The 54,251-nt window shown below is 73.5% G+C and carries 58 protein-coding genes and 1 pseudogene (2 of these 59 running past the window's edge); 20 read left to right on the plus strand and 39 right to left on the minus strand.

Annotated elements, in window-relative coordinates; genetic code table 11:
• Together ABD230_RS12700 and ABD230_RS12705 are read right to left on the minus strand one after the other, a co-directional pair.
• Positions 1-501, minus strand: partial view of a M16 family metallopeptidase gene (locus tag ABD230_RS12700; protein WP_344374639.1) — the 5' end (the start) only. It extends 885 nt beyond the left edge of the window; 501 of the gene's 1,386 nt are visible here — the first part of the coding sequence; it begins with the start codon at positions 499-501; the stop codon falls past the left edge of the window.
• A gap of 56 nt (positions 502-557) precedes the next feature.
• Positions 558-1,700 carry an aldo/keto reductase gene (locus tag ABD230_RS12705; RefSeq protein ID WP_344374642.1) on the minus strand — a complete coding sequence of 381 codons (1,143 nt, stop codon included), beginning with the start codon at positions 1,698-1,700 and terminating at the stop codon, positions 558-560.
• 165 nt (positions 1,701-1,865) lie between these two features.
• Here ABD230_RS12705 and ABD230_RS12710 point away from each other — a divergent pair, with 165 nt between their 5' ends.
• From ABD230_RS12710 to ABD230_RS12720, 3 genes are read left to right on the plus strand one after another with little or no spacing between them, the layout of a single operon-like run.
• A complete protein-coding gene (locus ABD230_RS12710; RefSeq protein ID WP_344374644.1) occupies positions 1,866-2,618 on the plus strand; it encodes a TetR/AcrR family transcriptional regulator in 753 nt (250 codons plus the stop codon).
• Between the two features lie 42 nt (positions 2,619-2,660).
• Positions 2,661-3,638 carry an ABC transporter ATP-binding protein gene (locus ABD230_RS12715; RefSeq protein WP_344374646.1) on the plus strand — a complete coding sequence of 326 codons (978 nt, stop codon included), beginning with the start codon at positions 2,661-2,663 and terminating at the stop codon, positions 3,636-3,638.
• A complete protein-coding gene (locus tag ABD230_RS12720) occupies positions 3,635-4,432 on the plus strand; it encodes an ABC transporter permease subunit (protein WP_344374648.1) in 798 nt (265 codons plus the stop codon). Before ABD230_RS12715 ends, ABD230_RS12720 begins: the two co-directional genes overlap by 4 nt.
• A gap of 53 nt (positions 4,433-4,485) precedes the next feature.
• On the opposite strand, the gene ABD230_RS12725 is transcribed toward ABD230_RS12720, so the two are convergent.
• The 9 genes from ABD230_RS12725 to ABD230_RS12765 form a co-directional block, all read right to left on the minus strand.
• Positions 4,486-5,574, minus strand: a complete 1,089-nt coding sequence (locus ABD230_RS12725; protein WP_344374651.1) for a cytochrome b/b6 domain-containing protein — start codon at positions 5,572-5,574, stop codon at positions 4,486-4,488.
• 576 nt (positions 5,575-6,150) lie between these two features.
• Positions 6,151-7,137, minus strand: coding sequence for an electron transfer flavoprotein subunit alpha/FixB family protein (locus tag ABD230_RS12730; RefSeq protein ID WP_344374655.1), 987 nt, complete (start codon positions 7,135-7,137; stop codon positions 6,151-6,153).
• Between the two features lie 10 nt (positions 7,138-7,147).
• Positions 7,148-7,924 carry an electron transfer flavoprotein subunit beta/FixA family protein gene (locus tag ABD230_RS12735; RefSeq protein ID WP_344374659.1) on the minus strand — a complete coding sequence of 259 codons (777 nt, stop codon included), beginning with the start codon at positions 7,922-7,924 and terminating at the stop codon, positions 7,148-7,150.
• Positions 7,921-8,775: an HpcH/HpaI aldolase/citrate lyase family protein gene (locus tag ABD230_RS12740; protein ID WP_344374662.1), complete on the minus strand. Its 855-nt coding sequence runs from the start codon at positions 8,773-8,775 to the stop codon at positions 7,921-7,923. The genes ABD230_RS12735 and ABD230_RS12740 overlap by 4 nt, the downstream gene beginning before the upstream one ends.
• Entirely contained in the window at positions 8,772-9,293 is a 522-nt protein-coding gene (locus ABD230_RS12745) for a MaoC family dehydratase (protein ID WP_344374665.1), read from the minus strand. The genes ABD230_RS12740 and ABD230_RS12745 overlap by 4 nt, the downstream gene beginning before the upstream one ends.
• Before the next feature lie 32 nt (positions 9,294-9,325).
• Entirely contained in the window at positions 9,326-10,489 is a 1,164-nt protein-coding gene (locus ABD230_RS12750; RefSeq protein WP_344374668.1) for an acyl-CoA dehydrogenase family protein, read from the minus strand.
• Between the two features lie 8 nt (positions 10,490-10,497).
• Positions 10,498-12,519 carry an acetyl/propionyl/methylcrotonyl-CoA carboxylase subunit alpha gene (locus ABD230_RS12755; protein WP_344374673.1) on the minus strand — a complete coding sequence of 674 codons (2,022 nt, stop codon included), beginning with the start codon at positions 12,517-12,519 and terminating at the stop codon, positions 10,498-10,500.
• A 5-nt stretch (positions 12,520-12,524) separates the two neighbouring features.
• On the minus strand, positions 12,525-14,132 hold the full coding sequence (locus ABD230_RS12760) for a carboxyl transferase domain-containing protein (protein ID WP_344374678.1): 1,608 nt from the start codon (positions 14,130-14,132) through the stop codon (positions 12,525-12,527).
• 111 nt (positions 14,133-14,243) lie between these two features.
• On the minus strand, positions 14,244-14,840 hold the full coding sequence (locus tag ABD230_RS12765; RefSeq protein ID WP_344374681.1) for a TetR/AcrR family transcriptional regulator: 597 nt from the start codon (positions 14,838-14,840) through the stop codon (positions 14,244-14,246).
• Between the two features lie 61 nt (positions 14,841-14,901).
• On the opposite strand from ABD230_RS12765, the gene ABD230_RS12770 reads away from it, so the two are divergent.
• From ABD230_RS12770 to ABD230_RS12780, 3 genes are all read left to right on the plus strand, one after another.
• Entirely contained in the window at positions 14,902-15,630 is a 729-nt protein-coding gene (locus tag ABD230_RS12770) for an MBL fold metallo-hydrolase (RefSeq protein WP_344374683.1), read from the plus strand.
• Positions 15,631-15,710: 80 nt separating this feature from the next.
• Positions 15,711-16,307: an SACE_7040 family transcriptional regulator gene (locus ABD230_RS12775; protein WP_344375700.1), complete on the plus strand. Its 597-nt coding sequence runs from the start codon at positions 15,711-15,713 to the stop codon at positions 16,305-16,307.
• Positions 16,286-16,768, plus strand: a complete 483-nt coding sequence (locus ABD230_RS12780) for a GNAT family N-acetyltransferase (protein WP_344374686.1) — start codon at positions 16,286-16,288, stop codon at positions 16,766-16,768. The genes ABD230_RS12775 and ABD230_RS12780 overlap by 22 nt, the downstream gene beginning before the upstream one ends.
• A gap of 43 nt (positions 16,769-16,811) precedes the next feature.
• On the opposite strand, the gene ABD230_RS12785 is transcribed toward ABD230_RS12780, so the two are convergent.
• The 5 genes from ABD230_RS12785 to pdhA form a co-directional block, all read right to left on the minus strand.
• Positions 16,812-17,129: a histone-like nucleoid-structuring protein Lsr2 gene (locus ABD230_RS12785; protein WP_344374689.1), complete on the minus strand. Its 318-nt coding sequence runs from the start codon at positions 17,127-17,129 to the stop codon at positions 16,812-16,814.
• Between the two features lie 209 nt (positions 17,130-17,338).
• Positions 17,339-17,683 (minus strand): 4a-hydroxytetrahydrobiopterin dehydratase, encoded by a 345-nt coding sequence (locus ABD230_RS12790; RefSeq protein ID WP_344374692.1) that lies wholly within the window; start codon positions 17,681-17,683, stop codon positions 17,339-17,341.
• 103 nt (positions 17,684-17,786) lie between these two features.
• Positions 17,787-19,217 carry a dihydrolipoamide acetyltransferase family protein gene (locus ABD230_RS12795; protein WP_344374694.1) on the minus strand — a complete coding sequence of 477 codons (1,431 nt, stop codon included), beginning with the start codon at positions 19,215-19,217 and terminating at the stop codon, positions 17,787-17,789.
• Entirely contained in the window at positions 19,214-20,233 is a 1,020-nt protein-coding gene (locus ABD230_RS12800) for an alpha-ketoacid dehydrogenase subunit beta (RefSeq protein ID WP_344374697.1), read from the minus strand. The genes ABD230_RS12795 and ABD230_RS12800 overlap by 4 nt, the downstream gene beginning before the upstream one ends.
• Positions 20,230-21,351 (minus strand): pyruvate dehydrogenase (acetyl-transferring) E1 component subunit alpha, encoded by a 1,122-nt coding sequence (gene pdhA / locus ABD230_RS12805; RefSeq protein ID WP_344374699.1) that lies wholly within the window; start codon positions 21,349-21,351, stop codon positions 20,230-20,232. The genes ABD230_RS12800 and pdhA overlap by 4 nt, the downstream gene beginning before the upstream one ends.
• Before the next feature lie 164 nt (positions 21,352-21,515).
• On the opposite strand from pdhA, the gene ABD230_RS12810 reads away from it, so the two are divergent.
• The 4 genes from ABD230_RS12810 to ABD230_RS12825 all read left to right on the plus strand — a co-directional run bounded on the left by ABD230_RS12810 (position 21,516) and on the right by ABD230_RS12825 (position 23,916).
• The gene (locus ABD230_RS12810; protein ID WP_344374702.1) at positions 21,516-21,974 is read left to right on the plus strand and encodes an Lrp/AsnC family transcriptional regulator; all 459 of its coding nucleotides are present in this window, start codon (positions 21,516-21,518) and stop codon (positions 21,972-21,974) included.
• An 82-nt stretch (positions 21,975-22,056) separates the two neighbouring features.
• Positions 22,057-22,746, plus strand: a complete 690-nt coding sequence (locus ABD230_RS12815) for an ArsR/SmtB family transcription factor (RefSeq protein ID WP_344374705.1) — start codon at positions 22,057-22,059, stop codon at positions 22,744-22,746.
• Complete coding sequence (locus ABD230_RS12820; protein ID WP_344374708.1) at positions 22,743-22,970, plus strand: hypothetical protein; 228 nt, start codon at positions 22,743-22,745, stop codon at positions 22,968-22,970. The genes ABD230_RS12815 and ABD230_RS12820 overlap by 4 nt, the downstream gene beginning before the upstream one ends.
• 97 nt (positions 22,971-23,067) lie before the next feature.
• On the plus strand, positions 23,068-23,916 hold the full coding sequence (locus ABD230_RS12825) for an SDR family NAD(P)-dependent oxidoreductase (protein ID WP_344374711.1): 849 nt from the start codon (positions 23,068-23,070) through the stop codon (positions 23,914-23,916).
• Positions 23,917-23,994: 78 nt separating this feature from the next.
• Here the strand turns inward: ABD230_RS12825 and ABD230_RS12830 are convergent, their stop codons facing one another.
• Together ABD230_RS12830 and ABD230_RS12835 are read right to left on the minus strand one after the other, a co-directional pair.
• Positions 23,995-26,277 (minus strand): polyribonucleotide nucleotidyltransferase, encoded by a 2,283-nt coding sequence (locus ABD230_RS12830; RefSeq protein WP_344374715.1) that lies wholly within the window; start codon positions 26,275-26,277, stop codon positions 23,995-23,997.
• A 308-nt stretch (positions 26,278-26,585) separates the two neighbouring features.
• Entirely contained in the window at positions 26,586-28,703 is a 2,118-nt protein-coding gene (locus tag ABD230_RS12835) for a glycosyltransferase (protein ID WP_344374718.1), read from the minus strand.
• Positions 28,704-28,899: 196 nt separating this feature from the next.
• Between ABD230_RS12835 and ABD230_RS12840 the strand changes: the two genes are divergently transcribed.
• A complete protein-coding gene (locus ABD230_RS12840) occupies positions 28,900-29,106 on the plus strand; it encodes a dodecin family protein (RefSeq protein ID WP_344374720.1) in 207 nt (68 codons plus the stop codon).
• A 69-nt stretch (positions 29,107-29,175) separates the two neighbouring features.
• On the opposite strand, the gene ABD230_RS12845 is transcribed toward ABD230_RS12840, so the two are convergent.
• Positions 29,176-29,661 (minus strand): hypothetical protein, encoded by a 486-nt coding sequence (locus ABD230_RS12845; RefSeq protein ID WP_344374722.1) that lies wholly within the window; start codon positions 29,659-29,661, stop codon positions 29,176-29,178.
• Between the two features lie 244 nt (positions 29,662-29,905).
• Here ABD230_RS12845 and ABD230_RS12850 point away from each other — a divergent pair, with 244 nt between their 5' ends.
• Entirely contained in the window at positions 29,906-30,499 is a 594-nt protein-coding gene (locus ABD230_RS12850) for a VTT domain-containing protein (RefSeq protein WP_344374725.1), read from the plus strand.
• 53 nt (positions 30,500-30,552) lie between these two features.
• Here the strand turns inward: ABD230_RS12850 and ABD230_RS12855 are convergent, their stop codons facing one another.
• From ABD230_RS12855 to ABD230_RS12885, 7 genes are all read right to left on the minus strand, one after another.
• The gene (locus ABD230_RS12855) at positions 30,553-31,182 is read right to left on the minus strand and encodes a CE1759 family FMN reductase (protein ID WP_344374728.1); all 630 of its coding nucleotides are present in this window, start codon (positions 31,180-31,182) and stop codon (positions 30,553-30,555) included.
• Positions 31,179-32,396, minus strand: coding sequence for an LLM class flavin-dependent oxidoreductase (locus ABD230_RS12860; protein WP_344374731.1), 1,218 nt, complete (start codon positions 32,394-32,396; stop codon positions 31,179-31,181). Before ABD230_RS12860 ends, ABD230_RS12855 begins: the two co-directional genes overlap by 4 nt.
• A gap of 97 nt (positions 32,397-32,493) precedes the next feature.
• Positions 32,494-33,276, minus strand: coding sequence for a fructosamine kinase family protein (locus ABD230_RS12865; protein ID WP_344374736.1), 783 nt, complete (start codon positions 33,274-33,276; stop codon positions 32,494-32,496).
• Between the two features lie 54 nt (positions 33,277-33,330).
• Positions 33,331-34,968 carry a M28 family peptidase gene (locus ABD230_RS12870; protein WP_344374740.1) on the minus strand — a complete coding sequence of 546 codons (1,638 nt, stop codon included), beginning with the start codon at positions 34,966-34,968 and terminating at the stop codon, positions 33,331-33,333.
• 177 nt (positions 34,969-35,145) lie between these two features.
• Positions 35,146-35,748, minus strand: coding sequence for a hypothetical protein (locus ABD230_RS12875; RefSeq protein WP_344374742.1), 603 nt, complete (start codon positions 35,746-35,748; stop codon positions 35,146-35,148).
• Positions 35,749-35,772: 24 nt separating this feature from the next.
• Complete coding sequence (locus tag ABD230_RS12880) at positions 35,773-36,660, minus strand: LLM class flavin-dependent oxidoreductase (RefSeq protein ID WP_344374744.1); 888 nt, start codon at positions 36,658-36,660, stop codon at positions 35,773-35,775.
• Between the two features lie 9 nt (positions 36,661-36,669).
• Positions 36,670-37,740, minus strand: a complete 1,071-nt coding sequence (locus ABD230_RS12885) for an EamA family transporter (protein ID WP_344374746.1) — start codon at positions 37,738-37,740, stop codon at positions 36,670-36,672.
• Positions 37,741-37,835: 95 nt separating this feature from the next.
• Here ABD230_RS12885 and ABD230_RS12890 point away from each other — a divergent pair, with 95 nt between their 5' ends.
• Positions 37,836-38,384 (plus strand): CGNR zinc finger domain-containing protein, encoded by a 549-nt coding sequence (locus tag ABD230_RS12890; RefSeq protein ID WP_344374748.1) that lies wholly within the window; start codon positions 37,836-37,838, stop codon positions 38,382-38,384.
• Between the two features lie 46 nt (positions 38,385-38,430).
• On the opposite strand, the gene ABD230_RS12895 is transcribed toward ABD230_RS12890, so the two are convergent.
• From ABD230_RS12895 to rpsO, 3 genes and pseudogenes are all read right to left on the minus strand, one after another.
• A complete protein-coding gene (locus tag ABD230_RS12895; protein ID WP_425546231.1) occupies positions 38,431-39,201 on the minus strand; it encodes a M24 family metallopeptidase in 771 nt (256 codons plus the stop codon).
• Positions 39,171-39,578: pseudogene (locus tag ABD230_RS19125) on the minus strand (aminopeptidase P family N-terminal domain-containing protein); the annotation flags it as partial. The pseudogene ABD230_RS19125 and the gene ABD230_RS12895, both read right to left, overlap by 31 nt.
• 144 nt (positions 39,579-39,722) lie before the next feature.
• Positions 39,723-39,992: a 30S ribosomal protein S15 gene (gene rpsO, locus ABD230_RS12900; RefSeq protein ID WP_344374752.1), complete on the minus strand. Its 270-nt coding sequence runs from the start codon at positions 39,990-39,992 to the stop codon at positions 39,723-39,725.
• Between the two features lie 234 nt (positions 39,993-40,226).
• Here rpsO and ABD230_RS12905 point away from each other — a divergent pair, with 234 nt between their 5' ends.
• The 4 genes from ABD230_RS12905 to ABD230_RS12920 all read left to right on the plus strand — a co-directional run bounded on the left by ABD230_RS12905 (position 40,227) and on the right by ABD230_RS12920 (position 43,580).
• On the plus strand, positions 40,227-41,078 hold the full coding sequence (locus ABD230_RS12905; RefSeq protein ID WP_344374756.1) for a hypothetical protein: 852 nt from the start codon (positions 40,227-40,229) through the stop codon (positions 41,076-41,078).
• Between the two features lie 73 nt (positions 41,079-41,151).
• Positions 41,152-41,982: a hypothetical protein gene (locus ABD230_RS12910; RefSeq protein ID WP_344374758.1), complete on the plus strand. Its 831-nt coding sequence runs from the start codon at positions 41,152-41,154 to the stop codon at positions 41,980-41,982.
• 71 nt (positions 41,983-42,053) lie between these two features.
• Positions 42,054-43,151, plus strand: a complete 1,098-nt coding sequence (locus ABD230_RS12915) for an NAD(P)-binding domain-containing protein (protein ID WP_344374762.1) — start codon at positions 42,054-42,056, stop codon at positions 43,149-43,151.
• A 69-nt stretch (positions 43,152-43,220) separates the two neighbouring features.
• Positions 43,221-43,580 (plus strand): DUF488 domain-containing protein, encoded by a 360-nt coding sequence (locus tag ABD230_RS12920; protein ID WP_344374764.1) that lies wholly within the window; start codon positions 43,221-43,223, stop codon positions 43,578-43,580.
• A gap of 8 nt (positions 43,581-43,588) precedes the next feature.
• On the opposite strand, the gene ABD230_RS12925 is transcribed toward ABD230_RS12920, so the two are convergent.
• Positions 43,589-44,566, minus strand: coding sequence for an NAD(P)-dependent alcohol dehydrogenase (locus ABD230_RS12925; protein WP_344374766.1), 978 nt, complete (start codon positions 44,564-44,566; stop codon positions 43,589-43,591).
• A gap of 86 nt (positions 44,567-44,652) precedes the next feature.
• On the opposite strand from ABD230_RS12925, the gene ABD230_RS12930 reads away from it, so the two are divergent.
• Positions 44,653-45,144, plus strand: coding sequence for a hypothetical protein (locus tag ABD230_RS12930; protein ID WP_344374768.1), 492 nt, complete (start codon positions 44,653-44,655; stop codon positions 45,142-45,144).
• A 2-nt stretch (positions 45,145-45,146) separates the two neighbouring features.
• Here ABD230_RS12930 and ABD230_RS12935 read toward each other — a convergent pair whose 3' ends face one another.
• Complete coding sequence (locus tag ABD230_RS12935; protein WP_344374771.1) at positions 45,147-45,989, minus strand: CPBP family intramembrane glutamic endopeptidase; 843 nt, start codon at positions 45,987-45,989, stop codon at positions 45,147-45,149.
• Between the two features lie 117 nt (positions 45,990-46,106).
• Between ABD230_RS12935 and ABD230_RS12940 the strand changes: the two genes are divergently transcribed.
• Entirely contained in the window at positions 46,107-47,252 is a 1,146-nt protein-coding gene (locus tag ABD230_RS12940; protein WP_344374774.1) for a M4 family metallopeptidase, read from the plus strand.
• 10 nt (positions 47,253-47,262) lie between these two features.
• Positions 47,263-47,670 carry a protealysin inhibitor emfourin gene (locus tag ABD230_RS12945; protein WP_344374778.1) on the plus strand — a complete coding sequence of 136 codons (408 nt, stop codon included), beginning with the start codon at positions 47,263-47,265 and terminating at the stop codon, positions 47,668-47,670.
• Here the strand turns inward: ABD230_RS12945 and ABD230_RS12950 are convergent.
• The 8 genes from ABD230_RS12950 to exaC form a co-directional block, all read right to left on the minus strand.
• The gene (locus ABD230_RS12950) at positions 47,651-48,367 is read right to left on the minus strand and encodes a lysoplasmalogenase family protein (RefSeq protein ID WP_344374781.1); all 717 of its coding nucleotides are present in this window, start codon (positions 48,365-48,367) and stop codon (positions 47,651-47,653) included. The two genes, ABD230_RS12945 and ABD230_RS12950, sit on opposite strands and share 20 nt — an antisense overlap.
• Before the next feature lie 79 nt (positions 48,368-48,446).
• The gene (locus ABD230_RS12955; RefSeq protein WP_344374784.1) at positions 48,447-49,319 is read right to left on the minus strand and encodes an anti-sigma factor; all 873 of its coding nucleotides are present in this window, start codon (positions 49,317-49,319) and stop codon (positions 48,447-48,449) included.
• Positions 49,300-49,872 carry an RNA polymerase sigma factor gene (locus ABD230_RS12960; RefSeq protein ID WP_344374787.1) on the minus strand — a complete coding sequence of 191 codons (573 nt, stop codon included), beginning with the start codon at positions 49,870-49,872 and terminating at the stop codon, positions 49,300-49,302. Before ABD230_RS12960 ends, ABD230_RS12955 begins: the two co-directional genes overlap by 20 nt.
• A 120-nt stretch (positions 49,873-49,992) precedes the next feature.
• A complete protein-coding gene (locus ABD230_RS12965; protein ID WP_344374789.1) occupies positions 49,993-50,670 on the minus strand; it encodes a class F sortase in 678 nt (225 codons plus the stop codon).
• A gap of 27 nt (positions 50,671-50,697) precedes the next feature.
• Positions 50,698-51,531, minus strand: coding sequence for a DUF4397 domain-containing protein (locus tag ABD230_RS12970; RefSeq protein ID WP_344374791.1), 834 nt, complete (start codon positions 51,529-51,531; stop codon positions 50,698-50,700).
• A gap of 179 nt (positions 51,532-51,710) precedes the next feature.
• Positions 51,711-52,079, minus strand: coding sequence for an FKBP-type peptidyl-prolyl cis-trans isomerase (locus tag ABD230_RS12975; RefSeq protein ID WP_344374794.1), 369 nt, complete (start codon positions 52,077-52,079; stop codon positions 51,711-51,713).
• A 241-nt stretch (positions 52,080-52,320) separates the two neighbouring features.
• A complete protein-coding gene (locus tag ABD230_RS12980) occupies positions 52,321-52,740 on the minus strand; it encodes a DUF779 domain-containing protein (RefSeq protein ID WP_344374797.1) in 420 nt (139 codons plus the stop codon).
• A 17-nt stretch (positions 52,741-52,757) separates the two neighbouring features.
• On the minus strand, positions 52,758-54,251 hold the 3' portion of the coding sequence (gene exaC, locus ABD230_RS12985; RefSeq protein WP_344374800.1) for an acetaldehyde dehydrogenase ExaC. It continues 30 nt past the right edge of the window; the window shows 1,494 of its 1,524 coding nt (coding positions 31-1,524); the start codon falls outside the window, past its right edge; the stop codon is at positions 52,758-52,760.

Raw genomic sequence — 54,251 nt, forward strand, 5'->3', positions numbered from 1 at the left:
GTTCGCGACATCCGCCGGGTCGTCGCCGGCCATCGCGAGCTCCTCGAGGATGACGCCGCGCTCGCTCTCGAAGTCCTCGGGATCGAGCACCGAGGAGGTGAACATGTCGGCGAGCACCTCGACGGCCATGGGGAGGTCGCGATCCTGCACCTTCGCGTAGTAGCAGGTGTACTCCTTCGCGGTGACGGCGTTGTGCTCGCCGCCGACCGCGTCGAACGCGACCGCGATGTCGAGGGCGCTCCGGGTCTCGGTGCCCTTGAACAGGAGGTGCTCCAGGAAGTGCGTCGAGCCGAAGGTCGCGGGGTGGCCGCTCTCGGCGGGATGCTCGTCGCGCGAGCCGACGGCGACCCAGAATCCGATGGTCGCGCTGCGGCTGCCCGGCACCTGCTCGGTGAGCACTCGGATGCCGGAGGGGAGCACGGAACGGCGGACGAGCGTGTCACCGGCGGCGTGGAAGGTGAGTTCGGGCTCACCGAGCTGGAGGTCGACGGCGCCGTTCACCCGTCCAGCCTAAGCCACCCGGCCCGGGGTCGGTCCCGGCGCGCGGACGGGCGTCCTCAGGCGGACGCGCGATCGAGCTCGACCATCTCGGAACGGTGCAGTTCCAGCGACGCGGCCGCGAGCAGGGCGTCGACCTGGTCGGGACGGCTGACGCTCGCGACCGGGGCGACGACGGTCGGCCGGGCGAGCAGCCACGCGATCGCGACGGCTGCGGGGACCGTGCCGTGCGCGGCGGCGACCTCGTCGAGCGCCCGGAGCACGCGGAGCCCGCGACGTCCGAGGTGCCGTGCCTGGCGATCGCCCCGCGCGTCGCGGCGGACGTCGACCCGACGACGGACGGCGCCTCCGAGGAACCCGTCGGCGAGCGCGAAGGACGCCAGCACGGGCAGCGCCTGCGCGTGGGCGACGAGCTCGGTGGCGCCCTCGAAGCCGCGCCGCTCCATGAGGTTGTACCGCGTGGTGAGCGCCTGGAACCGCGGCAGTCCGTTCGCGGCCAGCACGCGCGCCTCGATGAGCCGCTCGGGCCCGAGGTCCGACGCCCCCACGGCGAGGACCTTGCCGGAGGCGACGAGCGCGTCGACGGCGCCGAGGCTCTCCTCGAGCGGGACCTCCGCGTCGTCGCCGTGGAAGCACAGGAGGTCGATCCGGTCGGTGCCCAGCCGGGCGAGCGCGTCGTCGACGGCGCGGACGATGGCCTCGGGGGCGAGCCCGGCGTGATCGGGTCGCCGGCCGATCCTGGCGATCAGCCGCACCCGGTCCCGGGTGCCGCGGCTGCGCATCCAGGCGCCGATGATCTCCTCGCTGCGGGCCGCCGCGTCGCCGTCGCCCGTGTCCAGGAGGCTGCCGCCGAGGGCGGCGAAGCGGTCGAGGACCTCGGCGCTGCCGTCGGCGCCGAGCATCCGTCCGAACGTGTTCGCGCCGAGCGCGAGCGGGTGGACCTCCATGCCGGTCTCGCCGATCCGTTCGCGCCGAGGCACCGTGATCGGCCCGGAGACCGCGTTGGTCGAGACCTCGGCGTCGCTCGCCTGCGGCGCTCCTGCGCCGAAGGCCGGCTCGGTCGTGTCGTGCGTCTCCGCCTCGGACGGCTCACTCGACTCGGTAGCTCGCCGCGGCTCCGACCCGGTGCCCTCCGGCGCGTCGATCACGGCCGCCGCGCCGTCCGCGCGTCGTGCCCCCCGCAGTGCGTGTCGTCGTGCCACGCGATCCTCCTCCCCAGGATTGGCTCCGAGGTTATGTCAGGAACGAACGGGTCGGTTGAACATGACGGGGAAGCGTTACCCAATCGTTGGTGAACACCAGGTGACACGGGACAGGCGGCCGATGGGCCTTGCGGAGTCATTGAACGCGCGTTTAGTATCCTGAACATGCGTTCAACGCGCCCCGAGGACGCCACGACCGCGGCCCGCATCCGCGACGCCGCCGTGGCCCGCTTCGGCGCGCACGGCTACGCCGACACCACGCTCCGCGAGATCGCCGCCGACGCCGGCGTCAGCGCCGCGCTCGTCGTGCACCACTTCGGTTCGAAGGAGGCACTGCGGCAGGCGTGCGACGACTGGCTCGTCCGCGAGCTCATGGGCGAGAAGGACCGCCTCGACCAGCCCGCGGTCGCGGCGACCATCAGGGAGTGGCTGGACGACCCCGGCCGGTTCCGCACGTCGATCGACTACCTCGCCGTCATGCTCGCCGACGACACCCCGGGCGGCGCGCGCCTGTTCGACCTGCTGCTCGACGAGACCCGGGCGATGCTGGAGCGCGGCGTCGCCGACGGCAGCATGCGCGACTCCAGCGATCCGGAACTCCGCGCCGTGCTCATCACGTCGTACGGACTCGCGCCGCTCCTCCTCCGCTCCCAGTTCGCGCGCGTGCTCGGCACGCCCATCGACTCGGCCGCCGCCGTGCGGCGGATGACGCTGCCCACGCTCGAGTTCTACACGCACGGCCTCTACGCCGACGCGCGCCTGCTCGACGCCGCGCGCGAGGCGCTCGACGCCGCCTCCGAGACCCATGCGCCCGAGCCCCGTCGCGCCGACCCGGCACCCCGGGTGCGATCCGACAAGGGGCCGGGCAACCCCGTCCAGGACCCGGACCCGCCGGTCGGGGATCCCGCGCGCGACTGACGCGCCGCGGCATCCCACCCATCGACCGACGAGAGGATCCACATGACCACCGACATCGGGGCCGCCGTCAGCGCGCGCGGCCTCACCAAGCGCTACGGTGCGACCACCGCCCTGCACGGGCTCGACCTCGACATCCCGCGCGGCAGCGTGTTCGGCATGATCGGGCCGAACGGGGCGGGCAAGACCACCACGATGCGGCTGCTGCTCGACATCATCCGGCCCACGGCGGGCGAGCTCTCGGTGCTCGGGCGCTCGCCGCGCGACGGCGGGGCGGCGCTGCGCCGGCGCATCGGCTACCTGCCCGGCGAGCTCCACCTCGGCACGCGCGTGAAGGGGCGCGAGTTCCTCGCGCACTACGCCGAGATCTCAGGGCCCGTGCGGAAGGGCGCGGTCGACGACCTCGCCGACCGGCTCGGCGTCGACCTCGGCCGGCCCGTGCGCAGCCTGTCCAAGGGCAACAAGCAGAAGATCGGGCTCATCCAGGCATTCATGCACGAGCCGGAACTGCTCGTGCTCGACGAGCCGACGAGCGGGCTCGACCCGCTCGTCCAGCAGGAGTTCCACGCGATGCTGCACGAGGCGAGGGCGGCCGGCCAGACCGTGTTCCTCAGCTCGCACGTGCTGAGCGAGGTCCAGCAGACCGCGCACGAGATCGCGATCCTCAAGCAGGGTCGCATCGTGGAGCGGTCGACGGTCGCCGCGCTCCGCGAGAACGCGGTCCGGCACGTCAAGGTCGTCGTGGCCGAAGCGGATGCCGCCGCGGCGCGCGCCGTCCTCGACGCGCTCCCCGGCGTGCAGGGCGTCGCCGCCACGACGAACGGCGCCGGGACGGCAGCGCTGTCGGCGACGCTCGACACGCACGTCGATGCGTTCGTGAAGGCGGTCGCGAGGCTCGACCTCGTGGACCTCACGATCGAGGAGCCCGACCTGGAGGAGATGGTGCTCGCCTACTACGGCACCGACGTCTCCGCGGGCGCCGACGCCGAACCCGCCGCGGACGAGCCGGAGGTCGTGCGATGAACCGCCCGCTCCCCCTCTTCCGGCGCTCGATCCTCGACGGCTGGCGCGGCCTGCTCGGCTGGTCGATCGGCCTCGCCGCCGCGCTCATGCTCTACCTGCCGCTGTACCCGTCCTTCGGCGGGGCGGGCGAGATGCAGGCGCTGCTCGACTCCCTCCCGCCCGAGCTGATCCGGGCGCTGGACTACGACCAGATCGCGACGGGCGCCGGCTACGCGCAGGCGACGTTCTACGGCCTGATCGGCTTCGCGCTCGGTACGATCGCAGCCGTCGGGTGGGGCACGGGCGCGATCGCGAACGACGAGGAGAACGGCCAGCTCGAGCTCGTGCTCGCGCACGGGGTCATCCGCGGCCAGCTGCTCGCGGAGCGGGCCGCCGCCGTATTCGTCAAGCTCCTCTGGCTGGTGGTGCTCAGCGCACTCGTCGTGCTGGGGCTGAACGAGCCGTCCGAGCTCGGGATCGAGGTCGGCCCGCTCGTCGCGATCAGCGTGGCGTACTTCGGGCTCATCGCCCTCGCCGCCGGCGCATCGATCGCGGTCGGCGCGATGACCGGGCGTCGATCGTGGGCGCTCGGCGCGGGTACGGGCGTCGCCGTGGCGGCGTACGCCCTGAACGCCGTCGGCAACCAGAGCGAGGACCTGCGGTGGCTGCACGACTGGTCGCCCTACAGCTGGGCCTACGGCGACCAGCCGTTGCTGGACGGCTGGAGCCCGGCGATCTGGCTGAACCTCGCCGTGATCGCCGTGCTGCTCGTGCTCGGCTGGCTCGTGTTCCGCCGCCGCGACCTCGCGGTCTGACCGGACCCGGGCGGAGCCGGTCGTCCTCATGAGACGACCGGCTCCGCCCGTGGCTATCGGCCGACCCTGCCCAGCACCCCCGCGATCGGGGCCAGCACGGTCGGACGCGCGGCGATCCACGCTCCCGCGATGACGACGAGCGACGCGACGAAGATCCAGAATCCCAGCCAGCCGTCGGCGTCCTGCGCCGCGTACATGTGGTTGAGGTTGCGCAGTGCCCCCGTCAGGAGGACGAGCGCGATGTGCACGACGATGAACCCGACGAAGTACAGCATGACCGGGAAGTGCACGGCACGGGCCCATTCCACCGGGTAGACCCGGTTCAGCCTCGTGGCGCCCTTCGGCCACAGGCCCGACATCCGCACCCCGGTGATCGCGGCGAGCGGCGCGGCGATGAAGATCGTCGCGAAGTACGCGAGCACCTGGAGGCTGTTGTAGTTGACCCAGCCGTCCTCGAGCGGCCAGTCGAGCGAGAGGTACTGCAGGGCGGCCGACACCGCGTTGGGGATGATCTCCCAGCTGATCGGCACGACGCGCATCCATTGGCCGGTCGCGAACAGGAGCACGACGAAGACGACGCCGTTCACGAGCCACAGCACGTCGAGCGACTGGTGGAACCACAGGGTGAGGCTGATCCTGCCCTGGCCGCCCCTCGACCAGCGCGGCGTCCAGTACGCGGGAGGGCGCCGCTCGGTGCGCACCTGCAGCCCGGAGCGGATGATCAGCACGATGAGGAAGACGTTGAAGAAGTGCTGCCAGCCGAGCCACGCCGGGAGCCCGACGGGCGCGCCCTCGGGCAGTGGGGTCTCGCCGGGGTAGGTCGCGAGGAAGTCCTGCATGGCCTCCAGCCCGAGGAACCACCTCGTGAGCTGGACGACGATGGTCGCGGCGCCGATGATCGCGAGGACGCCGACGACGGATGCCCCGACCCACTGCCGCAGGGTCAGCGGTCGGTACCGCGCGAGACCCGACTCCGAGGGGGGCCTCGACGACGGCGCCGAGACGGTGGCCGCGGGCTCGGCGGACTCGGTCGACGACGCGGGCGCCGTCGCCGAAGCGGGCCCTCCGGCGGCCGCCGCGGAGGGGGTCGGCACCGCCGGTGGAGCGCCGACCGACTCGACGGGCGCCGCGGAGGCCGCCACCGGCGCGGCGTCCGCGACCGGCGCAGGCCGTTCCGGGATCGCTGCGACCGACGTCGTCGGCCACGGGTCTCCCCCCGCGACCCGAGGCAGCCCACGGCGCAGCGCGATCGTCGCCGCCGAGGCGGGGACATCGGCTCGCGCTGACGGTGACGATGGAACGGCCGGCTCGGCGACGGGCTCGACGGTGGCGGGTGGCGTGGCTGCGAGCGGTGCCACCGGTGGCGGCGTCGGCGACGGTGCCGCGGCTGCGGCCTCCGTCGCAGCACCGGCGGCCGCGTCGGTCTCGGGCCAGGCCCGGCCGCCGCGAACACGTGGAAGCCCGCTTCGGAGCCGGCGACCACCGGCGACGGTCTCGGCGCCGGCGACCACCGGCGACGCTTCCGCGGGCGCCGCGGTCGGGACGTGGGTCGCCGTCGGCGGCGCCGGTGCGTCCCGTGGCGCGGCGATCGTCGCGGTCGAACCGGGCACGTCGACCTCGGCGACCCGGTCGCCGGGCGTGAGGCCGGCAGGCGGCCAGGGCTCGCCGCCGCGCCGGCGAGGCAGTCCCCTGCGCAGGCTCCCTGCAGCGGCCACGGGTCACCGGCTCCGCTCGGCGAGGGCGCTGATCAGCTGCGGGACCACGGTGAAGACGTCGCCGACGACGCCGAAGTCCGCGACATCGAAGATGGGCGCGTCGGGATCCTTGTTGACGGCGACGATGTTCTTGGCCGTCTGCATTCCGGCACGGTGCTGGATCGCGCCCGAGATGCCGAGCGCGATGTACAGCTGCGGCGAGACCGCGACACCCGTCTGGCCGACCTGGTGACTCGCGGGCACGTAGCCGGCGTCGACCGCCGCGCGCGACGCGCCCACGGCCGCGCCGAGCGCGTCGGCGAGCTCCTCGACGAGGGCGAACTGCTCGGCCGAGCCGAGGCCGCGACCGCCCGAGACGACCCGCTTGGCGCCCCGCAGCTCGGGGCGACTGGAGGTCTCGGCCACCGCCTCGACGGACTCGATCGCCGCCGACGCCGCGCCCGAGGCCGTCACCTCGAGCGCCTCGAGCGCGACGGGTCGTGCGTCGGCGCGCGCGTCGACGGCGCCCTGGCGGACGGTGACGACGAGGGGTCCGAACGTCGCCGCGGAGTCGGCGGTGTACGCGGCCCCGTACACGGAGTGGTGGGCGAGGACGCCTTCGTCGTCGCGCGAGACGCCGATCGCGTCGACGGCGATCGGTGCACCCGTGCGGGCGGCGAAGCGACCCGCGATGTCGCGCCCCTCGATCGAGTTCGAGACGAGCACGGCGTGCGGGGCCAGGAGCGCCGCGGCCGCGGCGAGTGCGTCGACCTGCGGGACCGTGAGCTCGGACTGCGTCGCGGTCGTCTCGACGGCGAGCACACGTTCGGCCCCGAGCGCGGCCGCCCGCTCGGCGACCGCCTGCGACGCGCCCGGCGCGGTGACGGCGAGGCCGACGGGAGTGCCGATCCCGGAGGCGGCCGCGAGGAGGCCGGCGGCACTGGACGCGAGCTCGCCGGCCGGCGTCGTCTCGAGCACGACGAGGATCGCGTCGGCGGGATGGTCGGTCATCATCGTCCTCTCAGACCAGTCGGTTCTCGATCAGGAACTCCGCGATCCGGGTGCCGCCGTCGCCCTCGTCCGTGATCTTGGTCCCCGCGGTGCGGGGCGGCTTCTCGGCGACGGCGGTCATGATCGACACGGGCACGGAGAGATCCTCGGGCTCGATGCCCAGGTCGGCGGCGCTGAGCGTCTCGAACGGCTTCTTCTTCGCGGCCATGATGCCCTTGAAGTTCGGGAAGCGGGCGTCCGGGAGCGCCTCGGTGATCGAGACGACCGCCGGAAGCGGCGCGCGCACGCGCATCGTGCCCCCGTCGACGCCGCGCGTCCCCGAGACCGCGTCGTCGGCGATCTCGACGGACGTGAGCGCCGTCGCGTTCGGCACCTCCAGCAGTTCCGCGAGCATCGCCGGCATCACGCCGCCGCTGCCGTCGGTCGAGAGGTTGCCGGTGATGACCAGGTCGAACCCGGTGCGTTGGATGGCGGCCGCCAGGGTGCGCGCGGTGAGCCCGAGGTCCGCCGCGGCCAGGCCCGGGTCGGCGATGTGCACGGCCGATCCGGCGCCCATCGCCAGTCCCTTCCGGATGGTCGTCGCGGCGCTCTCGGGGGCCATCGACATGACCACGACCTCGGTGTCGGCGTGCGCGTCGGCGTGGGCGAGCGCCACCTCGAGCGCCCGCTCGCCGATCTCGTCGAGCACCGCCTCGCTCGCGGCGCGGTCGGCGAGCCCCGTCTCGAGGTCGAGCTTGCGTTCCCCGTACGTGTCGGGGACCTCCTTCACGAGGACGATGATCTTCATCGGGCTCCTGTCCTTCCATCGATGCCGCCCCGGGAACGAGCCCGCCGCACGACCGCCTCGGCCTGGTGCAGGAGCGGTGCGTCGACCATCTGCCCCCGGAAGGCGAAGACGCCGTCGCGCTCGCGCACGGCCGCCTCGGCCAGCAGCGCCTGCGCCCATTCCAGCCGCTCGTCGCTCGGCGCGTACGCCGCCCGCACGACCTCCACCTGAGCCGGGTGCACGCACGCCGTGGCGGCGAATCCGAGTGCGGTCGCGTCCTCGGCCTCCGCGCGGAGGCCGTCCGCGTCGGCGAGGTCGAGGTGGACCGCATCGATCGCCGCCACGCCGTGCGCGCCGGCCGCGAGCAGCACCTGGGACCTGGCGTGTCGCGCGACGTCGCGGTAGCGCCCGTCGGCGTGGCGGCTCGAGTCGCCGCCGAGCGAGGCGACGAGGTCCTCCGCGCCCCACATGAGTGCGGAGACGATCGGGACGGACGCGATGTCGGGCGCGGCGAGCACGCCCCGTGCGGTCTCGCACAGCGCGATCACGTCGAAGTCCTCGAGCGTCACGAGGTCGGCCGTGCCCTCGCACTTGGCGAGCATGAGCGTGCGGTAGCCGGTGCGCCGCACCGCGGCGAGGTCGTCGGCGAGGTGCGGGGTGGACGCCGGGTTGACCCGCACGATGACCCGCGCGGGATCGATCGGGTTCGCCACGAGCGACTCGCGCGCCGCCGACTTCGCGGAGTCGGCCACGGCATCCTCGAGGTCGAGGATCACCGCGTCGGCACGCTCCGCCGCCTTGGCGTACCGGTCGGGCCGATCCGCCGGGCAGAACAGCAGCGCGGGACCGAACGGGAAGGGCGGGTGCGTCATCCGCTCACCTCGCCGTTCCCCGTCGAGCGGTGCTCGCCGGCGTCGCGGGTCCAGACGAGCATGGTGCGCGACGCCGTGGCGACCACGGCACCATCCTGGTTGCGCGCGGTGTGCGCGAGCACCACGATGCCCTCGCCGGGGCGCGACGACGACAACCGCTTCGACTCGACCACGCTCTCACCGTAGAGGGTGTCGCCCACGAACACCGGATTCGGGAACGCGACCGCGCCGAACCCGAGGTTCGCGACGAGCGTGCCCTGCGTGAGCTGCCCCACCGACTGGCCGACGAGCGTCGACAGCGTGAAGAGCGAGTTCACGAGGATGCGGCCGAACGGCTGGCCGGCCGACCACGCGGCGTCGAGGTGCAGCGGCTGCGGGTTCATGGTGAGCGTCGTGAACAGGACGTTGTCGGCCTCCGTCACGGTGCGACCGGGACGGTGCAGGTAGCGCACGCCCTCCTCGAACTCCTCGAACCAGAGCCCGCGCTGGACGACCTCGCGCATCTCGGCATCCGTCATGACGCTCCCTCCTCCCCGGCGGCCGGGCCGCCCTACGCCGCCAGCCCGAGCTCGCGCGCGATGACCATGAGCTGCACCTCGTTCGTGCCCTCGCCGATCTCGAGGATCTTCGAGTCACGGTAGTGCCGGGCCACGGTCGTCTCGTTCATGAAGCCCATGCCGCCGAAGATCTGGGTCGCGTCGCGGGCGTTCAGCATGGCCGCATCGCTGGCGACGAGCTTCGCGATGGCCGCCTCCTTCTTGAACGGCAGCCCTGCGTCGGCGCGCCGCGCCGCGTCGTGCCAGGCGAGGCGGGCGGTGTGCACGCGCGCCTGCATGCCGGCGATGGTGAAGGCGATGTACTGGTGGCTCGCGATCGGCACGCCGAAGACGTTGCGGGTCTTCGCGTAGGCCATGGCCTCGTCGAGGCAGCCCTGCGCCGCGCCCGTCGCCAGTGCGGCGATCGCGATGCGTCCCTCGTCGAGCGCCCGGAGGAAGTTCGCGAAGCCGCGTCCGCGTTCGCCGAGCAGGTTCCCGGCCGGCACCCGGACGTCGTCGAACGTCAGCGGGTGCGTGTCGGAGGCGCGCCATCCGGACTTGTCGTAGCCGGGCCCGACGGTGAACCCGGGCGTGCCGTTCGGGATGACGATCGTGGAGAGCTCCTTCGAGGTGGAGCCGTCGGGGCGCGTCCGCTCCCCCGTCACCGCCGTGACGGTGACGAAGCGCGTGATCGGCGTGCCCGAGTTGGTGATGAACTGCTTGGAGCCGTTGACGACCCACTCGTCGCCGTCGAGCACGGCCGTCGTCCGGGTGGCGCCCGCATCGGAGCCCGCCTCGGGCTCGGTGAGGCCGAAGCCGCCGAGCGCGCGCCCCGCGACGAGGTCGGGCAGGTACTCGGCCTTCTGCTCGTCGGTGCCGTGGCGGAAGATCGGCATGGTGCCGAGGCCGACGCCGGCCTCCAGCGTGATCGCGACCGACTGGTCGACGCGGGCGAGTCCCTCGATCGCGAGGCACAGCGCCATGTAGTCGCCGCCCTGGCCCCCGACCTCCTCGGGGAACGGCAGGCCGAAGAGCCCGAGCTCGCCCATCTGGGCGACGACGTCCATGGACAGCTCGTGGGTGCGGTCGGCCTCGTAGGCCTGCGGGGCGACGACGGTGTCGGCGAACTCGCAGACCATGTCGTACAGCTGCTGTTCCTCGTCGGTCAGGTCGTGCATGGTGCTCCTCATTCCTCGTGGGATGCGTTCGCGACGGCGGCATCGTGGGCGCCGTCCCGGGGTCGGTGGTCGGATGCCGCGGGGTCGGCGCCGTCGGGCGACGCAGCGGACTCGACGCTCGCCACGACCTGGTCGCGCGCGACCTGGTCCCCGACGGCGACGCGCAGGCGGGCGACGCCGGCGACGGCGGCGGTCACGCGGTGCTCCATCTTCATGGCCTCGATCGCGAGCACGGCCTGCCCGGCCGCGACATGGTCGCCGTCGGCGACGAGCAGGGTCGTGACGCTGCCCGGCATGGGCGCGCGGAGGTCCGGGTCGGCGTTCCCGCCGCGCTCGAGCATCGCGAGGCGTGCATCGAGCGCCGTGCGGCGATCGGTGGCGGGGAACGCCGCCGTGCGGCCGTCGAGGTGCACCCAGACGGTGCCGTCGGCGTCGGTCGCGACGTCGGCGTCGGCGAGCGCTCGGGCGACGCGGGCCCCCGAGCCGTCGGGCGCGGGCCGGGCGGCGATCCGCCACCCGCGGTCCCGCTGCCAGGCGTGCGCCGACGCTGCGCCGGCACGGGCGTCGCGCTCCCGCGCCGCCCGGGCGACGTCCGAGAGCGGGTCGCCGGCGCCATCCGCCGCCTCGTCGCCGTCGGCGGGGTCCGCGGCGCCCGCGGGGTCGTCGGCCGCCCCGGTCGACCCGGGCGCGGGGAGCCGGTCGATGAGCCCGGTGTCCAGGTGGCCCGCGCGCACGTCGGGGTGCGCGAGCAGGGACCGGAGGAAGGCGATGTTCGTCTCGACGCCGAGCAGCACGGTGTCGGCGAGCGCCGCATCGAGCCGCTCGAGCGCCTCGCCCCGGTCGGCGCCGTGCGCGATCACCTTGGCGATCATCGGGTCGTAGTCGGCGGTGACCTGCTGGCCCGCGCGGACGCCGGCGTCGACCCGGACGCCCTCCCCGGTCGCCGGTCGCCACGCGAGCACCTCTCCGGTCGCGGGCAGGAACCCGCGCTCGGGGCTCTCGGCGTAGACGCGCGCCTCGATCGCATGACCGGTCATCCGCACGTCGACCTGCGCGATCGCGAGCGGCTCGCCCGCGGCGATCCGCAGCTGCTGCTCGACGAGGTCGACGCCGGTGACGAGCTCCGTGACGGGGTGCTCGACCTGGAGCCGGGTGTTCATCTCGATGAAGAAGAACTCGTCGGGCGCGGCATCCGAGACGAGGAACTCGACCGTGCCGGCGCCGACGTAGTCGACGCTGCGGGCGGCGTCGCAGGCCGCGCGGCCGATCCGCTCGCGGGTCGCCGTGTCGAGCAGCGGCGAGGGTGCCTCCTCGACGACCTTCTGGTGGCGGCGCTGCAGCGAGCACTCGCGCTCGCCCAGGTGGATGACGCCGCCGTGGCGGTCGGCGAGCACCTGCACCTCGATGTGGCGGGGCCGCTCGACGAACCGCTCGATGAGCAGGGTGTCGTCGCCGAACGCGGCCCGCGCCACGCGCCGCGCCGCAGGCAGGGCCGAGGCGAGCTCGTCGGCGTCGCGCGCGACCTGCATGCCCTTGCCGCCGCCCCCGGCCGAGGGCTTCACGAGCAGCGGGAAGCCGACGTCGGGGGCTGCCGCGAGCAGGGACTCGTCGGTCGCGTCGGGGTCGCTCACGCCGGGGACGACGGGCACGCCCGACTCGGACACGTGGCGCTTCGCGCGGATCTTGTCGCCCATGACCTCCAGCGCGAGCGCGTCGGGGCCGACGAACACGAGGCCGGCCTCGGCGCACGCGCGCCCGAACGCGGCGTTCTCCGAGAGGAAGCCGTAGCCGGGGTGGATCGCCTGCGCGCCCGTCTCGAGTGCGGCGCGCACGATGCGCGCCGGGTCGAGGTAGCTCTCGGCCGCAGCGGCGGGTCCGATGCGGACGGCCTCGTCGGCGAGCGCCACGTGCGGTGCGTCGGCGTCCGCGTCGGAGTACACGGCGATCGCACGGATGCCGAGGCGCTTCAGCGTGCGGATGACGCGCACGGCGATCTCGCCGCGGTTGGCCACGAGGACTCGATCGAACATTCCCATCACATCCTGAAGAGGCCGAAGCGGGGCTCGGGCAGCGGCGTGCGGCTGGCGAGCTCGAGGGCGAGGCCGAGCACGGTGCGGGTGTCGCCCGGTGCGATGACGCCGTCGTCCCACAGCCGCGAGGTCGAGTGGTAGGGGCTGCCCTGGTTCTCGTACTGCTCGCGCACGGGGGCCTTGAAGGCCTCCTCGTCCTCCGCCGACCACTCCTGGCCGCGCACGGCCATCTGGTCGCGCTTGACCGTGGAGAGCACGGATGCCGCCTGCTCGCCGCCCATCACCGAGATGCGCGCGTTGGGCCACATCCAGAGGAACCGCGGCGAGTAGGCCCGACCGCACATCGAGTAGTTGCCGGCGCCGAAGGAGCCGCCGATGACGACCGTGAACTTCGGGACGCGGGTCGTGGCGACCGCCGTGACCATCTTGGCTCCGTGCTTGGCGATGCCGCCCGCCTCGGCATCGCGGCCGACCATGAAGCCCGAGATGTTCTGGAGGAACACCAGCGGGATGCCGCGCTGGTCGCACAGCTCGATGAAGTGCGCGCCCTTCATGGCGGACTCGCTGAACAGCACGCCGTTGTTCGCGACGATGCCGACGGGGTGGCCGTCGATCCACGCGAAGCCGGTGACGAGCGTGTCGCCGTACTCCTTCTTGAACTCGTGGAACTCACTGCCGTCGACGAGCCGCGCGATGACCTCGCGCACGTCGTACGGCTGCTGCACGTCGACCGGCACGGCCGCGGTGAGCGTCGCGGGGTCGACCGCGGGCTCGCGCGGCTCGCGCACGGCCCAGGCCCGATCGGGCCGCGGGGGCAGGGTCGTGAGGATGTCGCGCACGAGCTCGAGCGCGTGCTCGTCGTCCTCGGCGAGGTGGTCGGTGACGCCGGAGGTGCGGGCGTGGAGCTCGCCGCCGCCGAGCTCCTCGGGGGTCACGACCTCGCCGATCGCGGCCTTCACGAGCGGCGGGCCACCGAGGAAGATCGTGCCCTGGTCGCGCACGATCACGGTCTCGTCGCTCATCGCGGGGACGTACGCGCCGCCGGCGGTGCAGGAGCCCATGACCGCGGCGATCTGCGGGATGCGCCGTGCGGAGAGGTTCGCCTGGTTGTAGAAGATGCGCCCGAAGTGGTCCCGGTCGGGGAAGACCTCGTCCTGCTTGGGCAGGAACGCGCCGCCGGAGTCGACGAGGTACACGCACGGGAGCCGGTTCTCGAGGGCGACGTCCTGTGCGCGGAGGTGCTTCTTCACCGTCATCGGGTAGTACGTGCCGCCCTTGACCGTGGCGTCGTTGCACACCACCATGACGGGCCGTCCGTGGACGAGCCCGATGCCCGCGATCACGCCCGCTGCCGGCGTGTCGTCGTCGTAGAGGTCGTCGGCCGCCAGCGGCGCGAGCTCGAGGAACGGGCTGCCCTCGTCGAGGAGTCGCTCGACGCGGTCGCGCGGCAGCAGCTTGCCTCGGGCGACGTGGCGGTCGCGCGAGGCCTCGGGGCCGCCCAGGGCGGCGACGCGCAGCTTCTCGCGCAGTTCGTCGGCGAGGGCGGCATGGGCGTCGGCGTTGGCTCGCGCCGATTCGGACGACGCGTCGATCGCGCTCGTGAGGATGTGCATCCGCTCCCGTTCCGCCTCTCCGTCGTGGCGTCAGGCGAGCGCTTCGGTGAACGCTCGCTAACCGGGATTCATGTTAGCGACCATTCACCGAGTTGTGCAAGCGGGCCGCGCTCACGGACTCGGCGCTGGGCCGGAGACGCCGGGGCCCGCCGCGCCGAGCCCGCGGATCAGGTGCTCGAGGCCGTACGCCCAGGCCTCGTCCACCGAGCCGCCGAGGCGGAAGGCCCCGGCGAGCTCCATGGTCGTGAAGCCGTGCATCCACGCGGTGAGGGTGCGGGCGGCCTCGAGCGCCTCGGCCTCGCCGGCGAGCCGGCGCGCCACCTCCAGCAGGGCGAGGCTCGACCGCTCGAGCGCGCTGCCGCGCACGCGAGCGCCGTCGGGCAGCGGCCCGAAGAGCAGCCCGTAGCCGTGCGGGTGCTCGCGGGCGAAGCGGCGGGCGGATGCCGCGAGCGTGCGTGCCGCGTCGGCGGCATCGCCGGAGCGCGCCAGGGCCCGGTCCAGGTGCCCGCCGAGCTCCTCGGCGACGTCCTCCGCCACGACGCGGACGAGGTCGTCGCGGTCGCGGACGTGCTTGTAGAGCGACGGTGCGCGGACGCCGAGCGCCGTCGCGACCGACTGCATCGTGAGGCCGGGCAGTCCGTCGCGTTCGAGCACCTCGCGCCCGGTGGAGCGGAGCGCCTCGGGCGTGACCTTGGCGGGTGCGGGCATGCCGGCCTCCTCGACTCATGGCTATTGACAGTAGCCATCATAGCTACGTATCATAGCCTTCATGGAACTCACGCCCGGAATCCGGCGCGTCGGCAACGAGATCGTCGCGTCCTACCTCCTCATCGACGACCGCGGGGTGACCGTGGTCGACGCCGGCCTGGCCGGCCACCACGCCGACCTGCTCGCCGAGCTCGCCGAGGCGGGCCGGTCGATCGACGACGTGCGGGCCGTCGTCCTGACCCACGGCGACACCGACCACCTCGGGTTCGCCGAGCGCCTGCGCCGCGAGCATGGCATCCCCGTGTACGTCCACGCGGCCGACGCGGAGCGGGGCAAGGGCGGCGCGAAGCCGTCGACATCGCTCGGCCGCGGCATCCGCCCCTGGCCAGTCGTGCGATTCTTCGCCTACGCCGTGGGCAAGGGCGGCGCGAAGACCGAGTACCTCACCGACGCCCGCACGCTCGAGGGCGGCGAACGGCTCGACCTCCCCGGCTCGCCCGAGATCATCCCCATGCCGGGCCACTCCCCCGGCAGCATCGCCGTGCTCTCCCGCGACCTCGACGCCGTCTTCGTCGGCGACGCGCTCACCACCCGCCACGTGCTCACCGGCCGGCGCGGACCGCAGCCCGCGCCGTTCACCGACGACCCCGACGACGCGCTCGAGTCGCTCGACCGGATCGCCGACACGGGCGTCGCGTGGGTGCTGCCGGGCCACGGCACGCCGTGGAACCGCGGCGCCGCCGAGGCCGTCCGCCTGGTGCGCGAGGCGGCGGCCGCGACCGCGCGCTGAGGCCGCCGCGCCGCACGGCGGTTGCCCGCACGGGCGCGTTCGGTTAGTGTTCATTCACCGAATGCCCCGGGAGGTGCCCCCTGAGCGAGACGCTCACCGAGCGAGGCCGCGCCAAGGCCGACCGCCGCGCCGCGCTGCTCGACGCGGCGGCGCGGCTCTTCGCCGAGCACGGGTACGCAGGCGTCACGCTCGAGGAGCTCGGGCAGGCCGCCGGCGTCTCCGGCCCCGCCGTCTACCGGCACTTCCCCGGCAAGGCCGCCGTGCTCGCGGCGATCCTCGCCGACGCGAGCCGCGGCCTGCTCGAGGGCGGCCGGCGGACGGTCGAGGAGGCCGCCGACCCCGCAGCCGCGCTTCGCGCCCTCATCCGCTTCCACGTCGACTTCGCACTGGCGAACGCCGACGTCATCCGCGTGCAGGACCGGGACCTCGACAGCCTGGACGACGCCGACGCGCACGAGGTGCGTCGCCTGCAGCGCGCCTACGTCGAACTCTGGGTGGGCGTCCTCGCCCGCCTACGGCCCGACCGGGCCGAATCCGAGTTGCGAATCCGGGCCCACGCCGCCTTCGGACTGATCAACTCGACCCCCCACAGCGCCCGCATCCATGGGCGCCGACCCGCGGACAAGGTCGTCCGCAGCATCCTGGAGGACATGGCATGGTCGAGCCTCACGTCGTGACCCTGCGCGAGACCCGCGCGGGCGACCTCGATGAGCTGTTCCGCATCCGGCAGGACGAGGAGGCCGTCACGATGGCGGCCTTCACGCCCGAGGACATCGCCGATCGCGCGGCGTTCGACGCCCGATGGGAGCGGCTGCACGCGAACCCCGGGGCACGCCTCGCCACCATCCGCGCGGACGGCGTGGTCGTGGGCGACGCGGGGAGCTGGAGCGATCCCGACGACGGACGCATGATCACCTACTGGGTCGACCGCGCCCATTGGCGGCGCGGGATCGCGACCCGTGCGATGCGCCTGTTCCTCGACACGGAACCCCGACCCGTGCGCGCGCACGCCGCCGCCGACAACGCGGCCTCGATCGCCGTGCTCGGCAAGCTCGGCTTCGTCGAGGTCGGCCGCGACCGGGGGTACGCCAACGCGCGCGGCGCCGAGATCGACGAGGTCGTGCTCGAACTGCGCTGATCCCGGCGCGATCGACGGGGCGGCGCACCGCCCCGTCGATGCGTCAGCGGTTGCGGTACAGCTCAATCAGCGGCGCCGGGATGCGGCCGCGGTCGGAGACCTGGTGGCCGTTCGAGCGCAGCCACTCGCGGGCGTCCTTCGTGTCCCCCGCCGCGCTGCTGCGCCGTCGGCCGCCGCCGCCGCGGGACGCCGTCTTGCGCGCCGCGCCGATGTACGGCGCGAGCGCCGCCTCGAGCTTGTCGATGTTCTCGCCGGAGAGGTCGATCGAGTACTGGTCGCCGTCGAGGGCGAACGAGACGGTCCGGTCGGCATCGCTGCCGTCGAGGTCGTCGATCAACGTCTCGACCACGCGCTTCGCCATCTTGCACTTCCATTCCTGCGGTGGGTTCCGCGTCGTTCTCTGGGACGGGCTATTCCGAGCATAAGGACGATGCGAATGGAATTGCCTGCATTCCCGCCGAATGTGGAGAATTCGCCATTGGCTTGACAAATGATCGAATTCGACCATCCCGCGCGGGAACGCGGCCGGGGCGTCGTCGAGGTCGACGCCCCGCGTCATCCGACCGTGGTTCAGTGCGCCGCGGCGCCCTGCTCGCCCGCGATCTCGGCGATCCGGAGCGCGAGCGCGACGTCCCGTGAGGTCACCCCGCCGACGTCGTGCGATTGCAGGTCGAATTCGACGCGACCCCATCCGAGCGAGACGTCCGGATGGTGATTCATGCCATCCGCCTCGACCGCGACGGTATCGAGCAGGCGCACCGCGCTCGCGAAATCCGCGGTGCGGAATTCAGCGGTCAGCCGCTCGCCGTCGTGTCGGAATCCGGTGCCGTCGAGGTCGCTTGCGACGTCTTCTCGGGAGAGCAGCGTGCGTCGGTCCATCCGACCATGCTGCTCGCCCGGCGGCGCGGCCGCCACCCCGCATGCGAACGGGAGGAACTTCCCCGCCGGCTGCGGCGCGTCGCATCGCGACACGCCGCGCGGCGCGCCGAAGTTCCTCCCGTTCGGAGAGCGGGCACGCTCAGGACATCGTCAACGCCAGCCCCGGGTCGCGCAGGATGCGCCCCACGTCGGCAAGGAAGCGCGACCCCTGCGCTCCGTCGACCAGGCGGTGGTCGAACGAGAGCGAGAGCGTCATCACGTCGCGGAGCGCGATCTCGCCGTGGTGCTCCCACGGCGTGCGCCGCACGGCGCCCATGGCGAGGATCGCCGCCTCTCCCGGGTTGAGGATCGGCGTGCCGGCGTCGATCCCGAACACGCCGATGTTGGTGATCGAGATCGTGCCGCCCGAGAGGTCCGCAGGCGCGGTCCGTCCGGCGCGTGCGGTCTCCGCGAGCCGCGCGATCGCGTCGGCGAGCTCGATGAGCGTCATCCGATCGGCGCCCTTGACGTTCGGGACCACGAGCCCGCGCTCGGTCGCAGCCGCGATGCCGAGGTTCACGCCGCCGAATCGGACGATCTCCTGCGCGTCCTCGTCCCAGCGCGAGTTGACCTCGGGCGTGCGGGCGGCCGCGATGCAGAGCGCCTTGGCGACGACGGCCAGCGGGGTCACCTTGTGACCCGCGTACGCCCGGTCGGCGCGGATGCCCGCGAGCAGCTCCATCGTCGCGGTGACGTCGATCGTGAGGAACTCGGTCACGTGCGGCGCCGTGAAGGCGCTGCGGACCATCGCGGCCGCCGTGTGCTTGCGCACGCCCTTGATCGGGATGCGCGTCTCGGCGGGCGCGGCGCCGCTCGGTGCGGCCTGCCGGCTCGGCGCCGCCTCGGCGGACGCGGCGGGCACGGCGGATGCCGCGGCCTCGACGTCGGAGCGCGTGATGAGCCCGCGCTCGCCCGTGCCCTCGACCTGCTCGAGGTCGACGCCGAGGTCGCGCGCGAGCTTGCGCACCGGCGGGGTCGACCGGGGGCGTTCGCCGCGGCCGGTGCCGTCGCCGTTCCCGCGCGGGTGGGTCGCGGTGTCGGGCTCGATGCGGTCGTGCTCGGGCGGCGCCGGGACGAGGTCCTCGCGCAGGGCCGCTCCGCCCAGTCGCCGCGCACGACGCTTCGGGCCGCGCTCCGCGCCGGCGCCGTAGCCGACGAGCGTGGGCTCACGGGTCTCGGCGACCGACGTCTCGGCGGGCGCAGGGGCGGCGGCAGGTTCCGCGGCCGGTGCGGACGCGGTCGCCGCGGCATCCGTCGCCGACGCACTCGCTGCGGACGGCGCTCCGCCGCCGGTGTCGCACGAGAACAGCTTCTCGCCGACGTTGACGGTCTCGCCCTCGGCCGCGTGCAGCGCGGTGACGGTGCCCTCGAACGGCGACGGCAGCTCGACGACGGCCTTCGCCGTCTCGACGTCGGCGATGATCTGGTTCAGCTCGACGTGGTCGCCGACCTTCACGCGCCAGGCGACGATCTCGGACTCGGTGAGTCCCTCGCCGAGGTCGGGCAATGCGAAGTCGCGGATCGTGCTCACGCGTCCACCTCCGAGATGTCCGAGAGCGAGTTGGGCCGGCCCATCGCGCGGTCGACGCCGTCCAGGATGCGGTCGAGGTCGGGCAGGTGGTACTGCTCGAGCTTGGCGGGCGGGTAGGGGATGTCGTGTCCGGTCACGCGGACCGGGGCGACCTCGAGGTACTCGAAGCACCGCTCCGTGATCGACGCGGCGATCTCGGCGCCGACACCGCCCTGCTCGCCGGCCTCGTGGGCGACGACGAGCCGGCCGGTGCGACGGACGCTGGCCTCGATGGTGGCGTAGTCGACGGGGGCGAGCGAGCGCAGGTCGATGACCTCGATCGACACGCCCTCCTCCGCGGCGGCGGTGGCGGCGTCCTTCGCGACCTGCACGAGCGCTCCGTAGGTGACGAGCGTCACGTCGTCGCCCGTGGCGACCGTCGTCGCGACGCCCATGGGCCGTGCGTCGGCGAGGTTCGCGTCGAGGTCGACCTCGCCCTTGACGTGGTAGCGGCGCTTGGGCTCGAGGAAGATCACGGGGTCGTCGCTCGCGATCGCCTGCTGGATCATCACGTACGCGTCGGCGGGGTTCGAGCACGCCACGACGCGGAGGCCGGCGGTGTGCGTGAAGTACGCCTCGGGCGACTCGGAGTGGTGCTCGGCCGCGCCGATGCCGCCGCCGAAGGGGATCCGGACGACGATCGGCATCCGGACCGTGCCACGGGAGCGGTAGTGCAGCTTCGCGACCTGGGCCACGATCTGGTCGAAGGACGGGTACACGAAGCCGTCGAACTGGATCTCGACGACGGGTCGGAACCCGCGGTACGCCAGGCCCACCGCGGTGCCCACGATGCCGGCCTCGGAGAGCGGCGTGTCGACCACGCGGTGCTCGCCGAACTCGGCCTTCAGGCCGTCCGTGATGCGGAACACGCCGCCGAGCGTGCCGATGTCCTCGCCCATGAGCACGACCTTGTCGTCCTCCGCGAGGGCGCGGCGGAGCCCCTCGTTGATCGCCTTGCCGAAGGTGATGGTCGTCATCGCTCGCCCTCCTCGTCGAACATGGCCAGGTACCGGGCGTAGCGCTCGCGCTGCCGTTCGAGGTGGCTGTTCGGCTCGGCGTAGACGTGGTCGAACACGCTCATCGGCTCCGGGTCGGGGATCGCGGTGAGTCCCGCGCGGAGCTCGGCGGCGGCGCGGTCGGCCGCGGCCTTGGCGTCGGCGTCGACGGCGTCCATGTCGGCGCCGGATGCCGCGATCAGGGCGTGCAGGCGGGTGATCGGGTCGCGCTCGCGCCAGGCGGCGAGGTCGTCGTCGGTGCGGTAGCGCTTCGGGTCGTCGGCCGTGGTGTGCGGGCCCATCCGGTAGGTCACGGCCTCGATGAAGGCCGGGCCCTCGCCGCGGCGGGCGCGGTCGAGCGCCCAGCGGGTGACCGCGAGCACGGCGAGCACGTCGTTGCCGTCGACGCGGATGCCGGGCATGCCGAAGCCGTCGGCGCGGCGCGCGAGCGGCTGCTTGGACTGCAGCCCGACCGGCTCGGAGATCGCCCAGCCGTTGTTCTGGCAGAAGAAGACCACCGGCGCGTCGAAGCTCGACGCGAACACGAGCGCCTCGTTGACGTCGCCCTCGCTCGTGGCGCCGTCGCCGAAGTACGAGATCGACGCCGCGGTGGTCTCCTCCCACCTGGCGCCCATCGCCCAGCCGACGGCGTGCAGCGACTGCGCGCCGATGATGATCTGCGGGATCGCCATGCGCTTCTCGAAGGGGTCCCATCCGGATGCCGCGGAGCCGCGCCACACGCTGAGCAGTTCGTCGGGACGCACCCCGCGCAGCCACGCGACGGCGTGCTCGCGGTAGCTGGAGAAGACGAAGTCGTCGTCGTGCAGGGCACGCGCCGAGCCGATCTGGGCGGCCTCCTGGCCGGCGAGCGGCGGCCACAGGCCGAGTTCGCCCTGGCGCTGCAGCGCGGTGGCCTCGGCGTCGAGCCGGCGGACCACCACCATGTCGCGGTGCAGGTCGACGAGCGCGTCGAGGTCGACGTCGGCGATCCACGGGTCGAACTCGGGGTTCGCGTGGCGACCGCCGGTGGCGTCGAGGAGTCGGACGAGGTCGTCGGGGCGGGTGAGCAGCCCGGTCGCCTCTCGGTCGGAAGGGGTCATCGTCGAACCTCCGTGTCGGCAGGTCGCTTCGTGGGCAGCCTGCACCGGCGCCGATGCCGGATACTCGCAGGGTACGACGATATGGCATTCGGCTCAAGCAACGCGCCCGGCGTTGAGCATGTTGCTCGATACCACGGGTCGATCCGGTGCTATCGTGTGGCGGTATGACCGGCTACGACCCCGTGGATCGCGCCCTGCTCATCGCCCTCGCGACCGACCCGAGGGCGACCGTCGTCGCCCTCGCGGAACGGCTCGGCATGAGCCGCAACACGGTCCAGGCGCGGATGGCGCGACTCGAGGCCGCCGGCGCGTTCCTGTCGTTCGAGCGGAGCATCGACCCCACCCCGCTCGGGTACCCGCTCGAGGCGTTCGTGGCGGTCCACGCCCGGCAGAAGGTCCTCGCCGACGTCGTCGAGGCCCTCACCGGGATCCCCGAGGTGATCCAGGCGCACGGCCTCTCCGGGCAGGTCGACCTCCTCGTCCGCGTGGTCTGCCGCGACGCGCACGACCTCTTCCGCATCGACGAGTCGATCCTCGCCATCGAGGGTGTCGAGCGCACCGAGACCTCCCTCGCGATGGGCGAGCTCATCCCCTACCGCCTGGGACCGCTGCTCGAGCGGTGAACCGCCGGCGAAGGACCTGCTGCAAAGAACCTTCTGCAAAGAAACACTTGCAAAGACCTCTTTGCAGAGATACCTTTGCACCATGGACGCGCAGACGAACGACGAGCAGGCGAACGACCACGCGGAGGGGAACGACCTCGAGTCGTGGCCGAGCAGCACCCGGCACCCCGGCATCGATCACGTGCTGTCCACCGAGAGCCTGAAGAGCCTCGCGCATCCGCTCCGCGTGCGGATCTACGACGAACTGTCCACGTACGGCCCGCTGACCGCGAGCGGGCTGGCCGAGCGGCTCGGCGAGTCGAGCGGCGCGACCAGTTACCACCTGCGGCAGCTGGCCAGGGCCGGCCTCGTGCAGGAGGTCGAGGGCCGCGGGAAGGGTCGCGAACGCTGGTGGGAGCGACGGCCCGGCTCGATCGCCATCCCCGACGCCCGCAGCCTCCCGCAGGGCAGCGCGGAACGCCTCGCCGTCAAGCTCGTCGAGGACGAGTGGTACCGCTCGCGGGAGCAGAACCTCAGGGAGTTCCTGAGCTCCGGCGAGGAGGTGTTCGGCAGCGACTGGCTCGACATCGCGACCTCCGACACCATCAACCTCAAGCTGACGCCCGACCAGCTCCACGGCCTCGTGACCGACATCGACCTGGTCCTCAAGAAGTACATCGACGCGTACAAGCGCACGCCGTCCCCCGGATCGCGCCCCGTGCAGATCCACGTCAACGCCTTCCCGCTCGTTCGCGGCGAAGCCTCCGAGACCGACGGAACGGAACGATCATGAACACCCTCATCCTCTCCCCCGCATCCGGCCGGCTCTCCGAGCTCGCCGTGCGGGCCGGACTCGCCCTCGCCAGGTGGGGGCGGCGGCGCGCGGCGCGCGCCGGGGATCGCGACCGGATGCTGCGCACCCTCGCAGCACGGTCCGCCGCCCGCGAGGCGCTCGACGAGCGCGACCGCGTCATGGGCGCCGCGCTGCTCACGCTGAGCCGGCCCGGCGAGCCCTGACCCGGTCCTGGACACAATCACGCGCGCCGCTCGGTTTTGGTTCCGGGCGGCGCGCGTGTCAGGGTGTACTGCCCGAACCACCCCGCGAAGGAGCACCATGGCCCGCCGACGACCCCTGCAGCTCGACGGACGACTCGCCGTCGTCACCGGCGCCGGAAGCGGGATGGGGCGCGCCTCGGCCGAGCTCCTCGCGGAGCGCGGGTGCGCGCTGGCCCTCGTGGACCGCGACGCGGCCGCCATCGAGGCGCTGGCCGAGACGCTGCGGGACGCCGGTGCGACCGTCAGCACCCACGCCGCCGACCTGGCCGACCTCGACGCGATCGCGGCGCTGCCCGACGCCGTCGCGTCCGCGCACGGGGTGCCCGCCGGCATCCTGCTCAACTGCGCCGGCGTGTCGATGCTCGGCAGCTTCGCGCAGGCGACCCTCGACGAGTTCCGCTGGGTGGTCGACATCAACCTGTGGGGCACGGTCGCGACGACGAAGGCGTTCCTGCCGCAGCTGATCGAGTCGGGCGAGGCCCACGTCGCCAACGTCTCGAGCCTCTACGGGCTCGCCGCCCCGGCCGGTCGCGTGCCCTACGTCACCTCGAAGTTCGCCGTGCGGGGCTTCACCGACGCGCTCCGGCACGAGCTCGAGACGACCGGCGTCAGCGTCTCCGCGATCTACCCGGGCGGCGTGCAGACGGGCATCATCCACCACGCGCGCGTCGCCGCCGCCGTGACGCCCGGCGCGGCCGCGCGCGCCGCCGACGCCCAGGCGGCCCTGTACCGGACGACGCCCGCCCAGGCGGCGGAGCGCATCGTCGACGGCATCGTCCGCCGCCGTCCGCGCGTGTTCATCGGCCGCGACTCGCGCCTGAGCGACCTCGTCACCCGGGTCGCGCCGGTGGGCTACTGGAACGTCATGCGCGGCATCGTGGCCGCTGCGGCCGACACCCGGGGCTAGCGGCTCCGGCGGCCCGAGACGACGGATGCCCGCCCCGACGGATCGGGACGGGCATCCGGTGGCGATGCGGGCGACTGACTACGCGTCGGCACCCTCGGCGGGCGCCTCGGCGTGCTGGCCGGTCGCGGCGCGGCCGTTGGTGTCGGCCTCCTCCGCGATGACCGGCGCGAGCGACAGCTTGCCGCGGTCGTCGATCTTGGTGATCTCGACGAGCAGCTTCTGCCCGACGCCGAGCACGTCGTCGACGTTCTCGACGCGCTTGCCGCCGGCGAGCTTGCGCACCTCGGAGATGTGCAGCAGGCCGTCCTTGCCGGGCAGCAGCGAGATGAACGCGCCGAACGCGGCGATCTTCACGACCGTGCCGAGGAACTGCTCGCCGACCTCCGGGTTGGTGGGGTTGGCGATCGCGTTCACCGCGGCGCGGGCCGCCTCGGCCGTGGGGCCGTCGGTCGCGCCGATGTAGACGGTGCCGTCCTCCTCGATCGAGATCTCGGCGCCGGTGTCGTCCTGGATGCCGTTGATCGTCTTGCCCTTCGGGCCGATCAGCTCGCCGATCTTGTCGACCGGGATCTGCACGCTGATGACGCGCGGCGCCGTGGGCGCCATCTCGTCGGGGCCGTCGATGGCGGCGTTCAGCACCTGCAGGATCGTCGACCGGGCCTCCTTGGCCTGGGTCAGCGCGCCGCCGAGCACCGAGGCGGGGATCCCGTCGAGCTTGGTGTCGAGCTGGATCGCCGTGACGAACTCCGACGTGCCGGCGACCTTGAAGTCCATGTCGCCGAGCGCGTCCTCCGCACCGAGGATGTCGGTGAGGGCCGCGTAGCGGGTCTCGCCGTCCTTCGTGTCGGAGATGAGGCCCATCGCGATGCCCGCGACCGGCGCCTTCAGCGGCACGCCCGCGTTCAGGAGCGAGAGCGTCGACGCGCAGACCGAGCCCATGGAGGTCGAGCCGTTCGAGCCGAGCGCCTCCGAGACCTGGCGGATGGCGTACGGGAACTCCTCGCGGCTCGGCAGCACGGGCACGAGCGCCCGCTCGGCGAGCGCGCCGTGGCCGATCTCGCGACGCTTCGGCGAACCCACACGACCCGTCTCACCCGTCGAGTAGGGCGGGAAGTTGTAGTTGTGCATGTAGCGCTTCTTCGTCTCGGGCGAGAGCGAGTCGATCTGCTGCTCCATCTTGAGCATGTTCAGCGTGGTGACGCCCATGATCTGGGTCTCGCCGCGCTGGAAGATCGCCGAGCCGTGCACGCGCGGGATGACCTGCACCTCCGCGTCGAGCGGACGGATGTCGGCCAGGCCGCGGCCGTCGATGCGCACGCCCTCGTCGAGCACGCGCGAGCGGACGACGAGCTTGGTGACCGACTTGTAGGCGGCGGACACCTCGGCGTTGGCCGACTCGGGGAGCTCCCCGGCCTCGACCTTGGCGGCGACGGCCTCCTTGACGCGCGCCTTCAGCGCGTCGTCGGCGTCCTGCCGCTCGGTCTTGCCGGCGATCTGGTAGACGCCCTTGAGCTCGTCGTAGGCGAGGCCCGCGACGACGTCGTAGGTCGACTGCTGGTAGGGCGGGAACGTCGGGTAGTCCGCCGTCTCCTTCGCCGCGGTCGCGGCGACCTTCTGCTGCGCCTCGACGAGCTGCTTGATGAACGGCTTCGCGGCCTCGAGGCCCTGGGCGACGACCTCCTCGGTCGGCTTGACGGCGCCGCCCTGGATGAGGTTCCAGGCACCGTCGGTCGCCTCGGCCTCGACCATCATGATCGCGACGTCCTGGCTGCCGTCGGCCTCGGTCACGACGCGGCCGGCGACGACCATGTCGAACACGGCGTCCTCGAGCTGCGAGTGCTTCGGGAACGCGACCCACTGGCCGTCGATGAGGGCGACGCGGACGCCGCCGATCGGGCCGGAGAAGGGCAGGCCGGACAGCTGGGTCGACATCGACGCGGCGTTGATCGCGAGGACGTCGTACAGCTCGTCGGGCTCGATCGCGAGCACGGTCACGACGACCTGGACCTCGTTGCGCAGGCCCTCGACGAACGAGGGGCGCAGCGGGCGGTCGATCAGGCGGCAGGTGAGGATCGCCTCGGTCGAGGGACGGCCCTCACGGCGGAAGAACGAGCCGGGAATGCGGCCCGCGGCGTACATGCGCTCCTCGACGTCGATCGTGAGCGGGAAGAAGTCGAAGTGCTCCTTGGGCTGCTTCGACACCGACGTGGCCGAGAGCAGCATCGTCTCGTCGTCGATGTAGGCGACCGCCGAGCCCTGCGCCTGCTGCGCGAGGCGACCGGTCTCGAACCGGACGGTACGGGTGCCGAATCGACCGTTGTCGATGACGGTCTCGGCGAACGTGATCTCAGGACCTTCCAAGAGGTCTCTCTCCTTTGTTTCGGCTCGCGCGCCCGTGTGGCGCGCGAGGTGAACAAGGAGCAGGGAACAGGCAGATCTCAGCGCGTCGATGACCCGCCAGCGCTGGCCACCAGTAGAAGTCCACCAAGCTCTCGCTTGGTAAGCCACCACAGGGGACCAGCTTCCTGCCGGCCTGCTCCGGCGCGCCCGTCAGCGGGCGCGAGCTCATGTTGAATTGAGCGGATGCCGCGCGGGCATCCTTCCAGAGCCTATCAGCCCGGCGTGTCGCCACCTAGCAGGCGGATCCGACGGATGCCTCGACTCCCCGGTCAGGCCCGCATTCCGCGGTGCGCGGACTCGCCGGTGCGGCCGGGCAGGTGCACGAGCGCGTCGTGCTTGGCCTCCCGCCCGTCGCCGGCGGTGCGGCCGAGCATGCGCCGTCCGACCCACGGCACCGCATGGCGTCGCAGCCACTCCGCCGTCGCGAGGGGCGGCGCGTCGGGATCGTCCGCGTCGCCGTGCAGCGCGGCGTCGAGCCCGGCGAGCGCCGCGGCATCCGGCACCCCCAGCGCGTCGGCGGCCGCGTAGGCGAGCGCCCGGTGGCCGGACGAGTTCAGGTGCACGCGGTCCTCCGCCCACACGCCGCGCGCCGTGAGGCCGGCGTGCCGCGACGCGTCGAGCACCAGCGCGCCGGCCGCCTCCGCGCGCGGCAGGACCCGGTCGACGAACCGCTCGAACCGCATGCGGACGGCCCCGAGCCGCGCGTGCGCGGGCAGGAACGGCGTCACCACCAGCACGTCGGCGCCCCGATCGCGCGCGGCGTCGACTGCGTCGCCGAGTCGCGCGGCCAGGACCTCGGGTCGGGCGTCGACCCGCACGAGGTCGTTCCCGCCGACGAGCACGGTGACGAGGTCGGCACCGAGCGCCGCGGCGCGCGGCAGCTGCACGTCGACCACGTCGCGCACGCGTCGGCTCCGCACGGCGAGGTTCGCGTAGCCGATGCCGTCGCCGGACTGGGCGAGCAGCATGGCCAGGCGGTCGGCCCAGCCCCGGTACGCCCCCGCCGCCATGCGCGACGAGTCGCACAGGCCCTCCGTCACGGAGTCGCCCACCGCGACGTAGCGGCGCCATGCCGGGCGCGTCGCGGCGGTCGCGGCGGTCGCGGCGGGCGTCCGGGCGATCCGCTCCTCGCCGTCGGCGGCGCCCGCTCGGGGCGAGGTGCGACCCGGCGCGGCGGCGTGTGCCGAGGTCGTCCGGCCCTCCGGCGCGACGCCCGGACCGGACGGCTCGGCGCCCGACGGATGACGGGCACGCTCCGGCGCGAGCGGCGGGAGACCGCGCCGCAGGCGCACCGCGAGCTCGTAGTGGTCGAGGAGCTCGTCGCCCAGCCGGCCCCAGCTGCGCCCGGCGACGCCCTCGCGCGCGGCCCGGCCGAACGCGCGCCGCTTGGCGTCGTCGCCCGCGAGGTCGCGGACCCGGGCGGCGAGGTCGTCGAGGTCGCCCGGCCGGTAGAGCCATCCGTCGCGGCTCGAGTGGACCAGGTCGAGCGGGCCGCCGCGCCCGGTGGCGACCACCGGCACGCCGCTCGCGAGCGCCTCCTGGACGGTCTGGCAGAAGGTCTCGCTCTCGCCCGGGTGCACGAAGACGTCGAGGCTCGCCATCGCCTCGGCGAGCGCGTCGCCGCCGAGGAAGCCCGTGAACGCGGCATCCGGCAGCAGCCCTTCGAGCGCGGCGCGCTCGGGGCCGTCGCCGATGACCACGAGCCGGACGCCGGGGAGCCCGGCGAGCGCCCGCAGGTCCTCGACCTGCTTCTCGGGCGCGAGCCGGCCGACGTAGCCGACGAGCACCTCGTCGTCGCGGGCGAAGCGACGGCGCCATGCCTCCGAGCGTCGTCCGGGGCGGAACCGGTCGGTGTCGACCCCGCGCGCCCAGCGTCGGAGGCGCTCGACGCCGTAGCCCTCGAGCTGGGCGATGGCCGCCGTCGACGGCGCGAGCGTGAGCGTCGCCCGCCGGTGCAGTCGCGCGACGTGCCCGGCGAGCGCCGGTGCCGCGCCCGGGACGCGGTATCGCTCCGCGTACGCCGGGACGTCGGTCTGGTAGACGGCCACGCTCGGCACGCCGAGCCGCTCGGCCGCGATCACGCCCTGCCAGCCGAGCACGAACGGCGAGGCGAGGTGCACGACGTCCGGCGCGAAGTCGGCGAGCGTCGCCGCGAGCCGCCGCGCGCCCGCGAACGTCACGCGGACCTCGGGGTACCCGGGCATCGGCACCGACCGGAGGAAGGTCGCCCGGGCGCCGTGCAGCCCGTGGTCGACGGGTCCGGAGCGCGGGGCGATCACGAGCGCCTCGTGGCCCCGGTGCTCGAGGTGGCGCAGCACCTGCAGGAGCGAGTGCGTGACGCCGTTCATGTGCGGGAGGAACGACTCGGCGAGCAGTGCGACTCTCACGGGATCCAGCGTGCGGGCCGGCCGGACGCGACGCACGCCGCGACGCCGCTCGTCGACGAGGGTTCACCGCATCGACGGCGGCCGTTCGTCGACCGGACCGCAACGGGTCAACCCCTCGCGGCTGCGGGGCCGTCGGCGCAAGATGGGAGCCGGGCGCACCGCCCGGCGCGTCCGCCATCGTTCAAGGGGGAAACGCATGTCATCGGTCGCACGAGTCACCACCATCACCGCCTTCTCCGAGACGAGCTTCGAGGACGCCGTCAAGGTCGGGATCGCCCGCTCGATCGAGACCCTGCGCGGCGTGCGCGGGGCCTGGGTGAAGGAGCAGAAGGTCACGGTCGAGGGCGGCGGCATCGTCGAGTGGTCCGTCACGCTCGAGGTCACGTTCGTGCTGGACGACTGAGGTCGTCCGGGACGACGGAGGCGGGGAGCCGGCCGGCTCCCCGCCTCATCCTCTGCGGATCGCCGGGGGTCAGAAGCTCCAGCTCCCGCTGATGGCGAAGAAGGCGCCGCTCGTGAAGTCCGTCACGGAGGCATTCGACCACGTGCCGGAGATCAGGGTGGCGGTCTGCCCGTTCGGGCAGTCGAGCACGTCGGCCGGGGCGGGGACCATCAGCGTCAGCGTGCCGACGACGTTGCCGTTCTTGCCCGCGGTGAACACGCCGCTCTCGGAGACGTCCTGCGAGATCGTCGTCTTCTTGGGATCGGACGGGATGTTGCCGCCGCCGTTGACGCACGAGTACGTGGCGTCGAGGTGCGCGGTGGCCTGGATCGTCTCGACGGCGCCGGATGCGAGGCCGGCCTCCTTGAACTGGACGACGAGCGAGGTCCCGGACAGGGACGCCTTCGTCGCGTTCTTGATGAAGTGCGGGCTGCCGCCTGCGAGTGCGGGGCCGGCGCCGACGAAGACGAGGGCGGCGGTCGCGACGAGCGCGGCGAGGGTTCGACGGATGGACATGATGCGCTTCTTCCGGGTTTCAGGTATCGGGTCATCTCTGGTCGGATGCAGCCCTGAAACCACGCGCGTCCGTGACTCCCCCGAATCGAGTACGCGAGGCGTGCGTGGCACCGAGGCCACGCTCCACTTCCGGACGCTACTCCCGGGTCGAGCGCGCCGGTATCCCTAGAATGAGGGATCCTCAGTTTCCCGGTCGAACGATGACGGACGCCTGTCGTTCACCAAGCTCGGCTAGACCGGCGTGGTGGGCGAGGCATGGGTGGGGCAGGTCGTGGGATCGCCGTGGCTGTTCCCCGCGCTGTTCGCCCTCGTCGTCGGGGACGCGTTCCTCGTCGTGCTGCCGAGCGAGACCGCGGTCGTCGCCCTCGCCGCGCTCGCCGGCGCTTCCGGCGATCCGCCCGTCGCGGCCATCGCGGCGACCGCCGCGGCGGGGGCGCTGGCGGGCGACCTCGCCTGCTACGGCCTCGGGCGGTGGGCCGGCGTCGACCGCTGGGCGTGGCAGCGACGTCCCCGGGTCGCTGCGGCGATCGCGCGCGTGCGCCGGACCGTCGAGCGCCGCACGGCCGTGCTCGTCTTCACGGCGCGCTACGTCCCGTTCGCGCGCATCGCGGTCAACCTCTCGGCCGGCGCCGCTCGGATCCCGCTCGCGCGCTACGCGCCGCTCGCGGCCGCGGCGGGCGTGGGGTGGGCCCTGTACAACGTCGCGGTCGGCGGAGTCGTCGGCACCGCCCTCGCCGATCGCCCCCTCCTGGCGATCGGGGTCTCGATCGCGACCGCCGTCGCGCTGGGCCTCGCGGTCGACGCCGCCGTCCGCCTCATCGACGCCAGGCGCAGGTGAGCGGATGCCGCGGCGGGGGTTCCGCCGCGGCATCCGCTGCACCGGGTCGCGCGCTACTCCCCCGCGAGCCCCCCGAGGAGGTGGCCCATCGGGCGGTCGAGCGCGAACGGGTCGCCGACGAGTGCGCTGCGGTCGGTCCGCCCGACGAGGTCGGCGAACTCGGTCGCGCCGCGGAAGATGCGGTCCGGCAGCGACCGGACGCCGTCCCCGCCGCCGCCCCAGTCGCTCGTCGCGGCGAAGACGCCCGTGGTGACCGGGATGGCGTGGAGGTAGGTGAACAGGGGCCGGATCGCGTAGTCGATCGCGAGCGAGTGGCGCGGGGTGCCTCCGGTCGCGCCGATGAGCACCGGCAGGTCGGTCAGCGCCTGCGGGTCGATCACGTCGATGAACGACTTGAACAGGCCCGCGTAGCTGGTCGTGAAGATCGGCGTGACGACGATGAGGCCGTCGGCCGACGCGACCGCGTCGAGTGCGTCCTGGAGCTTCGGCGGAGCGAAGCCCATCAGCAGGTGGTTGGTGATGTCGTGGGCGAGGTCGCGCAGCTCGAACACCTGGGCCTCGACCTCGACGCCCCGCTCCTGCAGGAGCGACGCGCTGTCGGCGAGGAGCCGGTCGGCGAGCTGGCGGCTCGAGCTCGGGGTCGAGAGCCCCGACGAGATGACGACGAGCTTGCGGGTGGTCATCGCACGACCGCCTTCCGGGTCGCGGCCGGGCCGAAGGCCGAGCCGGTGGCTGCGGGCGCCGGAGCGTCCTGGTAGGGCGAGCCGAGGGTGAGGTTGTCACCGCGGTTCGCGTTCGGGGTGGCCTGGCGCGGCGCGTCATCGCCGTACGCCGCGCGCACGAGCGACGCGTGGGTGGGCGCGTCCGGCACGTCGGCCGGGCGGTCCTTCGCGAACTCGCAGCGGAGCACCGGCACGACCTCCTCGCCGAGCAGGTCGAGCTGCTCGAGCACGGTCTTCAGCGGCAGGCCGGCGTGGTCGATGAGCCACATCTGGCGCTGGTAGTCGCCGACGTAGTCGCGGAAGCCGAGGGTGCGGTCGATGACCTCCTGGGGGCTGCCGACGGTCAGCGGCGTCTGCTGGGTGAACTCCTCCATGCTCGGGCCGTGGCCGTAGACGGGGGCGTTGTCGAAGTACGGGCGGAACTCGTTGACGGCGTCCTGGGAGTTCTTCCGCATGAACACCTGCCCGCCGAGGCCGACGATCGCCTGCGCGGCGGTGCCGTGGCCGTGGTGCTCGTACCGCTGGCGGTACAGCGCGATCATGCGCTGCGTGTGGTACGCGGGCCAGAAGATGTGGTTGGCGAAGAAGCCGTCGCCGTAGAACGCGGCCTGCTCGGCGACCTCGGGCGTGCGGATCGAGCCGTGCCAGACGAACGGGGGCACGCCGTCCAGCGGGCGCGGCGTCGCCGTGAAGCCCTGCAGCGGGGTGCGGAACTTGCCCTCCCAGTCGACGACGTCCTCGCGCCACAGGCGGTGCAGGAGCTCGTAGCTCTCGATCGCGATGGGCAGGCCCTGGCGGATGTCCTTGCCGAACCACGGGTAGACCGGGCCGGTGTTGCCGCGGCCGAGCATGAGGTCGGCGCGACCGCCGGAGACGTGCTGGAGCATCGCGTAGTCCTCGGCGAGCTTCACCGGGTCGTTGGTGGTGATCAGCGTCGTGGCCGTCGACAGCTGGAGCGTCGAGGTCTGGCCGGCGATGTACGCGAGCGTCGTGGTGGGCGAGGACGACCAGAACGGCGGATTGTGGTGCTCGCCGAGCGCGAAGACGTCGAGACCGACCTCCTCCGCGTGCTTGGCGATGGTCAGCGTCGCCTGGATCCGCTCGGCCTCGCTCGGGGTGCGGCCGGTCGTGGGGTCCTGCGTGATGTCGCTGACGGTGAAGATTCCGAACTGCATGTCGCCCTCCTGGGCTCCTTCTCTCGTTCCATGCTTTTGCATGCAATTGACCAGAACGGAAGGACCCCCGGATCTATTCCCGCGCCGGACCCGGTGCTCAGCTCGCCAGCCCGAGGACCGATTCGGCGGCCTCCGCCAGCGCGACGCCGTAGCCCCGCCCGTGCCCCGCCGCGTGGACCGCGAGCGGATGCAGCTGGTGCAGTGGCACCCGGTCGCGCCATCCCTCGCGCAGTGGCGCCGCGCGGTCGTAGGCCGCCAGCACGTCGTCGAGGAAGGGGCAGCCGAAGAGCGCGAGCATCGCGAGGTCCGTCTCGCGGTGGCCGCCGTGGGCGGCCGGGTCGATCAGCACGGCCCCGCCGTCGGACCACAGCACGTTGCCCGTCCAGAGGTCGCCGTGCAGTCGGGCGGGCGGCTCGTCGTCGTCGAAGGCGCCGACCTCGACGACCTCGCACGCACGCTCCACGACCGACGCCTCGCCGGCCGTCAGGAACCCGGCCTCGACGGCGATCGGCAGGAACGGGCGAACGCGGTCGCGCGCGTAGAAGGCGCCCCACGACCGGTCGTCCGCCGCGGGCATCTCGCGCCGTCCGATGAACAGCGGGCCGTGCCATCCGTCGGGCCTCGCGCCGAAGGCGGCGGCGCCGGCCGCGTGCGTGCGGGCGAGCGCGGCGCCGAACCCGGACGCGGCGGCGCGGCTGGCACGCACCTCGTCGACGCGTTCGAGCTCGATCCAGTCCTCCCCGACGCCGGCGACGGCGGCCGTACGCACGCCGCCCGCCGCCGCGAGCCAGGCGAGGCCGGCGGCCTCGGCCGGGAAGAACCCGTCGGGCGCGCCGTCACGGCGCTTCACGATGGTCCGCATCGCCCCAGTCTGGCGCACGGACGCGGGGCCCGCCGCTGACGCGACGGGCCCCGCAGGTTCGGACGTGCCGACTCAGTCGGACGAGCCCGGGCCGTGGTCGTGGCCGTGGTCGGGCGAGAGCCCGCCGCCGCCGGGGTTGTTGACCGTGCCCTCGGGGCCGGCGGGTGCCGGCAGGTTCAGGCCGCCGGGGACGTTCGCGCCCGGGACGCCGTTCACCGACTCCGTCGAGTACGAGTAGGCCAGCACCGCGAGCGCGATCGCGTCGATGTTCACATCGAGCGCGGCCACGTTCACGTTGTCGATCGTGTCGCACGCCTGGTGGTAGCACTGGTCGTACGACTCTCCGGCGACGCCGCCCCAGATGGCCTCCTGCTCCGGGGTCTTCACGACCTCGGCGCCGGTGAACAGGCCGCCCGCGGGGATGTCGTTCTCGATGAACGCCTGGTAGTCGCTGCGACCGCTGAACTGCGCGTCGTCGTACGGCACGCCCGCCCACGTGAAGTAGCTCTCGAAGAGGTCCTCGATCTGCACGGAGCCCTCGGGGATCGGCACGCCGGCCGGGGCATCCCAACCGGACTCGTCACCGTCGTACACCATGAAGATGTGGTTCGGCGACGCGACCATGTCGAAGTTCAGGTACAGCGCGATGCGGTCCTTCTCCTCCTGGCTGAGACCCGCGACGTACGCCTCGGAGCCGAGCAGGCCGTCCTCCTCGGCGGCCCACCACGCGAGCCGGATGGTGTTCTGCGGCTGCAGCTTGGAGAGGTTCTGGGCGATCTCGAGCAGGGAGGCCGAACCGCTGCCGTTGTCGTTGATGCCCGGGCCTGCCTCGACGGAGTCGAGGTGGGCGCCCGCCATGACCACGTTGTCGTCGTTGACGCCCGTCTTCTCGGCGATGACGTTCTTCTGCGGACGCGACTCGGGCGCCGGCACGAACACGTGCGCGGTCGAACCGGCCTGCGACAGGGCGACGCCGTCGTCGTAGCTCGCCCCGACGACGGGGATGCCGTGCGTGATCGGCGTACCGTCGTTGAGGGTGCCGGCGTTGGCGACGATGAGGCCGGTCCGGTCGGCCGTGTTGCCCTGGTTGAAGATGACGACGGCCTCGGCGCCGGCGGTCTCGGCGTTGAGCGCCTTGTTGCCGAAGTTGCACGCACCGCGCTGGATGAGGGCGATGTCGTTCGGACCCGAGAAGTCGAGGCCGACGAAGTCCTCCGGCTCGCACCCGCTCGTGCTGGCGTTGCCGAGCCCGAGGTCGAGGTCGACGGGGATGACGTTGCCGGTGACGTCACCGGCTCCCGTTCCGGAGAACGCGCCCGTGCTGTAGTCCGCCTGGACGGGCGTGAGCTGGCTCAGCGAGGCCGGTCCGAAGAACGTGTAGTCGAACTCGTCGATCGACACGTCCCAGCCAGCGGCCTCGAGCGTGTCGACGACGTACTGGACGCTCTCCTCGTAGCCGGAGGTGCCGGCCGCGCGGGTGCCGTCGTTGGCGTCCGCGATGTCCTGCAGCGCCTGCAGGTGCTCCATCGCACCGTCGGCGTCGACGCACTGCAGCAGCTTGGCGACCGTGTTGCTGTTGCGGTTCTCGCAGGAGTTGCCGCCTGGGGCGGCGAATGCGGCGCCCGCCGGTGCGAGCGCGAGCGCGGCGACGGTGGTCGCCCCCGTCGCGAGCACCGCGGCGCGGCGTGAAAGCCTCGTCGTTCGGTTCATGGTCTCTCCTCCTCGGGGCGTCCTCGTCGACCCCCCAGTGCCCCGACGATAACCGGTGCTGAGGCACCCTCGACAGTCTTGACTTCCGGCGGTCCGCGCCGTATGCGTGGACGATCGTCCGTTTCAACGGGCCCGGATGCGGACGTTCGGCACGTCGCCGTGGGCGCGCGGCCGCGCTCAGGCCTCCAGCGCCGCCTCGAGGCCGCTGAGGTCGAGTTCGACGCCGTACGGACGGGCCGTGCCGGTGACCTGCGCGGGGACCCGGACGTAGCGACCCCGGCCGCGCTCGCGATCCAGCGCGTCGCGCCACCGTGCGTCCGCCGCATCGCCCAGGAAGCCGGCGTGCCGAGGCGTGGGGTCGCCGACGAGTTGGACTCCGATGCGGTACCGCGGTGAGAGCCATCGCCGAGCGCGGGGCACGAGCACCGCGTGCTGGTCGACGCCGCCGTGGAGTCGCGCGAGGTCGATCGCGGCCTGGTGGCGGTGGACGTCGATGACCGGGACGACGGTCCGCACGGCGGATGCGACCGCCGGGGCCTCGACGACCGCCAGCCCGTCGAGCGTCGACAGGTCGCCCATCGGGTCCGGGTTCCGCATCCGCCGCTCCCGGAGGAACAGGACGAGGATCCACGCCGCCGCCGCGACGATCGCGACGACGAGGAGCACGTACCACGGGCCGGATTCCGGGCGGATCACGCCGGTCAGCACGAGCAGGACGACGAGCACGAGGTACGGCAGGGGTTCCCACCGCGCGGGCGGGACGAAACGGGGCGCGGGCACCACGACAGGCTACCGGCGGCCGCGTCAGCGCAGCGCCGGCAGCCGCGCGCCGATCTCCTCGAGCACGGCCTCGCTGCCCGCGTAGAGTCCGTGCTCGCGCGGCCGGTGGGCGACCACGTCGCTGAACCCGAGTTCGCGGGCGCGCCCGACGGCGTCCTCGAACGCCGCGACGCTCGCCATCGAGTAGCGGGCCTCGGAGTCGAGGGAGAGCACGGTGTCGAAGCCGGCCGGATCGCGCTCCTCGGCGGCGCAGGCGTCCTCCATCCGAGTCATCAGCTCGCCGATGCGCGGCCACCACGCGGCATCCGCGTCGACGTCCCCGCCCGTCGTCACCCAGCCGGAGCCGTACCGGGCGGCGAGGCGCATCGCGCGCGGGCCGTCCGCGGCCATGAGGAAGGGCATGCGGGGCTCCTGCGCCGGGTCGCCGACCATGCGGGCGCGGACGGCGGAGAAGTGGTCGCCCCAGTAGGAGATGCCCTCGCCCGACCCGCGCTCGAAGCGCAGCAGCGCGTCGAGCGCCTCGGTGAACTCGCGGAACCGGTCGAACCGCTCGGCGCGCGAGATCTCCGGCTGCCCGAGCACGTGCGCGTCGAACCCGGTGCCGCCGGAGCCGAGACCGAGGATGAGGCGACCACCGGCGACCTGGTCGAGCGTGGCCACGTCCTTGGCGAACGGCACCGGATGGCGGAAGTTCGGGCTCGCGACGAACGTGCCGAGGCGGATCCGCTCGGTGACCGTCGCGGCCGCCGTGAGCGTCGGCACCGTGGCGTGCCAGCGCTCGCCCGCGAGGCCCCGCCACGACAGGTGGTCGTAGGTCCAGGCGTGGTCGAAGCCGAGCTCCTCGGCCTGGCGCCACCGGCGTCCGGCCCCGGGCCACTCGTACTGGGGCAGGATGACGAGGCCGAATCGCATGGGCCGAGCCTACGCCGGGCTGGTGATCGGCCCGGTCGGGGCGTCGAGGCGAGGCTCCTCCGGCGTCTCCGCGCGTCGCGGCGCGGCCGGGTCGTCCGGGCCATCGGTCGGCGGGTCGACGGGCGCGTCCGCGGGGACCGGCACCAGGTCGACGTCGAGCACGGGCGCGCCGCGCCGCGGCGTGCGCTCGAGCTTGACGAGCACGATGCCGCCGAGGATCAGGACGCCGCCCAGGATCTGCAGCGGACCGAGCGCCTCGCCGAGGAGGATCCAGCCCACGATGCCCGCGAAGACCACCTCCGAGAGCCCGAGGAACGACGACAGCCGCGACCCCAGCATGCGGATCGCCGCGACGCCGGCGGTGTACGCGAACGCCGTCGACACGGCGCCGACCGTGAGCAGCGGCACCCACCAGGGCGCGGTGCCGCCGAGGAAGTCGACGTCGACGAGCCGGACGTCCATGGGCATGAGGCCGAGCAGCCCGGCGATCGACAGGGCCAGCGCGCCCACGACGAAGCCGGCGGCGAGCAGGGCCACGGGCGGCAGCTCCTCCGTCGCACGCTCGCCGATCGCGTAGTACACGCAGACGCCGATCATCGCGACCGCGGCGAACGCGAGGCCCAGCGGGTCGAGGTCGCCGCCGCCGGGGCCGATGACGAGCCAGAGGCCGGCCAGCGCGACGACCGAGCCCGCGAGCACGATGAGCTGCGGCATCCGCCGGGTGCGGACCCACGCCAGCAGCACGAGGGCGATGGGCGCGAGGTACTCGATGAGCAGCGTCATCGAGACCGGGATGCGCTCGAGCGACGCGTAGAAGGCGAACTGGACGCCCGCGACCGCGACGACGCCGTACAGCAGCACGGTCCAGCGGGCCCGCCACAGCGGACGCAGGTCGAAGCGGAGCGCGATCAGGCCGGGCACCGCGAGGAGCGCGGCCGCGATCGAGATGCGGGCGAGGACCGCGGCTCCCGGCGACCATCCGCTCTCCAGCAGCGGCTTGACGAACACGCCGCCTGCGCCGAACGCGAGCCCCGCCGCGAGCCCGATCGCGATGCCGACGATCCCCCGTGATGCACGCACGGCCGCCTCCTCCACAACTCCGCACGCTGTTCAGCCTCGTCATGACCGAACGCCGTTATGCTCGTGACAGTAGCCGAGCAGATGTCAGGAGTCAAATGATTTTCACCGATGACACGGTCGCGGCCCTCGGGTTCATGGCCGCGGTCGCCGACACGGTGCCCGGCGCCTCCGAATCCGGGGAGGACGAGCTGGCCACGACCTCCGAGCTCGCCGCACTCCTCGACGAGTGGGGCTTCTCGGGTCGCCGCGACGGCGACGCGCGCGAGCTCGCCGAGGTTCGAGCCGTCCGCGAGCGCCTCCGCGGCATCTGGACGCTCGAGCGCGACCCGATGGTGGGCGAGGTGAACGCGATCCTCGAGGAGGCCCACGCGATCCCCCGGCTCGTGCGCCACGACGCGCTCGACTGGCACATCCACGCCGTCTCGCAGGAGTCGCCGCTCGCCGAGCGCATGCTCGTCGAGGCCGCGATGGCCCTCATCGACGTGATCCGAGCCGACGGCACCGACCGGCTCGCCCGGTGCGAGGCCGACGACTGCACGGGGGTGTTCGTCGACCTCTCGAAGAACGCCTCCAAGCGGTACTGCAGCACGCGCTGCGGCAACCGGATGGCGACCCGCGCGTACCGGGCCCGGACGGCCGACTGAGGGCGCCGGGTTCGGCGCGGGGCCGGCCCCGGTCCGGCCACGCGGGTCAGTGCACGATGGCCATCCCGTGCGGCGTGGTGTTCAGGCGCCGCCCGCCGTCGGCCGTGACCGTGACGATGTCCTCGATGCGCACGCCGAAGCGGCCCGGCAGGTAGACGCCCGGCTCGATCGAGAAGCACATGCCGGGCTCGAGGGCGGTCTCCTCCCCCTCGACCAGGTAGGGCGGTTCGTGCGTCGTGATCCCGATGCCGTGGCCGACGCGATGGATGAAGTACTCCCCGTAGCCGGCGTCGTCGATCACCGCACGCGCGACGCGGTCGATCTCCTGGCACGGCACGCCGCGGCGGACGGCGTCGAACCCCGCCTGCTGGGCGCGGACGACGAGCTCGTGCACCGCTCGCTCCTCGTCGGTCGGCTCGCCCACGTGGACCGTCCGGGTCGTGTCGGAGCCGTAGCCGTCCTTCAGGCCGCCGAAGTCGAGCACGACCATGTCGCCGTCCTCGATGACGCGATCGCCCTGCTCGTGGTGCGGGTTCGCGCCGTTCGGGCCCGAGCCCACGACCGTGAAGTCGACCTGCGAGTGGCCGTGCGCCACGAGCGATGCGGCGAGGTCGGCGGCGATGTCGGCCTCGGCGCGACCGGCGAAGCGGACGTCGAGGATGTCGCGGTACGCGGCGTCCGCGGCCGCACCCGCGGCGGCGAGGCGGACGAGCTCGTCGGCGCCCTCACTGCGCGGAGCATCGGCAGCGCCGTCGTCATCGACACGAACGAGGTGGTCGCCAGCCGGTCCTGCAGCCCGAGGAGGTGCATCGCCCACGCGGAGTCGGACATCGCGTAGCGACCCGGTTCGAGCAGCGTTGCCGCCGCGGCGTAGGGGTCGTCGCCGTCCATCCAGTCGACCATGCCGACCAGCGGCGCTGCGGTCGCGCGCTCGGCATCGGGCCGTTCGAGCCTCGGTACGACGAGCGCGGCGTCCCCGTCGGCGGGGACGACGAGCATGGTCAGGCGCTCGGTGGTGACCGGCACGTACCCGGTGAGGTAGTCGAGGTCGGGCCCGGGGGTGACGACGAGCCCGGCGAGGCCGGCATCGGCGGCGGAGCGGGCGACCCGACGGAGGCGCGCGGCGAAGTCGTCGACGGTGAAGGGCGTCGGCCGCTCCGACGCGTCGGACGGGTGCGGAGCCGGTTCGGTCATGTCGGTCCTCCTGGTCGTGCGGGCGCGGTGCGGCGCCGGCGGTCGCGCGGCCCGGGGACGACGAAGGCCCCCGTCGCGCCGTGGCGCGGCCGGGGGCCTTCGCAAGAAGTTCGCGGGGTCATCGAGAGCCGCGCAGGGATGCGCTCAGCGACGCAGCCCGAGACGCTCGATGAGCGAGCGGTAGCGGTTGATGTCGACGTCGGCGAGGTAGCCGAGCAGACGACGACGCTGACCGACGAGGAGCAGCAGGCCACGACGCGAGTGGTGGTCGTGCTTGTGCTCCTTCAGGTGCTCGGTGAGGTCCTTGATCCGCTTGGTGAGGATCGCGATCTGGACCTCCGGGGATCCAGTGTCACCGGGGTGGGTCGCGTACTCGTCGATGATCGCCTTCTTGATGTCTGCATCCAGTGCCATAGATGGGATCCCTTCTTCTCGTTGCGCGCTGCCCGGGGCCTGATGCCTGGGCTCTCTTGATGCGCGGCCGATTCACGGCAACCTCCAGAGTCTAGCAGAGCGGATGGCGCCCGGCCGCCGTGCGTGGCGACGGACGCGCCCCGACGGACGGCGGCACCGTCAGGGATCACCCCCGTCGGCGGGATACCTCCGCGCACGGCGCGGGAGTAGCGTGCTGCCCGGATCGGAACGCGCATGACGTCGGACGACGAACGGCGGACGGAGCTCCTGGCGCGGGTGCACTCCCGCGCCGGCCGGGACGATCCGCGCACCGAGCAGGTGGATCCGGAGACCGGCGAGGTCCGCTGGCTCACCGAGAGCGAGCGGGACCTGCTCGCGCTCGAGCCCGCACGGGCGCCGCTCGCCGGACGACGGGGCGCGAGGGCGGTCCGAGGCGTCGACGAGGCATCCGAGGGACCCGACCCGACGGGCGCAGCGGTCGCACCGCCGTCCCCGCGTCGCCGCGTCCTGGCGCGCAGCCGGGCCGCACTCGTGGTCGGCGTCGCGGCCGGGATGGCCGCGTGGGCCCTCGTCGCATGGACGGGCGGTCCGCCGACCGGGACGTCGTCCGATGCGGCGCCGGTCGAGATCGCGGTGGTGCCGCACGCGCCCATCGCCGCCGGGGAAGCATCCGGCGGCAGCCACGGAGCACGTGGGCCGGGCCCGATGGCGGTGTTCCACGACCCGGAGCGCAGCCGTGGGTCGCTGCCCGGCTGGCTGGAGCCGACGTTCCCGTCGTCGCGCGTCGCGCAGGTCGTCGGCCCGGACGGGCCGATCACCGGGATCGGCGTCTACGCCGTCACCTCGCCCGATCGCGTCGCGTGCCTGATCGTCCGGATCGAGGCGAAGCGGATGGTCTGGGACTGCATCGCCGTGCGGACGCTCGCCGTGGAGGGGTTGGTGATGCGGACGCCCATCCCCGCCGGCCTCGGCGCGGCCGGGGACCCGGACGACGACGGTGTCTCGGGCGACGCGGCGGTCGCCGACCTGCTCGTCGCGGAGTGGCACGCGGACGGGACGTTCCTCGTCAGGCACGTGCCCGGGTGACCGGCATCGCCGCGGCGGAGCCGACCTGCCGTCGACCGCGCCCCGGATTAGGCTGGGAACGGACGGTCCGGGCATGTCGATCGACGAGGAACGCACGGAGCTCCGCGAACGGGTCTACTCCCGGGCCGGGGCGGACGACCCGCGCTTCGAGCGCGTCGATCCGGTGACCGGCCGCACGCTCCTGCTCACCGACAGCGAGTGGCGGCTGCTCGAACTCGACCGCCGCGCCGCGGCGTCCGCGACGCCCGAGGCGTCCGCCGCCCATCGTGCCGCGGCGCCTGCGGGTACCCGCCCACCGCGTCCGCCGAGCGACACGCGTCGCCGTCGGCCGCTCGCCGCGCGGGCCGCGACGTTGGTCGCCGTCGGCCTCGCCGCGATCGTCGCGGGGGGCGCCGCGGGTCCCGGGGATCCGCAGCCGACCGCCCCCGCCCACGGGCCGGCGGTCACGGCGACCGTCGTCCCGGTGGCGCCGCCTGCGGCCGGGGCGATCGCCGGACCGGCGGACCTCGCGCGCCGGCCCGGCCCGATGGGAGCCTTCCTCGACCCGGCGCTCCGCGCCGACCCCCTCCCCGCCTGGCTCGAGCTGGCATTCCCGGGCGCGCGAGCGGCGCGGGTCCTCGGACCCGACGGGCCGATCGACGCCGTCGCCGTGTACGCCGTCGCGACCACCGGTCACTCGGGCTGCCTCGTCGCGCGGATCGGCGCCCGGGGCATGGCGGTGAACTGCACCGGACTGTGGGCGCTCGCCGCCGAGGGCCTCTCGCTGCGCACGCGCATCCCCGCCGAACTCGCGACCGGGCACCGCGGCGGCGACGGCATCCTCACCGTCGATTCGGCCGTCGACGTGCTCGCCGCCGAGTGGCAGCCCGACGGCACCTTCCGCATCGCCCGCCGGCCCGAGTGAGCCGGTCGCCCCGGTCGCGACCGCCCGGGAGCCGGCGGAATACCCGGGCGCCGCGCGCGGTTCCGGCATGCGTGGACCCACTTCCCGTCGACGTCGCCGTGATCGGCGCGGGGCAGGCCGGGCTCTCGGCCGCCCATCACCTGCGTCGGCGCGGCTTCGCGCCGGTCGGCCTCGACCCCGAGGCGGCCGGCACGTTCGTCGTGCTCGACGCGAACGCCGCGCCGGGCGGCGCATGGCAGCACCGGTGGGCGTCCTTGCGCATGGGCACCGTCAACGGCATCCACGAACTGCCCGGGTACCCCGTGCCGCCGGCGGAGCCGACCGCGCCGAGTCGCGAGGCGCTGCCGCCGTACTTCGCCGAGTACGAGCGCCGGTTCGAACTCGACGTGCAGCGCCCCGTGCGCGTGCGCGCCGTGCGCCGCGCCGACGACGATCCGCACGGCCGGCTCCTCGTCGAGACCGACCGCGGCACGTGGGCGGCGCGCCACGTCATCAACGCCACGGGCACGTGGACGCGGCCGTTCCGGCCCTACTACCCGGGCGTCGACCGCTTCCGCGGCCGCCAGCTGCACGTCGCCGACTACGTCTCGGCCGACGAGTTCGCCGGGCAGCGCGTGATCATCGTGGGCGCGGGCGTCTCGGCCGTGCAGCTGCTCGACGAGATCTCGCACGTCGCCGACGCGACGTGGGTGACCCGGCGCGAGCCGCAGTGGATCGACGAGGACTTCGACCTGCCCGCGCGCAGCGCGGCGATCGCCGGCGTCGAGGCGCGGGTCCGCGAGGGCCTCCCGCCCGGGAGCGTGATCGCGGTGACCGGCATGCACTGGACGCCCTGGGCTCGCGCGGCGCAGGCGCGCGGCGTGCTCGTGCGGCATCCGATGTTCACGTCGATCGAGGAGGGCGGCGTGCGCATGCCCGACGGGACATTCCGTCCGGCCGACGTCATCCTGTGGGCGACGGGGTTCCGGCCCGCCCTCGACCACCTCGCGCCGCTCGGCCTGCGCACCCGCGCCGGCGGCTTCCGCGTCGCCGACTCCCGCTCGCTCGACGAACCCCGGCTGTTCCTCATCGGCTACGGGCCGAGCCAGTCGACCGTCGGGGCGAACCGCGCCGGGCGCGCGGCCGTGCAGCAGATCGTGCTGGAGCGCCGCGCGGCCGTCGCGGCGTAGCGGCGGGCCCCACCGGGAGCGCGCCGTCGGCGCGTTGCCGATCGGCCATGGCGGGGGCACACTGGCCGCATGGCCATCGCGATCAAGCGCGTCTACGACGCCCCGGCGGCATCCGACGGCTACCGGGTCCTCGTCGACCGGCTCTGGCCGCGCGGCATCTCGAAGGAGCGCGCCGAGCTCGACGAGTGGGCGAAGGATGCCGCGCCCTCCCCCTCGCTCCGGACCGAATGGCACCACGCCGACGCCGACCGCTTCGACGAGTTCGCCGCGCGCTACCGCGGCGAGCTCGACGAGAACCCGGCCGCCCATGCGCTGCTCGAGGCGGCGGGCCGGCACGAGCGCGTCACCCTGCTGTTCGGCGCGAAGGACGAGCAGCGCAACCACGCCGCGGTGCTCCGCGACTGGCTCGGCGAGCGCGGCGCGCGCTGAGTGCAGCGCTACGGCGCGATCACCAGCTTCCCGCGCACCGCCCCCGCCCCGATGCGGGCCAGCGCCTCCGGCACGCGCTCGAGCGGCAGCGCCTCCTCGATGACGGGGGCGAGCACGCCGGATGCCACGAGCCCGCCGAGCTCGTCGAGGCCGCCGTTGGGCCTCGCCGCGAGCAGCCGGAACGTGCGCCCCTCGGCATCCGGGCGTCCCGCCGTCACGGCGACCCGCCCGATCGTCCGAAGGCTCCCGCCGACCATCACGAAGCGGCCGCCCGGGCGCAGCGCGCGGCGGTAGTCGGCGAGCGGCCGCGCCGCGACGAGCTCCACGATCACGTCGAACCGGCGGGCCGGATCCCGGGCCGCGGCGGCGTACAGCTCGTCCGCGGCATCCGCCTCGACGGTCGCGGTCACCCCCAGGCCGCGCAGCAGGTCGAGCTTCGCCGCCCGGTCGACGGCGACCACCTCCCCCGCGCCGAGATGGCGTGCGAGCTGCACCGCGATCGTGCCGGCCCCGCCGGCGGCGCCGACGACGAGCACGCGCTCGCCCCCGCGCAGCGCCGCCACGTCGACGAGCGCCTGCCACGCCAGGCCGCCCGCCTGCGGGATCGCCGCCGCCGCGACCGGATCGATGCCGTCCGGCCGACGGCGGAGCGCCGCGGCATCCGTCGCGACGAACTCGGCGAACCCGCCCCAGCCCGCCGCGGAGAGATCGCCCCACACGGCGTCGCCGACCGCGAAGCGCGAGACGCCGGTGCCGACGGCGACGACGTCGCCCGAGACGTCCGCCCCGAGCACGCGGTGCATGGGCCCGAGGGGGCCGCCGAAGCGCGACAGCGCCGACCCGCGCAGCAGGTCCCAGTCCCACGAGTTGACCGACGATGCCGCGACCCGCACGAGCACCCGGCCCGGTCCGGCGTTCGGCCCCGGCGCCTCGACGACGCGCAACCGCTCGGGGCCGCCGTAGCGGTCGTACCGCACCACGCGCATGGCGCGAGGATATCCCGCCGCGACGACCTCCGGCCCGTGACGACGTGAGGCGACCGACGCCCGGGAGCGTGGGACGATGGAATCGAGTGACCCGGAGGAGCACGTTCCCGATGGCCGACCTCCCACGACGACGGACCGAGGACCGCGCGGGCTACCCGCCGCGTCGGGTCACGGCCGGCGTGCTCGCGTTCGGCGCGGTCGCACTCGGGGTCGCCGGAGTCGCCGCGATCGGCGAGACCGTGTCCGACGCCGTCCGCTCGACCTCGCCGGTCCTGACGACGGTCGTCGGCGAACGCACGGAGGAGGCGCTCGTCGCCGACCGGCGCGGCAGCCGACTCGTGCCGTACCGGGTGGTCGACGTCGAGCTGCCCGACGGCTCGACCGCCGAGCTGCGGAGCGACGACCTCGAGGTGGGATCGGAGGCGACGGTGTACCGCAGCGATTCGGGCGCGGTGTTCGAGACACCGCCCGAGGCGCCCGGTCCACTGGAGTGGGCGGTGGGCGCGTCCGCCCTCGCCGGGTCCGCGGCGCTCGCCGTCGGCGCGGTGCGCGCCGTGCGGCCGAGACGCCCGGGCTGACCTCAGGCGGGCACGAACGGGAAGATCGCCGGCCACCCGTTGTGCGCGTACACGATGACGCAGAACACCACCGCGTCGAAGATGAGGTGCACGATCAGCACGTAGGTGAGCGACTTCGTGAGCTTGAACGTGTAGCCCTGCACGAGCGCGAACGGGATCGTGAGCAGCGGCCCCCACGACTGGTAGCCGAGCTCCCACAGGAACGAGACGAACACGACCGCCTGCAGCAGGTTCGCCTGCCAGGTCGGGAAGTGCCGGCGCAGCAGCGCGAAGACCGTGCAGATGAAGAACAGCTCGTCCCACGTGCCGACCGCGTTCACGCCGACGAAGAGGCGTGCGATCTCGGCGGGCTCGGTCACCGTCGGCCAGTTCTCGTAGACGCCCGACGTGATGAAGTAGAACGGCAGGATGAGCCATCCGGCCGTCGTCACGACGACGAGGTACACCCATTGCGTGCGCGTCCAGCGGCGGCCCGTGCGCCACGGGAAGCGGATGACGCGTTCGCGGTGCAGGAACCGCGAGATGACGTACGGCACGGCGACCGCCGAGCCCAGGACGATCGCGAACCGCACCATCGCCTCGTTCGAGAGGTCGGCCTTCAGCGACATCGTCGAGATGATCACCTGGCCGATCGCGATCAGGGCGAGGTCGGCGAGCAATCGCTCGGTGCGGCCCGAGCGGTCGACGAGCCAGGCGACGAGCAGGCCGACGACCAGCATCGCGTAACCGGGCAGGCGCTCCTGGAACCCGAAGAGCAGCACGGCGGCCGAGCAGACGAGCACGGCCGGCACGAGCGCGATCGGGTGCGTGCGCAGCTCGGGCGGGGCGGCGACGGCAGGGGTCACGCGTCCAGCTTCGCATGCGCGCCGCTCGCGCGCCCGCGGCAGGGGCGGGCGATCCGGGCTCGGGGCGTCCGCGGCGGGGCGCACCGACCTGTCGGCGGAGCGTGCCAGCATCGACGCATGACCCGGATGCCAGAGGCTCGCGCTCCCCGCGCGGACCGACCCCGCGCGGGCATCGTGCCCCCGTACCTGCTGCTGCGGATCGCCGCGGCGGAGGAGCACTACGACGTCGCGGCCGAGGCCGCGCGCCGGTCGCTCGTGCGCGACGAGCCCATGCGCGAGCTGCGCGCCGAGGGCATCGGCACGACGCTCGCGCCGCACGAGCACCCGGGCCTCGTCGCCGACCGCGGCGGTCGCACGGTCGAGGCGCCCGCGCCGGGCGTCGCGATCCGGGAGCCCGCACCGGACCGCCGGATCTCCGACGCGGAGGGCGTCGAGTCGCTGCCGGGTCGCCTCGTGCGAGCGGAGGGCGCGCCGGCCACGGGCGACGCGTCGACCGACGAGGCGTACGACGGCCTCGGCGAGGTGTTCGCGCTGTTCGCGCGGGCCTACGGCCGAGACGCCATCGACGGCCGCGGCGCGCCGCTCGACGCGACCGTGCACTTCGGCGACCGCTACGACAACGCCTTCTGGGACGGCGAGCGGATGGTCTTCGGCGACGGCGACGGCGAGGTGTTCCGCGGGTTCACGCAGTCGCTGAGCGTCATCGGGCATGAGCTCGCACACGGCATCACCGAGCTCACCGCGCGGCTGCGCTACCGCGACCAGTCCGGCGCGCTGAACGAGCACGTATCGGACGTGTTCGGCGCACTGGTCGAGCAGTACGCGATGGGGCAGGATGCCGCGGCCGCGACGTGGCTGATCGGCGAGGGCGTGTTCACGCCGCTCGTCGAGGGACGGGCGCTGCGCTCGATGCTCGACCCGGGCAGTGCGTACGACGACGACGTCCTCGGCCGCGACCCGCAGCCCGGCCACTACCGGGACTACGTGCGGACCGACCTCGACAACGGCGGCGTGCACCTGAACTCCGGCATCCCCAACCGCGCGTTCGCGCTCGCGGCCGTCGACCTCGGCGGTTTCGCCTGGGAGCACGTGGGGCACGTCTGGTACGACACCCTCACCGACGGCGTGCTCGGCCCCGACGACGGCTTCGCGGTGTTCTCCGCCGCGACGCTCGCGGCGGCGAGGTCGCGGTTCGGCATCGCCTCCCGCGAGGCCGCCGCGGTGGCCGCCGGGTGGCGGGCCGTCGGCATCGATCCGGAGTAGCATCCGGACCATGGAGGTCGAGGTCGTGCGCAGCGGCGGACTCGCCGGGCTGCGGCTCACGTGGACCGTGGAGGTCGAGGACCAGCCCGACCCCGAGGAGTGGGTGCTGCTCGTCGAACGGCTGCCGTGGACCGAGGCGCCGCCCGTGCCGCCCGAGCCCGACCGGTACACCTACCGCATCCGCTGCGAGCCGCACGAGGCCACGCTCGCGGAGCGGCAGGTCACCGGGCCGTGGCGCGACCTCGTCGACCGGGTCCGCGAGCGCGCCGAGCCGTCGCGGGGTCGGGCGGACGCCGCGGGGCGCCCCGCGCCCGCCGAGCCGGCCGGACCGTCGTCGCCGGGGCCGACGCCCGCGCCCCCGTCTCCGGGCGGTGCCGGGCCGGCGGCGCCGGAGGCGTCTACCGGACGTGACGCGTGAGCACGCCGAGCACGATGAGTCCCTGGGCGGCCAGGTAGGTCGACATCACCACGAGGTCGTGCACCGCGACGTCGTAGCCGGGCAGGAACCGGCCGAGCGCGAGCACCGAGTCCGACGCGACGAAGAGCGCCCCGCCGAGCGCCACGAGCCCGCCGAGGCCCCCGGCGAGCGCCGCCATCGCACCGAGGACGAGGCCGTAGACGACGACGGGCACGAGCAGTCCGCCGAGCCCGGGCGCGAGGAGCGCGAGGAAGCCGGCGAACCACACGCCGTACGCGAGCGTCCACCACGGCAGCCGCCGGCCGTTCGCGGGCAGCCGGAGGAACAGGACGACGTAGGCGACGTGCGCCGCGAGGAACGAGAGCAGGCCCGCGACGAACCATCCGTCGCCCCGCCCGGTGAGCAGCGCGTCACCGCCCCACGACAGGCCGATCGCGGCGAGGAGCAACCCGAGCGCGACGCCCCGGCTCGGCCGGGCGAGCAGCACGGCGACGGCGAGGGCGGGCATCAGGAGCAGCTTCGTCGCGGTGATCGCGGCGGCGTCGCCGACCTGGATCACGACGAGGTGCACGATCGCGAGCAGCACGTACGGCACGAACGCGGCGGCCAGCCGTCGGCGGTCGGTCCGCGCGAGCGGCTCCGGCGCCACCTCCTCGGTGTCCGGCGCGGGAACGGATGCGGGAGCGGCAGGGGTCACGTCGTCGTGCCTCTCGGGTCGGGATGCGTCCCCTCGGGTCGGGGTCCGTCCCCGCACGATATCGCGGACGGCCGCGCGCTCAGGCCTCGCTCAGTTCCCCGCGCACGATCGAGTCGCCCGAGTGCGCCGGGTCGCCGTCGACCGGCTCGGCCGACACGTCCACGAGCGGGTACTCGGCCAGGTCGATCCCCTCCGGGATGGCGAACCGCGACGAGTCGCCGTCCATGAGGCCGAGGCTCACGAGCCCCGACGCATCCGCCCGGATCAGCCACACCTCGCGGACTTCGCCGGCCGGAACCGGGGTGTCGAGGTCGACGACGATGGTGCGCTCGCCCGCGGCGTCCTCCTCGACGGTCGCCCGGCCCGCGCCCTCCCAGCCCGGGAAGGCGTCGAGCTCGGCGTCGGCGAGCACGACGTTCGGCGACGGCTCGGGGCCGACGCCCGCGCCGGCGACGGCGAGGCCGATCCCGACCCCGGCGACGATGCCCGCGAGCGCGGCGATCGACGCCACCAGCCAGCGGCTCGGCCGCCGTCGCGCTCCTGCACGGGCGGGCGGGCGGGGCGTGGCCGGCGGACGCGCCGGGGAGGGCGTCGAGGCGCGGACGGGCGCGACGTGGCGGTCGCCCTCCAGGGCCGCTCCGGCCGCGATCCCGCGATGCCGGTCGCCCTCGGCGAGCTCCGTGCCCTCGGTGAGCGCTGTGCGCTCGGCGAGCGGATCCGCGGCGAGTGCCGCGTCGAGGCCCAACTCGGCGTGGATCGCCGACCAGACCCCGGGCGACGGGCGCTCGACGCGGTCGTCGGGCGTCCCGCGACCGAAGCGGACCGTGCGGGAGAGCGACGCGAGTTCGTCGCGGCAGTCGGCGCAGGATGCCAGGTGGTCGCGGACCGCCGGCTCCGGGTCCCGCCCGTCCAGGGCGAGCACCGCGAGCTCGTCAGGCTCGACGTGGTCCATCATCCACCTCCCAACGTGATCGCAGCCGGATCAGGCTACGACGGACATGGCTCTTCACGGTGCCGATCGGCAGGTCGAGCCGTTCGGCGATCTGCGAGTGACTGAGCTCGTCGTAGAAGGCGAGCTGCATCACGCGGCGCGGCACGGGCTCGAGCCGGTCGAGCTCCTCGGCCACCATCACGCGATCGGCGAGGTCGTCGGGCGCCGTCGCGGTCGGCGCCGCGGCCGCCTCGGCGGCGAGGCTCTCCTCGAGGCGCCGCACCCGCGCCCGGGCCTCGTGCGCGTCCGCGATCCGGTGCCGGGTGATCCCCACCAGCCAGGCGCTGAGGCTCGACCGCTCGGCATCGAAGGACCCGCGGCCGCGCCAGGCGGAGACGTAGACCTGCTGGGTCACGTCCTCCGCGTCGGAGCGGTTCCCCAGCGAGCGGTACGCGAGGCGGAACACGAGCGTCGCCCAACGCGCGTACGCCTCACGCAGCGCACCCTCGTCGCCGTCGGCGAATGCCAGGCCCACGTCTCGATCGTCGAGGTCATCGAAGGTCGTCGTGGTCACGGGTGCGCGTCCACTCCCTCGCCGCCTCGCTCGGAGATCCACCGCGATGCCGGTCGCGTGGGGCGCCGCAGCGGTCGCCTGCGACGTCGTCATCAGCATATCCACGCACCCCCACCCAGGTCAGCCCGTCGTCGCGGCCGTCACGACCAGGTTGGACAGGTACGTGCGCCGGTCGTAGTCGAACTCGCCGCCGCACGTGACGAGCGTGAGCCGGGACTCCCCCGACCGGTCGAACGCGGCGTCCCAGTCGACGGCGCCCTTCTCGACGACCTCGAGCCCGCGCACCTCGTACGTGCGGCGCGTGCCGGCGGCATCCGTCACGACGACCTCAGTGCCCGGCGCCGCATCGCGCAACCGGGCGAAGGGCAGCACGTCGTACTCGAGCGAATCGACGTGCGCCGCGATCACGACCGACCCCGCCGGGTCGGCGGGTGCAGGCCCCCAGCGGTACCAGGCGGCGACGGCGGGGTCGTCGATCAGGTCCATGTCGCCGTTCCCGTCCAGCCCGACGGGCCGCACCACGACGTCGATGCCGAGCGACGGGACCTCCAGGCGCGTGGGCGCCGGTGCGGCGACCGGCTGGTCCTCGATGGCCGCGGAACGTCGCGGCACGTCCGGGACCGCCGCCGGCGGTGCCGCGGCCGCCGGTCGCGCGACGCCGTCCTCGGACGACGGGGCGACCGGTGGCGCGGCACTCGCCGACGGCACGGCGGAGCCGACCCCCGACGGCTCCGCCGAGCACCCGGCCAGCAGGCCGAGCACGGCGGAGGCCGCGATCAGGGACCCGAACACCCTCACCACGGCCTCCTCCCCTCCCACAGGGCTTCAGCGCTCCGACTTCGACGTGACCGTGCGGCGCGTCGCGACCGCGGCGGCGGCGATCGCCGCCAGCACGAGCGCGCCGACGCCGACCCACATCCCGAGCTGGCGCTCGGGGGCGTTGGTCGCCACGAGGCCCGCCTGGCCGGCGGGCACGCCGTCGGGGCTCGAGTGCATGCCGCTCACCGTCTGCACGGCGAGGGCGAGCGTGTCGTCGTCGAGGCTGCCCCAGGCGTACGCGATGGTCAGCGTGCCCTCGGCGACGTCGACGTCGGCGGGCCCGAGCACCGGGTCGGTCGTCCCGGCCGCGGCCACCGACGCCGAGACCGTGCCGGCGGGCAGGTCGAGCGTGGCCTCGTCCGGATTGGCGAGCCCCTCGATCACCGGGTCGCCCCCGGCGAGCACGTCGACGGCGGGCGCTGCGGCGATGTGGCGCACGGTGAGGCGGCCCTCGCCCGCGGCGATGTCCGACGTGTCGTTCGTGAACAGCGTGGCGGTCGGGTTGCCGTCGGCGTCGAGGTGCGCCGCGGCGGTGTAGTCCATGCCCGCCTCCAGCGGCAGGTCGACCGGCCCGATCGCGGGCTCGGACGCGTCGGCGGCGTCGGCCGCCGTGATCGCGACGGTGTAGGTGCCCGGCGCGAGTTCGAGCGGACCGGCGAGGTCCCCGGGCTCGAAGTCGTCGAGCGTGAGCTCGTCGTTCACGTAGACGTCGACGGTGAGGCCCGGCACGCCGTGCAGGACCGACAGCATGGCGGTGTCCTCGGCGGCGTTCGCCGGTGCGACGGCGCCGAGCGCGACGAGCGCGCCGACCCCGATCCCGGCGGCGAAGATCTTCTGCATGATTCCCTCCCGATCGGCCCCGGCGAGGCGGGGCGATGATGTGCCTTCACCATCTCCTTCCCGCCGACCCGCCCGATCGGATGCACCTGCATGGAAATCTCTCCGAGCGCCGCCCGGACACGACGGAGGCCGGCCTCCCTGGTGGGACGCCGGCCTCGCGCGGTTCGGACGCGCTCGGGTCAGCTGACGCCGAGCAGGTCGATCACGAAGATCAGGGTCTTGCCCGACAGCGGGTGGCCGCCGGCGGTGCCGTACGCCTTCTGCGGCGGGACGGTGAGCTTGCGGCGCCCGCCGACCTTCATGCCGGGGATGCCCTCCTGCCAGCCGGCGATGAGCGCCTGCAGCGGGAAGTTGATCGACTGGCCGCGGCTCCACGACGAGTCGAACTCCTCGCCCGAGTCGTACTCGACGCCGAGGTAGTGCACGTCGACCGTCGAGCCGGGCGCGGCCTCCGCGCCGTCGCCGACGACGACGTCCTCGATGACGAGCTCCACGGGCGCAGGGCCCTCGGGAGCCTCGACCTCGGGCTTGCTGTTCGTATCAGTCATGCGTCCATCCAAACGGATGCCGCGCCTCGGTTCAATCGCGGACACCCGTCCACCGCGCTCTTGCGCGGATGGCGAACACGTTGCACTCTGTAGCCCTAAAGACTCGTCGCCCCGGAGTGCTGTCGGCTGAGGCCACACCACGGGGCGACGAGTTTCTTCGTGTCCGGCGGCCATCGGGACCGCCGCGACCGAGGAACGGGGCAGGCGGCTACGCGCCGCCCCGCGGCGTGGGGTCGGGTGCTCACTCCTCCATGAGCCGCGAGCGGATGAGGAAGCGGACGCCCTCGGGCGCCTCGAGCGAGAAGCCGCTGCCGCGCCCGGGCACGACGTCCACGGTGAGGTGCGTGTGGCGCCAGTACCCGAACTGCTCGGCCGACATCCAGAACGGCACGACACGGGCCGAGCCGAGGTCGAGCTCGCCGAGCAGCACGTCGGCGTCGCTCGTCACGAAGTCCCCGGCCGGGTAGCACATCGGAGCGCTCCCGTCGCAGCATCCGCCCGACTGGTGGAACATCAGCGGGCCGTGCTTCGCCCACAGCGTCGCGAGCAGGACGCCCGCCGCGGGCGTGAGCTCCACCCGCGGCGAGACGTCCCCGGCGACCGTGACGGACGCGACCACCCGCCCCGTGAGGGCGGCGAGGTCCGGTGCGTCGATCGACATGGCCGACTCCGTTCCGATCAGAAGTACCCGAGCGGGTTCTCGCTGTAGCTGACGAGGAGGTTCTTCGTCTGCTGGTAATGCGAGAGCGCCTCCTTGTTGTTCTCGCGGCCGATGCCGGAGGACTTGTAGCCGCCGAACGCCGCGCCCGCGGGATACGCGTGGTAGTTGTTCACCCACACGCGACCGGCCTGGATGTCGCGGCCGGCCCGGTACGCCTCGTTGCCGTTGCGGCTCCAGACGCCCGCGCCGAGGCCGTAGAGCGTGTCGTTCGCGATGCGGATCGCGTCGTCGTAGTCCTGGAAGCTGGTGACCGCGACGACGGGCCCGAAGATCTCCTCCTGGAAGAGCCGCATGCGGTTCTCGCCCTCGAAGATCGTCGGGGCCACGTAGTAGCCCTCGCTGAGGTCGCCGCCGAGGTCGACGCGCTCGCCGCCGAGGAGCAGCTTCGCACCCTCCTTCTTGCCGATGTCGATGTAGCTCAGGATCTTCTCGAGCTGGTCGTTCGACGCCTGCGCGCCGACCTGCGTCTCGGTGTCGAGCGGGTTGCCCTGACGGGCGAGCTTCGTGCGCTCGATGGCGTCGTCGAGGAACGTGTCGTAGATCGACTTCTGGATCAGCGACCGGCTCGGGCAGGTGCAGACCTCGCCCTGGTTGAACGCGAAGAGGCTGAAGCCCTCGAGCGCCTTCTCGTAGAACGAATCGCGGCGGTCGGCGACCGACTCGAAGACGATGTTCGGGCTCTTGCCCCCGAGCTCGACGGTCGAGGGGATGATGTTCGCCGACGCGTACTGCAGGATGAGCCGGCCGGTCGTGGTCTCGCCCGTGAAGGCGATCTTGCGGATGCGGTTCGACGACGCGAGGGGCTTGCCGGCCTCGACGCCGAAGCCGTTGACGACGTTGAGCACGCCCGCCGGCAGCAGGTCGGCGATGAGCTCGACGAGCACGAGGATCGACACGGGTGTCTGCTCGGCGGGCTTCAGCACGACCGCGTTGCCCGCGGCGAGAGCGGGGGCGAGCTTCCACACGGCCATCAGCAGCGGGAAGTTCCACGGGATGATCTGGCCGACCACGCCGAGCGGCTCGTCGAAGTGGTAGGCGACGTTGTCCTCGTCGAGCTGCGTGAAGCTGCCCTCCTGTGCACGGATGAGGCTCGCGAAGTAGCGGAAGTGGTCGCTGGCGAGCGGGAGGTCCGCGTTCAGCGGCTCGCGGATCGACTTGCCGTTGTCCCAGGTCTCGGCGACCGCGAGCAGCTCGAGGTTGGCGTCGATGCGGTCGGCGATGGCGTTCAGGATGGCCGCGCGGTGCGCGGTGCTCGTGCGGCCCCAGGCCGGGGCGGCCTTGTGCGCCGCGTCGAGCGCGGCCTCGATGTCGGCCGCGGTGCCGCGGGCGACCTCGGCGAACGGCCGGCCGTTGACCGGCGAGATGTCGTCGAAGTAGGCGCCCTCGACGGGCTTCACCCACTCGCCGCCGATGAAGTGCTCGTAGCGCGGCTTGAACTGGATCAGTGCGCC

This window comes from Agromyces tropicus, from assembly GCF_039531345.1.
Classification (GTDB): Bacteria; Actinomycetota; Actinomycetes; order Actinomycetales; family Microbacteriaceae; genus Agromyces; species Agromyces tropicus.

Excerpts from the sequence above, each read along its gene's own strand:
- ABD230_RS12800 (WP_344374697.1), bottom strand. The coding sequence starts at position 20,233 with ATGACGACCATCACCTTCGGCAAGGCGATCAACGAGGGGCTCCGCCGC.
- ABD230_RS12720 (WP_344374648.1), top strand. The coding sequence starts at position 3,635 with ATGAACCGCCCGCTCCCCCTCTTCCGGCGCTCGATCCTCGACGGCTGG.
- ABD230_RS12855 (WP_344374728.1), bottom strand. The coding sequence starts at position 31,182 with ATGACCACCCGCAAGCTCGTCGTCATCTCGTCGGGGCTCTCGACCCCG.
- ABD230_RS12845 (WP_344374722.1), bottom strand. The coding sequence starts at position 29,661 with ATGTCCATCCGTCGAACCCTCGCCGCGCTCGTCGCGACCGCCGCCCTC.
- ABD230_RS12975 (WP_344374794.1), bottom strand. The coding sequence starts at position 52,079 with ATGACTGATACGAACAGCAAGCCCGAGGTCGAGGCTCCCGAGGGCCCT.
- ABD230_RS12745 (WP_344374665.1), bottom strand. The coding sequence starts at position 9,293 with ATGACGGATGCCGAGATGCGCGAGGTCGTCCAGCGCGGGCTCTGGTTC.
- ABD230_RS12780 (WP_344374686.1), top strand. The coding sequence starts at position 16,286 with ATGGTCGAGCCTCACGTCGTGACCCTGCGCGAGACCCGCGCGGGCGAC.
- ABD230_RS12925 (WP_344374766.1), bottom strand. The coding sequence starts at position 44,566 with ATGCGCGTGGTGCGGTACGACCGCTACGGCGGCCCCGAGCGGTTGCGC.
- ABD230_RS12860 (WP_344374731.1), bottom strand. The coding sequence starts at position 32,396 with ATGCAGTTCGGAATCTTCACCGTCAGCGACATCACGCAGGACCCCACG.
- ABD230_RS12785 (WP_344374689.1), bottom strand. The coding sequence starts at position 17,129 with ATGGCGAAGCGCGTGGTCGAGACGTTGATCGACGACCTCGACGGCAGC.
- ABD230_RS12890 (WP_344374748.1), top strand. The coding sequence starts at position 37,836 with ATGATTTTCACCGATGACACGGTCGCGGCCCTCGGGTTCATGGCCGCG.
- ABD230_RS12840 (WP_344374720.1), top strand. The coding sequence starts at position 28,900 with ATGTCATCGGTCGCACGAGTCACCACCATCACCGCCTTCTCCGAGACG.
- ABD230_RS12760 (WP_344374678.1), bottom strand. The coding sequence starts at position 14,132 with ATGCACATCCTCACGAGCGCGATCGACGCGTCGTCCGAATCGGCGCGA.
- ABD230_RS12755 (WP_344374673.1), bottom strand. The coding sequence starts at position 12,519 with ATGTTCGATCGAGTCCTCGTGGCCAACCGCGGCGAGATCGCCGTGCGC.
- ABD230_RS12715 (WP_344374646.1), top strand. The coding sequence starts at position 2,661 with ATGACCACCGACATCGGGGCCGCCGTCAGCGCGCGCGGCCTCACCAAG.
- ABD230_RS12970 (WP_344374791.1), bottom strand. The coding sequence starts at position 51,531 with ATGCAGAAGATCTTCGCCGCCGGGATCGGGGTCGGCGCGCTCGTCGCG.
- ABD230_RS12735 (WP_344374659.1), bottom strand. The coding sequence starts at position 7,924 with ATGAAGATCATCGTCCTCGTGAAGGAGGTCCCCGACACGTACGGGGAA.
- ABD230_RS12870 (WP_344374740.1), bottom strand. The coding sequence starts at position 34,968 with ATGAACCGAACGACGAGGCTTTCACGCCGCGCCGCGGTGCTCGCGACG.
- ABD230_RS12910 (WP_344374758.1), top strand. The coding sequence starts at position 41,152 with ATGTCGATCGACGAGGAACGCACGGAGCTCCGCGAACGGGTCTACTCC.
- ABD230_RS12945 (WP_344374778.1), top strand. The coding sequence starts at position 47,263 with ATGGAGGTCGAGGTCGTGCGCAGCGGCGGACTCGCCGGGCTGCGGCTC.
- ABD230_RS12825 (WP_344374711.1), top strand. The coding sequence starts at position 23,068 with ATGGCCCGCCGACGACCCCTGCAGCTCGACGGACGACTCGCCGTCGTC.
- ABD230_RS12730 (WP_344374655.1), bottom strand. The coding sequence starts at position 7,137 with ATGACCGACCATCCCGCCGACGCGATCCTCGTCGTGCTCGAGACGACG.
- ABD230_RS12955 (WP_344374784.1), bottom strand. The coding sequence starts at position 49,319 with ATGGACCACGTCGAGCCTGACGAGCTCGCGGTGCTCGCCCTGGACGGG.
- ABD230_RS12905 (WP_344374756.1), top strand. The coding sequence starts at position 40,227 with ATGACGTCGGACGACGAACGGCGGACGGAGCTCCTGGCGCGGGTGCAC.
- ABD230_RS12750 (WP_344374668.1), bottom strand. The coding sequence starts at position 10,489 with ATGCACGACCTGACCGACGAGGAACAGCAGCTGTACGACATGGTCTGC.
- ABD230_RS12765 (WP_344374681.1), bottom strand. The coding sequence starts at position 14,840 with ATGCCCGCACCCGCCAAGGTCACGCCCGAGGCGCTCCGCTCCACCGGG.
- ABD230_RS12770 (WP_344374683.1), top strand. The coding sequence starts at position 14,902 with ATGGAACTCACGCCCGGAATCCGGCGCGTCGGCAACGAGATCGTCGCG.
- pdhA (WP_344374699.1), bottom strand. The coding sequence starts at position 21,351 with ATGACCCCTTCCGACCGAGAGGCGACCGGGCTGCTCACCCGCCCCGAC.
- ABD230_RS12740 (WP_344374662.1), bottom strand. The coding sequence starts at position 8,775 with ATGACGCACCCGCCCTTCCCGTTCGGTCCCGCGCTGCTGTTCTGCCCG.
- ABD230_RS12980 (WP_344374797.1), bottom strand. The coding sequence starts at position 52,740 with ATGTCGATCGACGCACCGGACCTCGCCGCCCTCACGGGGCGGGTGGTC.
- ABD230_RS12815 (WP_344374705.1), top strand. The coding sequence starts at position 22,057 with ATGGACGCGCAGACGAACGACGAGCAGGCGAACGACCACGCGGAGGGG.
- rpsO (WP_344374752.1), bottom strand. The coding sequence starts at position 39,992 with ATGGCACTGGATGCAGACATCAAGAAGGCGATCATCGACGAGTACGCG.
- ABD230_RS12880 (WP_344374744.1), bottom strand. The coding sequence starts at position 36,660 with ATGCGATTCGGCCTCGTCATCCTGCCCCAGTACGAGTGGCCCGGGGCC.
- ABD230_RS12710 (WP_344374644.1), top strand. The coding sequence starts at position 1,866 with ATGCGTTCAACGCGCCCCGAGGACGCCACGACCGCGGCCCGCATCCGC.
- ABD230_RS12820 (WP_344374708.1), top strand. The coding sequence starts at position 22,743 with ATGAACACCCTCATCCTCTCCCCCGCATCCGGCCGGCTCTCCGAGCTC.
- ABD230_RS12920 (WP_344374764.1), top strand. The coding sequence starts at position 43,221 with ATGGCCATCGCGATCAAGCGCGTCTACGACGCCCCGGCGGCATCCGAC.
- ABD230_RS12940 (WP_344374774.1), top strand. The coding sequence starts at position 46,107 with ATGACCCGGATGCCAGAGGCTCGCGCTCCCCGCGCGGACCGACCCCGC.
- ABD230_RS12810 (WP_344374702.1), top strand. The coding sequence starts at position 21,516 with ATGACCGGCTACGACCCCGTGGATCGCGCCCTGCTCATCGCCCTCGCG.